The 54920-nt window shown below is 74.0% G+C and carries 59 protein-coding genes and 2 pseudogenes (2 of these 61 cut by a window edge); 15 read left to right on the top strand and 46 right to left on the bottom strand.

What is annotated here, in order from left to right:
• A protein-coding gene (locus ACPC54_RS15955; RefSeq protein ID WP_498965373.1) for a pirin family protein crosses the window boundary here: on the bottom strand, positions 1-681 show its 5' portion. The gene continues 279 nt to the left of window position 1, outside the view; the window shows 681 of its 960 coding nt (coding positions 1-681); it begins with the start codon at positions 679-681; its stop codon lies off the left edge, out of view.
• Positions 682-799: 118 nt separating this feature from the next.
• The gene (rpe, locus tag ACPC54_RS15950; protein WP_498965372.1) at positions 800-1483 is read right to left on the bottom strand and encodes a ribulose-phosphate 3-epimerase; all 684 of its coding nucleotides are present in this window, start codon (positions 1481-1483) and stop codon (positions 800-802) included.
• Positions 1484-1714: 231 nt separating this feature from the next.
• Between rpe and ACPC54_RS15945 the strand changes: the two genes are divergently transcribed.
• Positions 1715-2575 carry an SCO6745 family protein gene (locus tag ACPC54_RS15945; RefSeq protein WP_498965371.1) on the top strand — a complete coding sequence of 287 codons (861 nt, stop codon included), beginning with the start codon at positions 1715-1717 and terminating at the stop codon, positions 2573-2575.
• A gap of 185 nt (positions 2576-2760) precedes the next feature.
• Positions 2761-3612 carry an SCO6745 family protein gene (locus tag ACPC54_RS15940; protein ID WP_498965370.1) on the top strand — a complete coding sequence of 284 codons (852 nt, stop codon included), beginning with the start codon at positions 2761-2763 and terminating at the stop codon, positions 3610-3612.
• Here the strand turns inward: ACPC54_RS15940 and ACPC54_RS15935 are convergent.
• The 6 genes from ACPC54_RS15935 to ACPC54_RS15910 all read right to left on the bottom strand — a co-directional run bounded on the left by ACPC54_RS15935 (position 3609) and on the right by ACPC54_RS15910 (position 8607).
• On the bottom strand, positions 3609-4253 hold the full coding sequence (locus ACPC54_RS15935) for a cysteine peptidase family C39 domain-containing protein (protein WP_498965369.1): 645 nt from the start codon (positions 4251-4253) through the stop codon (positions 3609-3611). The two genes, ACPC54_RS15940 and ACPC54_RS15935, sit on opposite strands and share 4 nt — an antisense overlap.
• 69 nt (positions 4254-4322) lie before the next feature.
• Positions 4323-4946 (bottom strand): DUF4188 domain-containing protein, encoded by a 624-nt coding sequence (locus ACPC54_RS15930; RefSeq protein WP_498965390.1) that lies wholly within the window; start codon positions 4944-4946, stop codon positions 4323-4325.
• Positions 4947-5042: 96 nt separating this feature from the next.
• Positions 5043-5669 carry a TetR/AcrR family transcriptional regulator gene (locus ACPC54_RS15925; protein ID WP_498965368.1) on the bottom strand — a complete coding sequence of 209 codons (627 nt, stop codon included), beginning with the start codon at positions 5667-5669 and terminating at the stop codon, positions 5043-5045.
• Positions 5670-5729: 60 nt separating this feature from the next.
• Positions 5730-6716, bottom strand: a complete 987-nt coding sequence (locus ACPC54_RS15920; protein WP_498965367.1) for an aldo/keto reductase — start codon at positions 6714-6716, stop codon at positions 5730-5732.
• A gap of 59 nt (positions 6717-6775) precedes the next feature.
• Positions 6776-7597 carry an ABC transporter permease gene (locus tag ACPC54_RS15915; RefSeq protein WP_498965366.1) on the bottom strand — a complete coding sequence of 274 codons (822 nt, stop codon included), beginning with the start codon at positions 7595-7597 and terminating at the stop codon, positions 6776-6778.
• Positions 7597-8607 carry an ATP-binding cassette domain-containing protein gene (locus tag ACPC54_RS15910; RefSeq protein WP_498965364.1) on the bottom strand — a complete coding sequence of 337 codons (1011 nt, stop codon included), beginning with the start codon at positions 8605-8607 and terminating at the stop codon, positions 7597-7599. The genes ACPC54_RS15915 and ACPC54_RS15910 overlap by 1 nt, the downstream gene beginning before the upstream one ends.
• Before the next feature lie 104 nt (positions 8608-8711).
• Between ACPC54_RS15910 and ACPC54_RS15905 the strand changes: the two genes are divergently transcribed.
• On the top strand, positions 8712-9479 hold the full coding sequence (locus tag ACPC54_RS15905) for a TetR/AcrR family transcriptional regulator (RefSeq protein WP_498965362.1): 768 nt from the start codon (positions 8712-8714) through the stop codon (positions 9477-9479).
• A gap of 46 nt (positions 9480-9525) precedes the next feature.
• Here ACPC54_RS15905 and ACPC54_RS15900 read toward each other — a convergent pair whose 3' ends face one another.
• The gene (locus ACPC54_RS15900) at positions 9526-10902 is read right to left on the bottom strand and encodes a pyridoxal-phosphate dependent enzyme (RefSeq protein ID WP_498965360.1); all 1377 of its coding nucleotides are present in this window, start codon (positions 10900-10902) and stop codon (positions 9526-9528) included.
• A gap of 567 nt (positions 10903-11469) precedes the next feature.
• Between ACPC54_RS15900 and ACPC54_RS15895 the strand changes: the two genes are divergently transcribed.
• Complete coding sequence (locus ACPC54_RS15895; RefSeq protein ID WP_498965358.1) at positions 11470-12036, top strand: hypothetical protein; 567 nt, start codon at positions 11470-11472, stop codon at positions 12034-12036.
• Positions 12037-12117: 81 nt separating this feature from the next.
• Here the strand turns inward: ACPC54_RS15895 and ACPC54_RS15890 are convergent, their stop codons facing one another.
• Positions 12118-12675, bottom strand: a complete 558-nt coding sequence (locus tag ACPC54_RS15890) for a DUF3885 domain-containing protein (protein ID WP_498965356.1) — start codon at positions 12673-12675, stop codon at positions 12118-12120.
• A 191-nt stretch (positions 12676-12866) separates the two neighbouring features.
• Between ACPC54_RS15890 and ACPC54_RS15885 the strand changes: the two genes are divergently transcribed.
• Positions 12867-13997 (top strand): serine hydrolase domain-containing protein, encoded by a 1131-nt coding sequence (locus tag ACPC54_RS15885; protein WP_498965354.1) that lies wholly within the window; start codon positions 12867-12869, stop codon positions 13995-13997.
• The gene (locus tag ACPC54_RS15880) at positions 13988-14563 is read left to right on the top strand and encodes a hypothetical protein (protein WP_498965352.1); all 576 of its coding nucleotides are present in this window, start codon (positions 13988-13990) and stop codon (positions 14561-14563) included. The genes ACPC54_RS15885 and ACPC54_RS15880 overlap by 10 nt, the downstream gene beginning before the upstream one ends.
• A gap of 82 nt (positions 14564-14645) precedes the next feature.
• Here ACPC54_RS15880 and ACPC54_RS15875 read toward each other — a convergent pair whose 3' ends face one another.
• Positions 14646-16037: an alpha/beta fold hydrolase gene (locus ACPC54_RS15875; protein WP_498965350.1), complete on the bottom strand. Its 1392-nt coding sequence runs from the start codon at positions 16035-16037 to the stop codon at positions 14646-14648.
• Positions 16038-16242: 205 nt separating this feature from the next.
• On the opposite strand from ACPC54_RS15875, the gene ACPC54_RS15870 reads away from it, so the two are divergent.
• Positions 16243-17232, top strand: a complete 990-nt coding sequence (locus ACPC54_RS15870) for an ArsR/SmtB family transcription factor (RefSeq protein WP_498965348.1) — start codon at positions 16243-16245, stop codon at positions 17230-17232.
• 51 nt (positions 17233-17283) lie between these two features.
• Here ACPC54_RS15870 and ACPC54_RS15865 read toward each other — a convergent pair whose 3' ends face one another.
• Both ACPC54_RS15865 and ACPC54_RS15860 read right to left on the bottom strand, forming a co-directional pair.
• Positions 17284-18093 carry an alpha/beta fold hydrolase gene (locus ACPC54_RS15865; protein ID WP_498965346.1) on the bottom strand — a complete coding sequence of 270 codons (810 nt, stop codon included), beginning with the start codon at positions 18091-18093 and terminating at the stop codon, positions 17284-17286.
• 94 nt (positions 18094-18187) lie between these two features.
• On the bottom strand, positions 18188-19684 hold the full coding sequence (locus ACPC54_RS15860; RefSeq protein ID WP_498965344.1) for an outer membrane protein assembly factor BamB family protein: 1497 nt from the start codon (positions 19682-19684) through the stop codon (positions 18188-18190).
• Between the two features lie 155 nt (positions 19685-19839).
• Here ACPC54_RS15860 and ACPC54_RS15855 point away from each other — a divergent pair, with 155 nt between their 5' ends.
• From ACPC54_RS15855 to ACPC54_RS15840, 4 genes are all read left to right on the top strand, one after another.
• Complete coding sequence (locus ACPC54_RS15855; protein ID WP_498965342.1) at positions 19840-20190, top strand: DUF6204 family protein; 351 nt, start codon at positions 19840-19842, stop codon at positions 20188-20190.
• Positions 20191-20258: 68 nt separating this feature from the next.
• Positions 20259-20744: a MarR family winged helix-turn-helix transcriptional regulator gene (locus ACPC54_RS15850; protein ID WP_498965340.1), complete on the top strand. Its 486-nt coding sequence runs from the start codon at positions 20259-20261 to the stop codon at positions 20742-20744.
• Positions 20745-20787: 43 nt separating this feature from the next.
• Positions 20788-21078 carry a sulfurtransferase TusA family protein gene (locus tag ACPC54_RS15845; RefSeq protein ID WP_498965338.1) on the top strand — a complete coding sequence of 97 codons (291 nt, stop codon included), beginning with the start codon at positions 20788-20790 and terminating at the stop codon, positions 21076-21078.
• Positions 21079-21181: 103 nt separating this feature from the next.
• The gene (locus ACPC54_RS15840; RefSeq protein WP_498965336.1) at positions 21182-21616 is read left to right on the top strand and encodes a hypothetical protein; all 435 of its coding nucleotides are present in this window, start codon (positions 21182-21184) and stop codon (positions 21614-21616) included.
• 27 nt (positions 21617-21643) lie between these two features.
• Here ACPC54_RS15840 and ACPC54_RS15835 read toward each other — a convergent pair whose 3' ends face one another.
• The 4 genes from ACPC54_RS15835 to def form a co-directional block, all read right to left on the bottom strand.
• Positions 21644-23077 carry an RsmB/NOP family class I SAM-dependent RNA methyltransferase gene (locus tag ACPC54_RS15835; protein WP_498965334.1) on the bottom strand — a complete coding sequence of 478 codons (1434 nt, stop codon included), beginning with the start codon at positions 23075-23077 and terminating at the stop codon, positions 21644-21646.
• A gap of 129 nt (positions 23078-23206) precedes the next feature.
• Positions 23207-23563: a hypothetical protein gene (locus ACPC54_RS15830; RefSeq protein ID WP_498965333.1), complete on the bottom strand. Its 357-nt coding sequence runs from the start codon at positions 23561-23563 to the stop codon at positions 23207-23209.
• Positions 23564-23676: 113 nt separating this feature from the next.
• Positions 23677-24615: a methionyl-tRNA formyltransferase gene (gene fmt, locus ACPC54_RS15825; protein ID WP_498965331.1), complete on the bottom strand. Its 939-nt coding sequence runs from the start codon at positions 24613-24615 to the stop codon at positions 23677-23679.
• Positions 24616-24654: 39 nt separating this feature from the next.
• Complete coding sequence (gene def / locus ACPC54_RS15820; RefSeq protein WP_498965329.1) at positions 24655-25200, bottom strand: peptide deformylase; 546 nt, start codon at positions 25198-25200, stop codon at positions 24655-24657.
• Positions 25201-25445: 245 nt separating this feature from the next.
• On the opposite strand from def, the pseudogene ACPC54_RS15815 reads away from it, so the two are divergent.
• Positions 25446-25916, top strand: a pseudogene (locus tag ACPC54_RS15815) (hypothetical protein); the annotation flags it as partial.
• 330 nt (positions 25917-26246) lie between these two features.
• Here ACPC54_RS15815 and ACPC54_RS15810 read toward each other — a convergent pair.
• The 14 genes from ACPC54_RS15810 to pyrR all read right to left on the bottom strand — a co-directional run bounded on the left by ACPC54_RS15810 (position 26247) and on the right by pyrR (position 42808).
• Complete coding sequence (locus tag ACPC54_RS15810; RefSeq protein ID WP_498965327.1) at positions 26247-28331, bottom strand: primosomal protein N'; 2085 nt, start codon at positions 28329-28331, stop codon at positions 26247-26249.
• Between the two features lie 111 nt (positions 28332-28442).
• Complete coding sequence (gene metK / locus ACPC54_RS15805; RefSeq protein WP_498965325.1) at positions 28443-29651, bottom strand: methionine adenosyltransferase; 1209 nt, start codon at positions 29649-29651, stop codon at positions 28443-28445.
• A gap of 150 nt (positions 29652-29801) precedes the next feature.
• Positions 29802-31046, bottom strand: coding sequence for a bifunctional phosphopantothenoylcysteine decarboxylase/phosphopantothenate--cysteine ligase CoaBC (gene coaBC / locus ACPC54_RS15800; RefSeq protein WP_498965323.1), 1245 nt, complete (start codon positions 31044-31046; stop codon positions 29802-29804).
• A gap of 145 nt (positions 31047-31191) precedes the next feature.
• A complete protein-coding gene (gene rpoZ, locus ACPC54_RS15795; protein ID WP_045692880.1) occupies positions 31192-31458 on the bottom strand; it encodes a DNA-directed RNA polymerase subunit omega in 267 nt (88 codons plus the stop codon).
• A gap of 37 nt (positions 31459-31495) precedes the next feature.
• Positions 31496-32053, bottom strand: a complete 558-nt coding sequence (gmk, locus tag ACPC54_RS15790; RefSeq protein WP_498965321.1) for a guanylate kinase — start codon at positions 32051-32053, stop codon at positions 31496-31498.
• A gap of 49 nt (positions 32054-32102) precedes the next feature.
• Entirely contained in the window at positions 32103-32429 is a 327-nt protein-coding gene (gene mihF / locus ACPC54_RS15785) for an integration host factor, actinobacterial type (protein WP_350512862.1), read from the bottom strand.
• Positions 32430-32791: 362 nt separating this feature from the next.
• Positions 32792-33625, bottom strand: coding sequence for an orotidine-5'-phosphate decarboxylase (gene pyrF / locus ACPC54_RS15780; RefSeq protein WP_498965318.1), 834 nt, complete (start codon positions 33623-33625; stop codon positions 32792-32794).
• 35 nt (positions 33626-33660) lie between these two features.
• The gene (locus ACPC54_RS15775; protein ID WP_498965316.1) at positions 33661-34764 is read right to left on the bottom strand and encodes a quinone-dependent dihydroorotate dehydrogenase; all 1104 of its coding nucleotides are present in this window, start codon (positions 34762-34764) and stop codon (positions 33661-33663) included.
• Positions 34765-34857: 93 nt separating this feature from the next.
• Entirely contained in the window at positions 34858-38166 is a 3309-nt protein-coding gene (carB, locus tag ACPC54_RS15770; RefSeq protein ID WP_498965314.1) for a carbamoyl-phosphate synthase large subunit, read from the bottom strand.
• Positions 38159-39316 (bottom strand): glutamine-hydrolyzing carbamoyl-phosphate synthase small subunit, encoded by a 1158-nt coding sequence (gene carA, locus ACPC54_RS15765; RefSeq protein WP_498965312.1) that lies wholly within the window; start codon positions 39314-39316, stop codon positions 38159-38161. Before carA ends, carB begins: the two co-directional genes overlap by 8 nt.
• Entirely contained in the window at positions 39313-39891 is a 579-nt protein-coding gene (locus ACPC54_RS15760; protein ID WP_498965310.1) for a PH-like domain-containing protein, read from the bottom strand. Before ACPC54_RS15760 ends, carA begins: the two co-directional genes overlap by 4 nt.
• Positions 39888-41192: a dihydroorotase gene (locus ACPC54_RS15755; protein ID WP_498965308.1), complete on the bottom strand. Its 1305-nt coding sequence runs from the start codon at positions 41190-41192 to the stop codon at positions 39888-39890. The genes ACPC54_RS15760 and ACPC54_RS15755 overlap by 4 nt, the downstream gene beginning before the upstream one ends.
• Entirely contained in the window at positions 41189-42178 is a 990-nt protein-coding gene (locus ACPC54_RS15750; RefSeq protein WP_498965306.1) for an aspartate carbamoyltransferase catalytic subunit, read from the bottom strand. Before ACPC54_RS15750 ends, ACPC54_RS15755 begins: the two co-directional genes overlap by 4 nt.
• A gap of 6 nt (positions 42179-42184) precedes the next feature.
• Entirely contained in the window at positions 42185-42808 is a 624-nt protein-coding gene (gene pyrR / locus ACPC54_RS15745) for a bifunctional pyr operon transcriptional regulator/uracil phosphoribosyltransferase PyrR (protein WP_498965304.1), read from the bottom strand.
• Positions 42809-43138: 330 nt separating this feature from the next.
• Here pyrR and bldD point away from each other — a divergent pair, with 330 nt between their 5' ends.
• Positions 43139-43642, top strand: a complete 504-nt coding sequence (gene bldD, locus ACPC54_RS15740; RefSeq protein ID WP_045692870.1) for a transcriptional regulator BldD — start codon at positions 43139-43141, stop codon at positions 43640-43642.
• A gap of 146 nt (positions 43643-43788) precedes the next feature.
• Here bldD and ACPC54_RS15735 read toward each other — a convergent pair whose 3' ends face one another.
• The 9 genes and pseudogenes from ACPC54_RS15735 to rpmB form a co-directional block, all read right to left on the bottom strand.
• Complete coding sequence (locus ACPC54_RS15735; protein WP_498965302.1) at positions 43789-44724, bottom strand: DUF8829 domain-containing protein; 936 nt, start codon at positions 44722-44724, stop codon at positions 43789-43791.
• Positions 44725-44863: 139 nt separating this feature from the next.
• Positions 44864-45703, bottom strand: coding sequence for a thioesterase family protein (locus ACPC54_RS15730; RefSeq protein ID WP_498965300.1), 840 nt, complete (start codon positions 45701-45703; stop codon positions 44864-44866).
• 154 nt (positions 45704-45857) lie between these two features.
• On the bottom strand, positions 45858-46295 hold the full coding sequence (gene nusB, locus ACPC54_RS15725) for a transcription antitermination factor NusB (RefSeq protein WP_498965298.1): 438 nt from the start codon (positions 46293-46295) through the stop codon (positions 45858-45860).
• Between the two features lie 4 nt (positions 46296-46299).
• A complete protein-coding gene (gene efp / locus ACPC54_RS15720; protein WP_498965296.1) occupies positions 46300-46863 on the bottom strand; it encodes an elongation factor P in 564 nt (187 codons plus the stop codon).
• Positions 46864-46940: 77 nt separating this feature from the next.
• Positions 46941-48047, bottom strand: a complete 1107-nt coding sequence (locus tag ACPC54_RS15715) for a M24 family metallopeptidase (RefSeq protein WP_498965294.1) — start codon at positions 48045-48047, stop codon at positions 46941-46943.
• Positions 48048-48269: 222 nt separating this feature from the next.
• Positions 48270-48383, bottom strand: a pseudogene (locus tag ACPC54_RS15710) (hypothetical protein); the annotation flags it as partial.
• Complete coding sequence (locus tag ACPC54_RS15705; RefSeq protein WP_498965292.1) at positions 48380-49573, bottom strand: CobW family GTP-binding protein; 1194 nt, start codon at positions 49571-49573, stop codon at positions 48380-48382. The pseudogene ACPC54_RS15710 and the gene ACPC54_RS15705, both read right to left, overlap by 4 nt.
• Positions 49570-49875, bottom strand: coding sequence for a 30S ribosomal protein S14 (rpsN, locus tag ACPC54_RS15700; protein WP_498965290.1), 306 nt, complete (start codon positions 49873-49875; stop codon positions 49570-49572). Before rpsN ends, ACPC54_RS15705 begins: the two co-directional genes overlap by 4 nt.
• Entirely contained in the window at positions 49875-50111 is a 237-nt protein-coding gene (gene rpmB / locus ACPC54_RS15695) for a 50S ribosomal protein L28 (RefSeq protein ID WP_498965288.1), read from the bottom strand. The genes rpsN and rpmB overlap by 1 nt, the downstream gene beginning before the upstream one ends.
• 138 nt (positions 50112-50249) lie before the next feature.
• On the opposite strand from rpmB, the gene rpmG reads away from it, so the two are divergent.
• Complete coding sequence (gene rpmG / locus ACPC54_RS15690; protein ID WP_359829676.1) at positions 50250-50414, top strand: 50S ribosomal protein L33; 165 nt, start codon at positions 50250-50252, stop codon at positions 50412-50414.
• A gap of 85 nt (positions 50415-50499) precedes the next feature.
• Positions 50500-50883 carry a metalloregulator ArsR/SmtB family transcription factor gene (locus tag ACPC54_RS15685; RefSeq protein WP_498965286.1) on the top strand — a complete coding sequence of 128 codons (384 nt, stop codon included), beginning with the start codon at positions 50500-50502 and terminating at the stop codon, positions 50881-50883.
• Between the two features lie 22 nt (positions 50884-50905).
• On the opposite strand, the gene ACPC54_RS15680 is transcribed toward ACPC54_RS15685, so the two are convergent.
• The 6 genes from ACPC54_RS15680 to aroC all read right to left on the bottom strand — a co-directional run.
• On the bottom strand, positions 50906-51715 hold the full coding sequence (locus ACPC54_RS15680; protein ID WP_498965284.1) for an Fpg/Nei family DNA glycosylase: 810 nt from the start codon (positions 51713-51715) through the stop codon (positions 50906-50908).
• A 78-nt stretch (positions 51716-51793) separates the two neighbouring features.
• The gene (locus ACPC54_RS15675; RefSeq protein ID WP_498965389.1) at positions 51794-52717 is read right to left on the bottom strand and encodes an AAA family ATPase; all 924 of its coding nucleotides are present in this window, start codon (positions 52715-52717) and stop codon (positions 51794-51796) included.
• A 139-nt stretch (positions 52718-52856) separates the two neighbouring features.
• Positions 52857-53285: a type II 3-dehydroquinate dehydratase gene (gene aroQ, locus ACPC54_RS15670; RefSeq protein ID WP_498965388.1), complete on the bottom strand. Its 429-nt coding sequence runs from the start codon at positions 53283-53285 to the stop codon at positions 52857-52859.
• Between the two features lie 8 nt (positions 53286-53293).
• Positions 53294-54385, bottom strand: a complete 1092-nt coding sequence (gene aroB / locus ACPC54_RS15665; RefSeq protein WP_498965282.1) for a 3-dehydroquinate synthase — start codon at positions 54383-54385, stop codon at positions 53294-53296.
• A complete protein-coding gene (locus ACPC54_RS15660) occupies positions 54378-54899 on the bottom strand; it encodes a shikimate kinase (RefSeq protein ID WP_498965280.1) in 522 nt (173 codons plus the stop codon). Before ACPC54_RS15660 ends, aroB begins: the two co-directional genes overlap by 8 nt.
• Positions 54896-54920 carry the 3' end of a chorismate synthase gene (aroC, locus tag ACPC54_RS15655; RefSeq protein ID WP_498965278.1) on the bottom strand. Its footprint extends 1160 nt past the window's final position, so the window shows 25 of its 1185 coding nt (coding positions 1161-1185); its start codon lies off the right edge, out of view — the gene reads right to left on this strand; the stop codon is at positions 54896-54898. Before aroC ends, ACPC54_RS15660 begins: the two co-directional genes overlap by 4 nt.

Genomic DNA, 54920 nt, shown 5'->3' with positions numbered 1-54920 from the left:
CACCGGGACGCCGTCCACGTCGATCCGGCCGGCCATCGCGAGCACGGCGTACTCGAAGTCGGGCAGGACGGGCAGCCGCAGGTCCGCGCCCTCGGTGAGCGCCAGGTCGGCGCCGACCAGCGGGGTGTAGGCGGTGCCGGGCGAGGTGGCGGTGTCCAGGGTGCCGAGGATGACGGTGCCGCGCAGGCCGGGCGCGGTGACCACCGGCAGGTCGGGGTGGTGCTCGAAGGCCGGGGCGGTGTGCCGGTGGGCGTCCGGCAGGGCGACCCACAGCTGGGCGCCGTGCAGGTAGCGGGCGTGCGGGCGGGGCGACTCCTCGGAGTGCGAGATCGCCCGGCCGGAGGTCATCAGGCCGAGCTCGTACGGCCGGACGGTCTGCAGGCTGCCGAGGCTGTCCCGGTGCAGCACCTCGCCCTGGTGAAGCCAGCTGACCGTCTGCAGGCCCAGGTGCGGGTGCGGCGGGACCTGCATGCCGGGCTCGTCGGCGATGTCGTCCGGGCCGTAGTGGTCGACGAAACACCAGGCGCCGACCATCCGGCGGCCGAGGTTGGGGAGCAGCCGGCGCACCACCGTGCTCTCGCCGAGCTGGACCTGACGGCCCGTCAGCAGATCGCGGACGGGGCCGATGGCGGCCTCCCGGCCGCAGGCGGTCGGGGCGGGCGTGCGGTCGAGGTTGCTCATTGCGGTTCCACCACCGTGCGGGAGGGGGCGTGTCTGCGCGTGCAGCCTCGATCATCCGTCAGGGCGGGCCGTTCCTCCACCCGCGCCCGCCCGTCCGGACGTCGTCGGGCACCGGGTGTCAGTGCTCGCAGGCCCACCAGGCCTCGGCGGTGGCCTTGTCGGCGAGCTCGCGCAGCTTGCGGACGGCCTCGGCCGGGTCCTCGGCGCCGTACACGGCCGAGCCGGCCACGAAGACGTCGGCGCCGGCCTCGGCGCAGCGCTCGATGGTGCTCGCGGAGACGCCGCCGTCGACCTGCAGCCACAGCTCCAGGTCGTGCTTGGCGATCAGCTCCCGGGTGCGGCGGATCTTCGGCAGCATGATGTCCAGGAAGGCCTGGCCGCCGAAGCCGGGCTCGACGGTCATGATCAGCAGCATGTCCAGCTCGGGGAGCAGGTCCTCGTAGGGCTCGATCGGGGTGCCGGGCTTGAGCGCCATGGAGGCGCGGGCGCCCTTGGCGCGGATCTCCCGGGCCAGGCGGACGGGCGCGGCGGCGGCCTCGACGTGGAAGGTGACCGAGCCGGCGCCGGCCTCGACGTACTGCGGGGCCCAGCGGTCCGGGTCCTCGATCATCAGGTGGCAGTCGAGCGGGGTGCTCGTGGCGCGGGCGAGCGATTCGACGATCGGGACGCCGAGGGTCAGGTTGGGCACGAAGTGGTTGTCCATGACGTCCACGTGCAGCCAGTCGGAACCCCGGACGGCCTCGGCCTCCTCGGCGAGCCGGGCGAAGTCCGCGGACAGGATGCTGGGGTTGATCTGGGCCATGGCCGACTACCTTCGTGCGAGGGCTTGCGAGGGCTGGGCCCTGGGCGGGCCCGGGCGCCCGGCGGCGGGCACCTCGCCCCATCATCTCGCGCTGTGCGGGCGGCCGACGCCCCCGTGGGACGCAGGTGACCGCGATCACACCCGCCCCGGGGGTTACCGCTGCGGCGGCCGGGGTCATCAGCACGTGAGCGCCCCAGCGGGCGCGCACACTCCTGCGAGGAAGGCCTCCCGATGTCCGCTCCCGTCCACCCCGCCCGCGCACTGTGGCGGCTCTTCGAGCCGGTGCACGCCGTCGCCTTCCTCCAGCCCGAGAGCCGGGCGGCGTTCGAGGGGGTCGGGCTGGACGGCGCCTGGCGCGGCTACTTCGCCGGCCGCGCGGCCCCGCTGGGCCCGGTGGACGCACCGCCGGTGATCGCCGCGTTCTTCAGCTTCGCCCCGGCCAGGGTCGAGCAGGCCCTGCCGGAGGTGTGGACGCACGCGGGCCCGGAGCGGGCGCTGGCCGCCCGGACCGAGGGCGCGGCGGCCGCGCTGGCCCGGCTGCTGCAGCCCGTCGACCGCGAGCAGGTCGAGTCGGCGACCGACGCGCTGGAGGCGGCGGTGGCCCGGCTGGACTGCACCGGCCGGGTGCTGGCCGCCGCCAACGCCGCCCTCCCCCGCCCCACCGGGCTGTACGGACGGCTCTGGCAGGCCGCGACCGCGCTGCGCGAGCACCGCGGCGACGGCCACGTGGCCGCCCTGGTCGCGGCCGGGCTGGACGGCTGCGAGGCGCCGGTGCTGCACTGCGCGCTGGATGCCAGCCGCGAGGTGCTGCAGCCGCTGCGCGGGTGGACGGACGATGAGTGGGCGGCCGCCGCCGGCCGGCTGGTCGAACGCGGCTGGCTGACGGCCGCCGGTACGGTCACCGAGCTCGGCCTGATCCGCCACCAAGCGCTGGAGGCCGCCACCGACCTGGCCGCCGGCCGGGTCTGGGAGGGCCGGCCGGACGGCGAACTCGACCGGCTGGCCGCCGCGTTGACCCCGATCGCGGCGCTCTGCCGCGAGCAGATGCCGATCAACCCGCTCGCGATGCCGCCGGTGGCGGCGCCCCGGTAACGGGACGCGCGGGCGGGCGGCAGCCGCGGCGGGCAGGGGGTGACCGTCATCACACCCGCCTCCGGGATTACCCCGCCCGCCACCGGGGTCATCAGCACGTGAGCGGCCCCGCCGAGCGCCCGGCCGCCCCCCGACCAGTCCCGCTCCCCGCGCCCGCCCGGAGCCCGTCCGAGGAAGGTCTCCCGATGGCCGATCTCGTCCACCCCGCCCGCGCACTGTGGTGGCTCTTCGAGCCGGTGCACGCCGTCACCTACTTCCAGCCCGAATGCCTCGGCGCCTTCGAGGAGGCCGGCCTGCGCGGCTTCTGGCGCGGCTACTTCGCCGGCCGCTCGGCCCCGCTGGGCCCGGTGGACGCACCGCCGGTGATCGCCGCGTTCTTCGGCTTCGCCCCGCCCATGGTGGAGCGCGCGCTGCCCTCGGTGTGGTCGCTGGCGAGCCCGCAGGAGGCGCTGGCCGCCCGCTCCAAGGGCGCCGGGCAGGCGCTGGCCCGGCTGCTGGAGCACGTCGACCGGGAGCAGGTCGAGCGGGCCACCGACGCGCTGGAGCTGGCCGCGGCCCGGCTGGACTGCGCCGGCCGGGTGCTGGCCTCCGCCAACGCCGCCCTCCCCCGGCCGACCGGGCTGTACGAACGGCTCTGGCAGGCCACCACCGTGATGCGCGAGCACCGCGGCGACGGCCACGTGGCCGCCCTGGTGGCGGCCGGGCTGGACGGCTGCGAGGCGCTGGTCGTCCGCTGCGCGATGGACATGCGGCGCGAGGACGTCCAGCCGGTGCGCGGCTGGACCGACGCCGAGTGGGAGGCCGCCGCCGGCCGCCTGGTCGAGCGCGGCTGGCTGACGGCGGAGGGGACGGTCACCGAGCTCGGCCGGATCCGCCACCAGGCCCTGGAGGCCGCCACCGACCTGGCCGCCGCCCGGGTCTGGGAGAACTACCCGCGGGCCGAACTCGACCGGCTGGCCGCCGCGTTGAAGCCGATCTCGGCGCTCTGTCGGGGCAGCCTGCCCTGGTACCCGGTCGGGCTGCCGGAGAACGCCTAGTCCGCACCGCCGGGCGGGCCGAGGACGATCGCCCGCCCGGCGTAGAACGGCCCGAACGAGCGCCACGGCACCGGCGCGAACTCCTGCGACTCCTCCGCGAAACCGGACGGGTTGTGGATCAGCAGCGCCGCGTCCGTGACGCCCACCGCGAGCACCAGGTGGCCGCCCCGGCGCACCGGCTCCGGCCCCCGCGGCTCCCGGATCGACGGGTGCACCGACAGCATCACCAACCGCCCGCCGGCCACCTCGGCCGCCACCTCCTCCGGGCCCGCCTCACGGGCCTGCGCGGCCAGCCCCCAGCGCTCCCGGACGTACCCGGCGAACGGCGTGTGCACCAGTCCGCGCAGGCTCTCGCCGTCCCGGACGTACGCGCCCGCCGCCACGCACTCGTCCGCCAGCCTCAGCGCCGGCGGGGCCACGCCCCACCAGTGGTCCAGCGCCATCCGCAGGCAGGCCACCCCGCACAGCCGCCACGACCACCAGGCGTACTCCTCCGGGGTGGCGGCGCCGGACTGGCCCCAGCGCGGGTCCTCGGCCGCGTCCAGCCGCCCGTCGATGATCGCCCGCACCAGCTCCGCCGACTCCCACTGCGCGTGGTACGGCACCTCGTGCACCACCGGTGCGCCAGCCCTGTCCGCCATGCCCAGACGCTCTCACGCCGGGCGGACCCGGACGACCCGCGACACTCCCTGGCGCCACCCGCCCGGCGCTCAGGCCTTCTCGGCAGCCTTCTCGGCGGACTTTCCGGCGGACTTTCCGGCGGACTTCACCGCAGGCTTCACGGCAGGCTTCACCGCGGACTTCACCGCGGACTTCCCGGCGTCGTCGCCCGACTCCTGGCCCGAGCGGAAGGCCAGTCGCTGCGCCGCGTGCCGGCCGCGCTCCTCCACCGGGATCATGCCGGTGGCGCCGGCCAGGCCGAAGGCGGGCATGTCGAAGTAGATCGACTCGTAGCCGCCCTCCGGCACGATGTACGTCTCGTGCCAGAGCCCGACGTGCCGGTGCGTCTTGCCTTCCTTCACCATCCGGTTGGCGATGCCCCACACGGTGTGGTGGAAGCCGTCCGGCGCGCTCGCGTAGCGGTACAGCGCCTCCTTCGACTCCCAGTACTGGACGACGTAGTAGGTGCGCGGCGAGGCGGTGAGCAGGATGCGGCCGCGCAGGCCGCGCTCGGGGCTGCGGCGCAGCTCGTAGAGCATCCGGAACATCGCGAACATCACCGGGCCCCAGTGGTGCACGGCCCAGAACCGGTTGATCCGCATCCCGATCAGCAGCACCACGGTGTCGCCGGTCGCGGCGGCGGTGGTGTAGCCGGGTTGCGGTTTGGCGAACAAGGGCATGACTGGCCTCCCCGGGTCCACGCTCCATGTAATCGGTGATTACATCAGCGCGCACCAGGCCGGTCAAGGCATGCCGCACGCACAATTCGGCTACGGCGCACGCCGGTTGGCGATCCCCTGACCGAAGGTGTCGAGCACCTGGTCGGCCAGCTCCTCGGCCTTCTCGGCCGGCAGGTAGCCGTCCACGATCATCTGCGCCAGCCCGTACACCAGCGCCTGCCCGGCCAGTGCGAGCCGCTCCGGATCGCCGGGGCGCAGCAGGCCGGCCTCCTGGTCCGCCAGGATCAGGAGGGTGAACACCTGGTCGATGCCGTCGAGTTGCTCGCTCAGCTCGGGCTCCCGGGAGGCCGCGAACATGCGCGAGCGCACCAGCTCGAACCGGCGCGGATGGTGCAGCGCGTACCGGACGCACCCGAGGCCGAGCGCCCGCAGCATCGACCGGCCCTCCGACTCGGCGACCGCCACCTGCCCCTGCTGCCAGTCCACGAAGTCCGCCAGCACCCGGTCCGCCAGCGCCGTCAACAGCGCCTGCCGGTCGGCGAAGTGCCGGAACGGCGCCCCCGCCGACACCCCGGCCCGCCGCGCCACCTCCCGGACGCTCACCTTCTCCTGCCCCTGCTCGTCCAACACCTCGAACGCCGCCGCCACCAACGCCTCCCGCAACGCCCCGTGGTGGTACGCCCCGCGCTCCCCGCGCTCTCCCGCCATGCTCGCCATGCCCGCCTTGCTACCACAGCGCGCCCGCCCCGGGCGCGGGGCCGGGGCGGGCGGCGGGTGTCACCAGGCGTAGTCCTCCGGGGCGGGCCGGTGGCCAGGGAAGATCTCGTCGAGGCGGTCGAGGGTCTTCTGGTCGAGCGTCAGGTCCAGGGCCCGGACGGCCGCGTCCAGGTGGGCCGGGGTGCGCGGGCCGACGATCGGGGCGGTGACGGCCGGGCGGCCGAGCAGCCAGGCGAGGGCCAGCTCGGCCGGGTCGGCGCCGAGTTCGTCGGCGAAGTCCTCGTAGGCCTGGATCCGGTCGCGGTGCTTGGCCAGGAGTTCGCTCGCGTGGCCCATGGCGCCGCGCACCCGGGTGCCCTCGCGCTCCTTGCGCAGGATGCCGCCGAGCAGCCCGCTGCGCAGCGGGGACCACGGGATCAGGCCGAGGCCGTAGTGCCGGGCGGCCGGGACGACCTCCAGCTCGACCGTGCGGTCGAGCAGGTTGTACAGCGACTGCTCGCTGACCAGGCCGAGGAAGTTCCGGGAGCGGGCGGCCTCCTGGGCCTGGGCGATGTGCCAGCCGGCGAAGTTGGACGACCCGACGTAGATGATCTTGCCCTGGGCGACCAGGACCTCCATCGCCTGCCAGATCTCCTCCCAGGGCGTGTCCCGGTCGATGTGGTGCATCTGGTAGACGTCGATGTGGTCGGTCTGCAGCCGCCGCAGGCTGCCCTCGACGGCCTTGCGGATGGCGAGGGCGGAGAGCCTGCCGTCGTTGGGCCAGTCGCTCATGTCGGCGTAGGCCTTGGTGGCGAGGACGGTTCGCTCGCGGCGGCCACCGCCGCGGGCGAACCAGCGGCCGATGATCTCCTCGGTGCGCCCCCGCTGCCGGCCCTCGCTGTCGCGGCCGTACATGTTGGCGGTGTCGAAGAAGTTGATGCCGCGTTCGTGGGCGGTGTCCATGATGGCGTGGGCGTCGGCCTCTTCGGTGTGCGGGCCGAAGTTCATGGTGCCGAGGCAGAGACGGGAGACGGTCAGGCCGGTGCGGCCGAGGTGGGTGTACTCCATGGCGCCCACCCTCCGCCGCACCGGCACCGGTGTCCAGCACATTCGGCGGATCGGGTGGATCACCGCCCGTGCGTGGCGAACTTCCGTACGGCCAGCGGCCCGCAGAGCGCGAGCAGGGCGGCGCTCCACAGCAGCGTGACGAGCGCGGCGTGCTGCATCGGCCAGGCGGTACCGGGCGCGGACGGGTTGCCGAACAGCTCCCGGCAGGCCTGGACGACGGCGCTGATCGGGTTCCAGTCGGCGACGGCGCGCAGCCAGCCGGGCATCCCACCGGTGGGCACGTACGCGTTGGTGATCATCGCCAACGGGAAGACCATCACCGCGAGTTGACCGGCCTGCTCCTCCTTGCCCACGGCCAGGCCGAGCAGCGTGCCGACCCAGGTCATCACGAACCGGAACAGCATCAGCAGCCCGAACGCCTCCGCCGTGTCGGCGAGCCCGTTCCGGGCGCGCCAGCCGGCGGCGAGCCCGACCAGCACCATCGGCACCATCACGACGAGGCTGACCAGCAGGTCGGCCAGGGTCTGGCCGAGCAGCAGTCCGGCGCGCGAGACCGGCATCGAGCGCAGCCGGTCGGTGACGCCGCGCCCGACGTCGCGGGCGGCGCCGACCATGGTGGGCATGATGCCGTTGGTGGCGACCATGGCGAACAGGCCGGGCATCAGGAACTCCTTGTAGTCCCCGCCGCCGGGCACCTGCATGGCGCTGCCGAAGACGTACCCGAAGACCACGACCATGACCACCGGCACGGCCAGCGAGGCGGCCAACAGTCCGGGCGAGTGACGGTAGTTGAGCAGGACGCGGAGCATCGACGTCCAGGTGTCGGCGACCATCCGCCCCCCGGCGGACGGACGCGAGGCGGTGTACACGGCCGTGGCCATCAGGCGGCCTCCCCTTCCAGAACGGTCAGCTCGGGTGTCACTCGCGCCTCCCCGGTGAGCGCGAGGAACACGTCGTCCAGCGAGGGCGGCCGGACGGCGACGTCCTCCGCGACGACCCCGGCGGCGTCCAACTCCCGTACCAGCACGGGAAGCGGGACGGCTCGGCCGGGCTCGGTCAGCACGGTGACCGTCCGCTCGGCGACGTCGATCCGCGCCTCGCCGCCGCCCAACGCCGTCACCACCACGGCGGCGGCCGGGAGTTGGCCGGGATCGACGAGCGTGACGGAGACCTCGCTGCCGATCGCCGCCTTGAGCCGGGCGGGCGGGCCGGTGGCGATCGCAGCGCCGTGGTCGACGACCACGATCTCGTCGGCGAGCCGGTCGGCCTCCTCCAGGTACTGGGTGGTGAGCAGCACGGTGGTACCGCCGTCCGCCAACTCCTTGACGGTGTCCCAGATCCCCTGGCGGCTGCGCGGGTCGAGCCCGGTGGTGGGCTCGTCGAGGAAGAGCACCGGCGGGCTGGTGACCAGGCTGGCGATCAGGTCGAGGCGGCGGCGCATGCCGCCGGAATAGGTGCGCACCAGCCGGTCGCCGGCCTCGGCGAGGCCGAAGCGCTCCAGCAGCTCGTCGGCGCGCCGGCGGGCCCCGCGGGCGCCGAGGCGGTGCAGCCGGCCGAAGATGCGCAGGTTGTCGCGCCCGGTGATGCCCTCGTCGAGCGCGGCGTACTGGCCGGCCAGGCCGATGGCGCGCCGCACCTCCTCGGCCTCGCGGACGACGTCGTGTCCGGCGACCCGGGCGACGCCCTGGTCGGGGGCGATCAGGGTGGCGAGCACGCGCACGGCGGTGGTCTTGCCCGCGCCGTTGGGGCCGAGCAGGCCGCAGACGGCGCCAGCGGGGACTACGAGGTCGAGGCCGCGCAGGGCCTCGGTGGCGCCGAAGCGTTTCCCCACTCCCGCCATCTCGATGGCGGGGCCCGCCGAGACGGCGGCGGGTCGGGTGGTGACGGACATGGCTCTGCCCCTTCTCTAGGTACAGCGTACGTAGAAGTGCGTGCCCACGCATCGTACTACGTACGCCGTACGTATCTAAGATGGGAGCGCGAGGTGATCTTCCAGTGCCGTCCAGCAAGCCCCCCAGCAGTCCCGAGAGCCCGGACCAGCCCGGCCGCCCCACGCCGCCGGGGCGGCCGACGCCACCCGAGGCCCCCGAACTGATCTGGCTGCGCCCCGAGCGCACCGGCCGCGGCCCCCGCCCGGCCCACAGCCGCGACTCGATCGCCGCCGCCGCCGTCGGGATCGCCGACGCCGAGGGCCTGGACGCCGTCTCGATGCGCCGGGTCGCGGCCGCGCTCGGCGCGGGCACCATGTCGCTCTACAACTACGTGCCGAAGAAGGAGCACCTGCTCGACCTGATGCTCGACGCGGCCGCCGCCGAGTACCGGTTCCCGCCGGAGCCCAGCGGCGACCTCCGGGCCGACCTCGCCGATCTCGCCCACCAGCAGATCGGCCTCTTCCGCCGCCACCCCTGGCTGCCCGGGCTGGTGCTCTCCCGCCCCGGCATCGGGCCCAACGCGCTGCGCTACACCGACCACTTCCTGGCCGTCACCGCCCCCTCCGGCCTGCCCGGCGGCGCGCGGATGGAGGCGATGGCGATGTTCAACGGCTTCCTGTGCCAGTTCGCCCAGTACGAGCAGACCGCCGCCGCGGGCGCCAAGTGGCAGGCGGAGATGGTGGGTTACCTCACCCAGGCGGCCATGAGCGGGCAGTACCCGCACCTCGCCCAGGCGTTCGCCACCGCCGGCCCGCCGGCCGATCCGGACCGGGCCTTCGACCGCACCCTGGACCGGGTGATCCTGGCCATCCTGGCACCGATCGCGGAGTAGCGCCCGACCTGGCAGGGCCCGGGCCGAGAAGGCCCGGGCCGTCCGGCTACGCCAGCAGCGCCGCCCGCGGCAGCACCCCGGCCACCCGCCCGTCCACCAGCACCGCGACCGCCGGGTGCGCCTCCCCCAGCGCCGCCCGCGCCTCGCCGACCGGCTGCCCCACCCCGACCACCGGCAGGGCCGGCCCGAGCAGCCCGCCCACCGGGTCCCCCGGCTTGGCCGAGCCGTCCGCGAGCGCCGCCGCCAGCACCTCCCGCTCCGCCGTGCCGACCACCTCGGACGCGGCGACCCCGTACGGCCGCGCCCCCCGCGCCAGCAGCACCGGCGCGACCCCGCCCGGCGCGGTGCGCAGCGCCTCCAGCGTCCGGGCCACGGTGGTGTCCGCGGTCACCGCCACCAGCAGGCCGGCGGCGTCCAGCAGCGGCCGCAGGCCGTCCGCGTCCTCCAGGAAGCCCCACTGCCGCATCCACGCGTCGCTGTGCACCTTGGACAGGTAGGACCGCCCCGAGTCCGGCAGCAGCACCACCACCAGGTCGTCCGGCCCCAACCGCCGGGCCACCCGCAGCGCCGCCGCGACCGCCGTGCCGGAGGACGGGCCGGCCAGGATGCCCTCCTCGCGGGCGAGCCGGCGCGCGGTCAGCAGCGACTCGCGGTCCGGGATGCACTCGAAGGTGTCCACCGCCTCCGCCCGGTAGGCCTTCGGCCAGCGGTCCTCGACGGTCTCGGGGTGCAGGAAGTGCCCGATGCTCTCGACGTACCAGGGGCTGCCGTCGCCGCCGCCGTACATCGAGGACTCCGGGTCGGCCCCGACCACGCTCACCGCACCGCCGCTGACCCGCTTCAGGTACTCGCCGGTGCCGGTGATGCTGCCGCCCGTGCCGACACCCGCGACGAAGTGGGTGACCCGGCCGGCCGTCTGCTCCCAGATCTCGGGGCCGGTGGTGCGCAGGTGCGCGTCGGGATTGGCCGGGTTGTCGTACTGGTCGGCGAGCCAGGCGCCGGGGATCTCCGCCGCCAGCCGCCGGACGACGTTGAACAGGTGGCTCGGATCCTCCTGCGGCACGGAGGTCGTGGCGGTCACCACCTCGGCCCCGTACGCCCGCAGGATGTCCGACTTCTCCGCCGCCGACTTGTCCGACACCCCGGCGATCACCCGGTACCCGCGCTGCCGGCCGACGATGGTCAGCCCGATGCCGGTGTTGCCGGAGGTCGCCTCGACGATCGTCCCGCCCGGCTTCAGCAGGCCCTCCCGCTCGGCCGCCAGCACCATGGACAGCGCCGCGCGGTCCTTGACGCTGCCGCCGACGTTGAAGAACTCGGCCTTGGCGTAGATCGGCGCGGCGATCCCGGCACCGAGACGGGCGAGGCGGAACAGCGGCGTCCCACCGATCGCGTCGAGCACTGATTCGTGAACTGCGGCCAACTCGGGCCTCCTCGGTTCGGTTGAGCTCGGTACCGTTCCTAGCGGTGGCGGCCGCTGCCGGCCGGCCCGCCTGAATCCGGACAGGTGGTCCGGTGACCTCGCAAACGGTCTTCGAGATGTCGTTGCCGCACGGCGCGCCGGACTCCCCGTCAGCCGTCAGGAACAGCCGCTCCGCATTCCATCGCTGCCGCCACTGCGTCCCGGTGAGCAGCACGCACACACCGCCGTGAGGGCCTTCTTCCGCTCGGCGCGCCTGCTCTCCTTCACCGGAACGTTGAAAGGGGCCGCGATCGCGCGCGGTTCGTGCTTCTTGCGGCGCTTCGCCATGATTCAGCCCCCCTCCGACCTCTCGTCAACCCGCAATGATCAACACCACACACTGCTTACCCGAACGATCCTGCCCACCGCCGGGTCCCGGCACACGGCTCCCCCGTGTGAGGGAGGTCGCGGGCCGCGCGCCCCTCCCCGCCCGGAGGGACGCCGGCGCCCGTCCCCGTCCGCGCGCAGGACGCCCGTTCCTGCGCCCTCGCGACACCGTGGGAGCACCACCGAACGAAGGAACCGCCCATGACCCGACGCCAGTTGCGCACCGTCACCCTGGCCGGCAGCCTCGCCCTGCCGTACATCGCGCTGAAGACGTACTGGGCGGCGGGCGGCCGGGCCGGGCTCGCGGACGGCTTCTCGCTCGCGGACGAGTTCCGGCGCAACGGCGGGCCCGCGCCCCTGATCTGGCTGGAGCACCACGGCGTCGACTTCACCGCCGTCCTCGCGCTCACGGGCGTCGCGCTGGCCTTCGTCGTCGCCCGGCACCTGCCCCAACGCCGGCTGCCCCGGCTGCTGTTGCTCGCCCCTGCCTGGGCGGGCACGCTGCTGATCCCGTACGGCCTGCTGACCGCGCTGCTGGGCACGCTCGGCACCGGTTCCGAGGACGCCCGCATCACCGGCTGGATCCTCCCGGCCGGAGTGGCGGCCTTCGTCGGCATCGGCACGGCGCTGGGAGCCGCCGCCTCGCCGTACCGGCGCGGGATGGGGCGCGCGCCTCTACGTACGCGCCCCATGGTTTCGGCGCACTCCAGATTGCGCGACGCTGTCGCTCCCACCCGCCCCACCGATCAGGGCGGGCACGGAGAGTAACCGCTCATCGGATCAGCGGACCGAGCAGACCGCGCTCCACTGGCCGAGCCAGGAGGCCGAGCCCGTCCTCGGCTGAAGCCCTCAGCGCCCGCTCGGGTGGCGGGACAGCCAGTCGGCGTGCCGCGCCCGCAGCCGGTCCCGTTCCCCGCTCGACGTGAGGAAGACGTCCGCCCCGCCGTCGTACGGGTGGTAGAGCCGCCGCAGGCCGGTGTCCGTGACGATCACCCCGGCCTCCTGGTAGTCGGCGCACCGGCGCAGCAGCCCGTCCAGGCAGCCGCGCCGCCACGGCCGCCGCTCCAGGAAGACGTGGCAGTAGGTGCGGAACTCCGGGTCGGGGTCGTCCGTCTGCAGCCAGCTCCGCCAGTGCGCGCCGGGGCGCCCGGCGGGGGCGCCGGGCGCGTCCGTCCAGCACGAGGTGAGGACGTACACCTCCGCTCCCGCGAACAGCTCGTCCAGCACGGTGTTGTGGCGCTCCAGCAGGATCCCGTACTCGCGCTCGTCCTCGGCGTAGCGCTTGGACTCCGGGAGGCTGTGGAAGCGCACCCAGACGTCCCGCTCGCCCGCGTCGATCTCGTGTCCGACCGGCAGACTGCCCGGCCATCGCCGGTCCCATCGCGCCGTCAACTCCGCCAGGTCCACCCCTTGCTCCTCTCACATCGTGGGCGCACCCCGCCACAGTCGCCCCACCCGCCCCAGTTCGGGGAAAACCCGTCGTCAGAGGTGTCCCGACCCCGTAGCGTGGTCCGGTCGTTGATCTTGACAGACACCACACGGCATGTCGCGCGCACTGTCAGGCGCCATGACATGCGAGCAGAACGGGGCGGTACACGATGCAGGACTACCAGGGCTGGGTGGACGAACGGTACGGCGCCGTCGCCGACGTCTTCAGCCGCAACTTCGCGGAGTTCCCCGAACTCGGCGCGGCCGTCACGGTGTTCGTCGACGGCCGCAAAGTGGTCGAACTGTGGGGCGGCACCGCCGACGAGCGCACCGGGCGGCCGTGGGTGCGGGACACGCTCGTCCCGGTGTTCTCCTGCGCCAAGGGCGCGGTGGGCATCGCCGCCCACCTGCTCGCCGAGCGCGGCCGGCTCGACCTGGACGCCCCGGTCGCCCGCTACTGGCCCGCGTTCGCCCGGCACGGCAAGCAGGCGGTCACCACCCGGATGATCCTCGGCCACCGCGCCGGCATCCCCGCCCTGGACGCGGCGCTCACCTTCGAGCAGATCGCCGCCTGGGAGCCGGTGGTCCGCGCGATCGAGGACCAGCCGCCGCTGTGGGAGCCGGACAGCACCTACGAGTACCACGGCCACGTGCTCGGCTTCGCGGTCGGCGAGGTGATCCGCCGGATCACCGGCCGGACGCCGGGCGCCTTCCTGCGCGCGGAGCTCCCCGACCTGCCGGTCTACCTCGGCCTGCCGCACCACGAACTCCCGCACGTGGCCCGCCTGGTGGAGGCCGAGGGCCGCCGCCCGATGCCCGGCCCGGAGCACCTGCTGACCAGGATCGTGACGATGAACGGCGCCCTGGCCTTCCCCGGCCTGGACGTCCCGCACGGCTGGAACGACCCGGCCCTGCACGCGATCGAGCTGCCGGGCGCGGGCGCCGTCGCCTCCGCCGGCGGCCTGGCCGGCCTGTACGCGGCCGCCGCGACCGGCTTGGACGGCGGCGCGCCGCTGCTCTCGCCCGCCACCATCGCCGACGCGACCCGCGAACTCTCCTCCGGCGCCGGCTACCTGGGCTTCGACCTGGGCGCCCGCTGGGGCTCCGGCTTCCTGCTGGACTCCCCCGCGTTCCGCCCGCTGCTCGGCCCCCGCAGTTTCGGCAACGACGGCGCCGGCGGCCAGTTCGCCTTCGGCGACGACGAGTTCGGCGTCGGCTTCGCCTACGTCGCGAACCGGATGATCGGCCACGGCGACGCCCGGGCCAACCGGCTGATCGAGGCGGTGCGCGCGTGCCTGTAGCCGACACCTTCCTGCGCCGGCTCACCGAGCTCGCCGGCACCGGCCGCCTCGGCGAGCTGCACTACGACGCCTCGCTGCCCGAACTCGCCACCCGCTTCGGCGATCCGTACGACTGCGGGCGCGTCCACAAGGAGTCACGCTGGCCGCACGCCTTCGGCTGGGGCGACGTCTGGACGGTGTTCTGCCGCTGCCGCCGGCTCCGTTCGCTCTCCCTGCCGACCTGGCACGGCGAGCTCGAACTCCCGGAGCCGGGCGAGGAGTTCGCCACCTACGACACCCGGGTGAGCGAGTCCGGGCTGACCGCCGCGCTGACCGCCGCCGGCTGCGCCTGGGAGACGGTGACGTACGAGAACATCCCCGGCCAGCGCACCCTGGAGGTGGCCCCGGCCCCGGAGGTGCGGGTCGGCCTCGTCCTGGTCGACCGCATCGACCTCGACCAACCGCCGCTCACCGACTGGGTGTTGCACAAGGTGGGCCTCTGGGGCTACGACCACCCGGACTGCCCCGAGCCGGACCGCACGCTCCCCGACGACGGCTGGGGCGCGGCCACCCCGGCCCCCCGGTGAACCGGCCGCCACCCGTTCCGACCCCTGTACGGAACGGGTGGCGGCCCGATCGGCCCCCGCTCTCGACGAGCGGGAAGTCGGACTACTTGAGCAGGAAGTCGATGACCGCCTGCCGCCCGGCCGGATCGGCCGCCCGGTTCTGCACCGAGTGCGCCGCCCCGGGAACGATCACGATCGTCGGGTCGTGAGCGGACTCCGCCTCCTGGTACAGCCACTCGTTCGGAGTGGACAGGTCCCGGTCCCCGCCGAGCAGCAGCACCGGCACGTTGGGCAGCTTGCGGTGCTCCGGCGGGGCGGGCGGCACCGGCATCCGCGGCCAGTCCTGGCAGACCAGCAGGCTGCCGAGCCCGGTCGCGGTCGCCGCGTCGTACGGCCAGGTCTGCTCGGGGTCGTCGGCCAGGTCGTCGCGGGTCTGCGCCAGCGCGGCCGCCCGGCCCTCGACCGGGGTGTCCGCGGTGCCCCACGGGTAGACGCCGTCCGCGCACAGCGTGGCCGCGTGCAGGCCCTGACTGAGCGCCTCGGCGGGGGCGGCGTCGTCCTTGTGGACCTGGTCGAGGAAGGCCTGGAGCTTCTCGGGCTTCCCGGCCGCGGCCTCGTGCAGGTACCCGGCCACCCCGCCGTAGTCCGGGTCGGCGAACTCGTAGCTGGTGAGGGCGTCCAGGATCCGCGCCCCGTTGCCGTACGTGCGCACGGTCGTGGCGAGGTCGACGGCCGGGTCGGTGGTGCAGCCGGTGGCCTGGCAGGCGGCGCGCAGGACCCGGGCGGTGGCGGGCAGGGCGACCAGGTCGAGCGGGTCGTACCCCTGCTGCGGCACCACGGAGTCGAGCACCAGCGCGTTGACGTGCGCCGGGTGGGCGAGCGCGTACCGCTCGGCGACGAAGGTGCCGTAGGAGACGCCGTCGATGGTCAGCCGCTTGTCGCCGAGGGCCCGGCGCAGCGCGTCGATGTCCTCGACGGTGTCCGCGGTGCTGTAGTAGCGGGCGTTCGGGCCGAGGACGGCGGCGCAGTCCGCGATGGACTTCCTGCCCGGCACGGCGAGGTCGGAGGAGCCCATGTCCTGCTGCAGGCCCGGGCAGTCGAGGGCGTTCCGGCCGGTGCCGCGCTGGTCGTACATGACGATGCGGTAGTCCTTCAGCAGCGGCGCCAGCTTGGTGGAGATCCTCCGGATGAACGGCACGCCGGGCTGGCCGGGGCCGCCGGTGAGGAAGAGCAGGTCGCCCTTGGGGGCGTCGGCGTTGCCGGTCATGGCGACGTCGAGGGTGAGGGTGCCGGGGGTGGCGCCGCTGTGGTCGAGCGGCACGGTGATGGTTCCGCAGAGGTACTCGGGCGCGCCCTGGCAGGGCGCCTGGCCGGCGACTCCGCCGCCGGGCCTGCCCTGGCCCGGCGCCGCGGCGGCGGGGGTGGCCAGGGTGGTACCGGCGACCACTGCGACGGCGCCCAACAGGGCGGCGACGCGGCCACGCGTGCTCGTCATGTTCGTCCTCCCGGTCGTGCCGCGTCCGATCCGACGCGGTCAGGGAGAAGCTTGTGCCCCGGGCCGCTTCGTTGGCGAGCTTTCGTGCCAGGATTCGAGCAGTGTCGAATCGTCGGATGCCGGAAGACGGACGAACCGGGCTTTCCGGTTGCCGAGTCGCGTCGGCGCAGCGTTCCGGACCCCGGTCCGGAGGAGGGGGCGGGCCGTGATCCGGCTCAGCATCGACTCGGCCGGGCTCGCCCGCACCCGCTTCGTGGTATCCCCGCTGCACGAGGCGGTGAACACCCTGATGGCCTCGGGCACCAACTCCCGTGGCGGCCCGTACGCCTGGGTCGGCCGCACCCGCCGGGCGCTGCGCCGCGAGGGACTGGAGCTACTGGCGGGGCTGGCGCTGGAGCAGGCCGGCGGCTACGTCCCGGACTTCCTCTCGCCGCACCCGTCCGGCCCGGCGCCGACCGTCACGGAGCAGCTGGAGGCGGTCCGCAACACCCCGGAGGAGCGGGTCCTGGCCGAGCTGGAGACGACCCAACGCGGGCTGGCGAAAGCCAGACTGATGGGCCGTCAACTGCCCGAGGCGGTCCTGGTGGCGCTGCGCCGCGGCCCGCGCCACTTCGCCGGCCGGGTGGCCGACGAGCTGGGCCGCTACTGGGAGTCGGCGCTCGCCCCGTACTGGCCGGACGCACGGGCGGTGCTGGACGCCGAGATCGACCGGCGCGGCCGCTACATCGCCCGGCACGGCACCGGCGCGCTGTTCGACTCGCTGGCCCCGGGGCTGTCCTGGACGGACGGGCAGATCCGGCTGGAGAGCCGCTTCGAGGTGGATCTGCCCGCCCGGATGGTGCTGCTGATGCCGACCCTGGTGAGCCGGGAGATCCACGTCATCCTGGACCCGGTGGACGGCATGCACCGGGCGCCGACGCTGATGTACCCGCTGGCGCCGCCGTCGCCGGTGCCGCGCACGCCCACCCCGGCGCTCGCCGAGCTGCTCGGACCGACCCGGGCGGACCTGCTGGCCGCGCTGGTCGACCCGGCGACCACGGCCGCCCTGGCCGCCCGGCACTTCCTCAGCCCGGGCACGGTCTCGTACCACCTGGGGGTGCTGCACCGCTCGGGCCTGGTGAGCCGGGTGCGCAGCGGGCGCGAGGTGATGTACGGCCGCACGCCGCGCGGCGAGGCGCTGGTCACCGCCCCGTAGCCGCCACCGCGGTCACAGCAGGCCACCACCGGTCACCACTTGTCACAGCCGCTACGCGACCGCGCGCGGCAGCACCACCCGCACCCACTCCTCCGGCTGCGACAGGTGCGGAGCGTGCCCGGCACCCTTGTAGAGGTGGCGCTCGGCCTTCGGCAGAGTGAGGTCGATCAGGTCCAGCACCTCGCCGAACATCGGCGCGCTGTCGTCACTCTGGGTGAGTAGCACCGGGTCGCCGTAGCGGCCGAGGCCGGCCAGGTCGAGGTCGAGCGCGTCCGGGTCGCGCAGCTCGTCCAGGTAGGTGGGCGCGTTGCGGATGTAGGTGTGCCGGACGGGCGCGGGCAACTGCTCCCAGGCGCCCGGCCCGAAGGCGAGGCTGTCGACGTACAGTTCGGCGGCCGCGGCGGACTCGGCCTGTTCCAGCAGCTCCCGGACGGCGGCGATCCGGTCGGCGAAGGCGGTGCCGATCGGCCGCAGGTCGGGGTCGGCGAGCAGGATGCCGGTGCCGGGCGGCTCGTGGACGGCGAGGCCGCGCAGCAGGTCGGGGCGGGCGGCGGCGAGCCGGAGCGTGACGAGGGCGCCGTAGGAGTCGCCGTAGACGAAGGCCGGGGCGAGGCCGAGGGCGTGGATCAGTCCGGCGAGGTCGGCCGCGTCCTCATGTACCGAGCCCTGGGTGAGCGGGTCCTCGCTGCGGCTGTGGCCGCGCCGGTCGTAGGCGACGACGGTGGTGTGCGCGGCGAGGCCGGGCACCACCCGGGACCACGTGTCGCCGTCGCTCCACGAGCCGTGCACCAGGACGACGCCGGGGCCGGAGCCGTCGGCCTCGTAGTGCAGCGAGACCCCGTTCACGCTGATCTCGGCCATCACGAGCCTCCCGGTCGGTCGTCTCGGCGGTGCTCCCCCACCAGCCTGACACAACCGGCCCCGACCGGGTCGGCTCGGCGGCCGGGGCGCCGGGTCAGTTCAGCCCACGGACCGGCGGCTCGTCCCGGGTGCCGTCCTCGGCGACGACGGTGAAGCGCTCGCTCCCGAAGGTCGACAGGTCGACGGGGTAGAGCGAGGCGGTGTCGTTCACGTCCAGCTCCCTGGTCCGCCGCCCGGTGGCCGCGTCGACCCTGGTCAGGGAGTTGCGGGTGAGCGCCCACACCGATCCGCCGTCCGCCAGCACCCCGGTGACCTGGTCGTCGAGCCCGGCCGTCCACCGCTGGCGCCCGTCCGCGAGCGAGTAGGCGACCAGCCGCCCGGTGGCGACCCGACTGGGGTTCTTCCCGCCGCTGATCCGGATGTCGCCGGGCCGCTGCGCGGGGGCGATGAACAGGTCGCCGACCACCACGGCACCGAACAGCGGCCGGGCGTTGAACTCGTCGAAGGCGTGCACGCCGCCGAGCATCACGTCGAGGTCGTACTCGTCCCCGGAGACCGGGATCGCGGCCCGCTGCCGCCCCGCGCCGTCGTAGCTGAGCACCGCGTGGGTGCCGCGCTCGGCCTGCGCGTCGACCCAGACGGCGAGCGGGTCGACGGACACCACGGCGAGGTTCTTCAGCCCGCCGGTCGCGGGCAGGGTGGTGCGCGAGCGCTCCCGCCCGTCCGCGGGCACCAGCGAGCGCAGCACGGGCGCGGCGGCGCCGCACTGGGCGACGGTCACCACTTCGTTCGCCCCGCCCGCGACCTCCAGCGGCGCGCAGCCGGGGTCGACGGCACTGCGCCACAGCGGGCCGCCGTCGGCCAGCCGGACGGCCCGCCAGGCGTCCCGCTCCTGGAGGACGGCCTCGTCCCCGGCGACGGCGACCAGGTCGGGCGCGGCCGAGTCGCCGGCCCGGGCGGGGGCGTCGACGGCCGCCGTCCAGTCCTCCGCGCCGGTGGCGAGGTCGAGCGCGGTGACGGCGGCGCAGGGCCGGTCGTGCGGCGAGTGCCCGAGCAGTCCGAGCCGGCCGGCCCCGACGCCGCGGCTCATCGCGCACACCGAGTCCTCGCCGGGCGGCGTCCAGCGCCAGGCGACGGCGCCGCTGGCGCCGCGGTAGGCCACCACCTGGTCGGGCCGGACCCGGACGACCAGGTCGCCGCTGGTCCAGCTGCCCACCGCGCGGGCGGTGGACGGCCGGTCGGCCGCGGCCTTCCAGGCGTCGTTGAGCCCGTCCCCGGCGAACGAGAAGAACAGGCCGAGGCCGAGCAGCGCGCCGACCGCGATCGACGGGAAGCCGAACCGGGGGTGGATCAGCGCCCACACCAGGCCGGCGCCGCAGGGCATCAGGCCGAGGATGCTGCCCATCCCCATGAACGCCAGGCCTGGGCCGCCGAAGCCGTTGGCCGGGCCGAACACCACCGCCAGCCCCATGGCCGCGAACATGGCGCCCAGCACCCCGCCGAGGACCACCATCCAGGTCTCCTCATCCAGGGCGACCCAGCCGCCCCGCCACCTCCCCCGGACGCCGTCGTCCACGGGCCCATCGGCCATCCCGGTCTCTTCTCTCCCCTGCCCGGACCGCCCCGCGGAGCGAGGGCGGCGATCTTCGGATCGTCGCAGAGCCCGGGAAGATCCGGAACAAAGAGCGTGGAAAACCCGTCATCGGTCGTTGGCGGCCGGGCCGCCCGCCCGCCTATCGTCGGGGGATGACCATCCGAACCTTCCGCATCATGGTGCGCGGCGTCTTCGACGGCCTCACCGACGAGCAGCGCGCCGCCCTCCGGGCCGAGGCCGCCGAACACGACGTGCTGCACGCCGCCTTCACCCGCGAGGGCCACCTCAGCTACGACCTCACCGCCCGCACCGCCTTCACCTTCCGCTTCCTCGACGAGGGCGAGGAGGAAGCGGACATCCTGCTCGCCACCGAGCGGGCCGAGCAGGCGGCGCGGTCCTGGCTGGCCGAGCGCGGCTACGGCCACAAGAACCTCCGTTCCCAGGCCGAGGACCTCTCCCAGGCACCGCTCGGCAAGCGCCAGAAACGCCAGGCCGCCCGCTGACCCCTCCCCCTCGCCACCTCCTTGACGGCTCTCCCGTCCCTTATGCTTGAGTAGTCAAGGAGGTGGCAATGACAATCCCCGACCCGGCCCCCACGCCCGACCCGCTGGACACCGCCCTGCGGCTGGTCCGCGCCCAGGCGGCCCTGGTGAAGCGTTTCGACGCGAGCCTCAGCGGCCTGCACGGGGTCAGCCTGTCCGACTTCACCCTGCTGCTCCACCTCGGCCAGGCCCCCGGCGGCCGGATGCGCCGGGTCGACCTCGCCGAAGCCCTCGGCCTCACCGCCTCCGGCGTCACCCGCGGCCTCGCCCCGCTGGAGCGGATCGGCCTGGTGTCCCGCGAGGCCGCCGCCCGTGACGCCCGGGTCGCCTACGCCGCCCTCACCCCCACCGGCCGCGAACGGCTCGCCGAGATGCGGTACACCGCCCGCCAGGTCGCCGCCGAGCACTTCGCCGCCGACCGCTGGAGCGCCGAGGACCTCGACCGCCTCACCGCGCTCCTCACCCGCGCCGGCGGCACCGCCCCCGACCAGCGGCGCATCGAGCCCCTCTCCTAGGCTGAGCCGGACCCCCCTCCGGCGAAGGCAAAGGGCAGCACCCGTGACCGACACCCCCGACCTCACCGTGGACGGCACCGGCCTGCTCTGCGTCCAGCTCCTGCTCCGCCTGCGCGCCCGGATCGCCCACCTGCCGGCCGGCGCCGTCGTCCACATCCGCACCACCGACCCGGCCGCCCCGCTCGACCTGCCGGCCTGGTGCCACCTCACCGGCCACGACTACCTCGGCCCGGTCCCCCACCCCGCCGAGGACCACGAGGTGTACGGGCTGCGCCTCACCTCCACGCCGGTCCCGACCCGCCCGAACCGCCCCTGGCACCCGGCCGCCGACTGACCCGGCCCCCAGTCCGGAAAAACCCGCGCACCCACCCCCGCCCCCAGGGCACACTGGCCGCATGCCTGTCCGCGAACTCCAGCCTGCCACCAGGAGGTTGACCATGGATCCGGTCCTGGAGTGCCAGTGGCGCGACGAGCTGGGCTGGTGGTCACTGTCCGTCCACCGCGCCGGCGACGGCTGGGAGTTGCAGGCCGGCCACCCCTGGACCACGGAGACGATCCCCTTCGCCGGCCCCGAGGAGGTCCGCAGGCTCGCCCAGGCCCTGCTCGACCTGCCCACCGAACCGGTGCCGTACCAGTGCGAATGGGAGCTCAGCGGGCCCGAGGTCGACGCCGCCGGGGAGCGGCAGCCGACCCTCGCGACCCTCGCCGTGGGCCTGTCCCGGCGGGACGGCCACCGCCCGTACCTGGCCTACCAGTCCTACTACGAGAACGTCCGGGGAGGCGCGCTCGGCATGGAGGCGATCTGCACGGACCTCCCGGTCGACGCGCTGCGGGCCCAGGCCCACGCCCTCCTCAGCGGCCTGCCGATCTGACCATCGGACCGGCAGGCACGCGGAAGGTCAGGCCGTGCGCCGCAGCAGCGCCAGGTACATCGCGTCCGTCCCGTGCAGGTGCGGCCACAGCTGCACGTCCGGTCCGTCCCCGAGCGCCGGAACGCCGGGCAGCAGCGGCCGCGCGTCGATCCACTCGACCCGGCCGCCCTCGCCGCGCAGCACGTCGTCCACCACGGCCCGGGTCTCGGCGAGGTGCGGCGAGCAGGTCGCGTAGCCGACCACCCCGCCGACCCGGGTCGCCTCGATCGCCGAGCGCAGCAGGTCCCGCTGCAGCGGCCCGAAGGCCGCGACGTCGGCCGGCCGGCGCCGCCAACGGGCCTCCGGCCGCCGGCGCAGCGCGCCCAGGCCGGAACAGGGCACGTCGACCAGCACCCGGTCGAACCCGCCGGACCTCCAGGCCGGCCGGGTCCCGTCCGCCGCGATCACCGTGTACGGGCCGGGGTTGCCCTCCAGCGCCCGCGCCACCAGCCGGGCCCGGTGCGGCTGCTTCTCGCTCGCGACCAGCGCCGCGCCGCGCTCGGCGGCCAGCGCCCCGAGCAGCGCGGCCTTGCCGCCGGGGCCGGCGCAGCCGTCCAGCCAGAGCCGGTCCGGGCCGTCCACCGGCGCCGCGGCCAGGGCGAGGGCGACCAGCTGGCTGCCCTCGTCCTGCACGCCCGCCCGGTTCTCCCGGACGGCGTCCAGCGTGCCCGGGTCGCCGCCCTCGGCGAGGCGCAGCGCGAACGGCGACCAGCGGCCGGGCTCGGCCTCCGGCAGCACCTCGGCCAGCTCGCCGACGGCGATCCGCCCGGGGCGGGCGACCAGGGTCACCTCGGGCCGCTCGTTGTCGGCCCGCAGCAGTTCCTCCATCGCGGTGCGCCCGGAGGCGTCCGGCTGCCAGCGGCCGAGCGAGTCCCAGAGCGCGGCGACCACCCAGCGGGGGTGCGAGTGGACGACCGCCAGGTGGTCCTCGGCGTCCTGGTCGTACGGCGGGGCGACCTGCTCGATCCAGGTGTCCAGGTCGTGCGCGCTGATCCGGCGCAGCACGGCGTTGACGAACTTGGCCTTGCCGTCGCCGAGCACCACCCGGGCCAGTTCGACGGTCGCCGAGACGGCCGCGTGGGTGGGGATGCGGGTGGTGAGCAACTGGTGGGCGCCGAGCGAGAGCACGTCCAGCACCGGCGGGTCGACCTTGCCGAGCGGCCGGTCGATGCAGGCGGCGATGACGGCGTCGTAGGTGCCCTGCAGGCGCAGGGTGCCGTAGACCAGCTCGGTGGCGAGCGCCGCGTCGCGCCGGTCCATGCCCTTCTGCTCGGCCTCGCGCAGCAGCGAGGGCAGGATCAGGTTGGCGTAGGCGTCGCGCTCGTCGACGGCGCGCAGCGCGCGGAACGCGACGATGCGGGCCGGGTCCTTCTTCGGACGGCGGTGCGGGCGGGGGGCGCGCTTGGCGCTGGGAGTGGTCACAGGTGCCTCAAAGTGCTGCGGTGGCTATCACGCCCACGATATCCCGCCGGGGACATCCGGCCCGCACGCCGCCCTTCGCCCCCACTACCCGGACGCGGAGCCCGCTCCGGGGAGCGGGCTCCGCGACTGTCAGCCCGCCTCGCAGAGGGCGATGGCCTGCGCCCCGGTGACCCCGACCGCGGCGGCCGTCCAGGTCTCGTTCTGATCGAGCGAGGGGGCGTTGACCGTCACCGTCACCGGCTGGGGGGCGTTCGTGCCGGAGTCGATCGGGACGCTCCCCAGGCTGAACCCTCCGCCGATCAGGTGAGTGCCCGAAGGACAGGTCGCGTGGGAGAGCGAGCCGGAGACGGCCGGGTCGCCCGCGACCACCGTGGTGGTGACGGCACCGGCCGGGGGTGCGGTCGCCAACCCGTAGGCGGCGGTGACCAGTAGTGCCCCGGCCACGGCGGTCCAGGTGCGCGGGCTCGTCCAGGTGAGTCGGGCCATTGGGATCAGCCTTCCTGGGAGGAATCCCCCACTCGGACCAAGGTAGGCCCGCCCGCAAGGGCCCGCGCGGCGAGCCGCACCCGGCCCCAGCCCCAGCCCCAGCCCCCGGAGCGTCAGGCCCCGAACCGCTCCCCCGCCTCCAGCCGCGCCCCGCGCGCCCAGTCCGCGGCCCGCATCTCCTTCTTGCCCTGCGGACGCACCTCGCCGAGCTCGATGTCGTGGCTGCCGGTGCCGACCCGCACGCTGTTCTTGCCGGCCATGGCGACCTCACCCGGCGCCAGCTCGGCCGTGCCGGGCAGCAGCGTGACCGGCCCGGTGACCTTCAGCCGCTCGCCACGGAACTCCGTCCAGGCGCCCGGCGCGGGCGCGCAGCCGCGCACCACCCGGTCGATCCGCAGCGCGGGCACGTTCCAGTCGATCCGGGCGTCCTCGACGGTGATCTTCGGTGCGAGCGTGACGCCCTCGGCGGGCTGCGGCACGGCGTGCAGCGAGCCGTCCGCGATGCCGTCCATGGTGGCGGCGAGCAGCCGGGCCCCGGAGTGGGACAGCCGGGTGAGCAGTTCGCCGCTGGTGTCGGTCGGCCGGATCTCCTCGGTGATCACGCCGAAGACCGGCCCGGAGTCCAGGCCCTGCTCGATCAGGAAGGTGGACGCGCCGGTGACCTCGTCGCCGGCCAGCACCGCGTGCTGGACGGGCGCCGCGCCGCGCCAGGCGGGCAGCAGCGAGAAGTGCAGGTTGACCCAGCCGAACTTGGGGATCTCCAGGGTGCCGGGGCGCAGCAGCGCGCCGTAGGCGACCACCGGGCAGCAGTCGGGGGCGAGTTCGGTGAGCCGGGCGACGAAGTCCGGGTCGCTGGGCTTCGCCGGCTTGAGGACCTCGATCCCGGCCTCCTCGGCGCGCTGCGCGACGGGGCTCGCGACGAGCTTGCGCCCGCGACCGGCCGGGGCGTCGGGGCGGGTGACCACCGCGACCACCTCGTGCTGGTCGGAGGCGAGCAGCGCGTCGAGCGCGGGAACGGCGACCTCGGGGGTGCCGGCGAAGACGAGACGCATCAAGTGCCTTTCTGCGAACGAACGGTGGAGGTAGGGGGCTCAGCGTGCGGAGCCGAAGGTGCTGTGCGGCGAGACCTTGACGACCGGCGCGGGCCCGCTGCCCCAGTCCGCCTCCCGGATCGCCTTGAGCGCGGCCTTGCGCTGCTCCCGGTCGAGCCGGTCGATGAAGACGATGCCGTCCAGGTGGTCGGTCTCGTGCTGGATGCACCGGGCGAGCAGCTGGGTGCCCTCCACGGTGACCGGATCGCCGTACTCGTTGAAGCCCTTGGCGACCACGCCGTGGGCGCGCCGGGTGTCGAAGCGCAGGCCCGGCAGCGAGAGGCAGCCCTCCGGGCCGTCCTGCTCCTCCTCGCTGAGCGACAGGTCCGGGTTGATCAGGTGCCCGGTGACGCCGTCCACGTGGTACGTGAACACCCGCAGCGAGATGCCGAGTTGGGGAGCCGCCAGCCCGGCGCCGGGGGCGTCGAGCATGGTGTCCGTGAGGTCGCGGACGAGGGTGCGCAGCTCCTTGTCGAAGGTGGTCACCGGCTGCGCGGTGGCCCGCAGGACGGGGTCTCCGAAGAGACGGATCGGCTGGATCGCCACGGGGTGCGGGCTCCTGTCCTTCGGACGCGCGGGGCTTGGGGCTGGGGCTGGTGCGCCGCCAAGTCTATGCAACTCCTCCGGGCCCTCCCCCGGCCTCGCGCACCCGGCTGGCATATCCCGTCTCGGTTCCACCGCGTTACCCCGGCCCCCGCTTCGGCGTTGGTCAAGAGAGATTGACCGGGGCCGGGCGCACGGGACACCGAGCCCCGGCCGAGCTGAACCGTACGGAAGGTGGCGCGTAAGCCATGGCCGAGCAGATCAACCACGACGCCCGCGCGCGGGCCAGCCTGCACCTGCTGGTGCGGGACATCGAGCGGGTGAGGCGCCAGGTCGACGCGCTGCGGACGCTCACCGCCCAGCTGGGCAACGTCTACCGTCCGCGCCGCCCCAGTACCTCGGCGGGCTTCGTGGTGTACGGGCGGGCGCCCGCGCCGACCGTGCGGCTGGCGCAGGAGCTGCGGGAGAGCGTGGAGACCCTGGTGGCGGCGGCGGTCGAGTTCGACCGGGCCCTGGGCTTCTCCTGGGACTCGGTGGGCTCCGCCCTCGGGGTCACCAAGCAGGCCGTGCACCGCCGCTACGGCATGCGCCGCCCGACCAGCGAACTCCTCGCCGCCGGCGGCACCGTCCCGGGCCCGAGCCGCCCGGACCGCTCCGAGGAGCTGCCCGCCGCCCCCGAGCGCGGTGGCGGCCTGGCCGCCACCGTCCCGGCGGCCCGCCAGGGCGGCCTGGACCGCGCCGCGCTGGAGCGCGGCGCTCTCGAACGCAACCCCCTGGAGCGCGGCACTCTCGAACGCGGCGCCCTCGAACGCACCCCCCTCGAACGCGGCACTCTCGAGCGCGGCGCCCTCGAACGCACCCCCCTGGAGCGCGGCACCCTCGAACGCACCCCCCTGGAGCGCGGCACCCTCGAACGCCCCGCCCCGGTCAACCGCACCCCCGAGCGCGCCCCCGTCGACCGCGCTCCCGTCGACCGCACCGGCATCCCGCTGCGCGGCTGACCCGCACCCGCCCCGGGCGGGGTGGAGGCCCCACCCCGCCCCGGCGGCTCACCCGATGTCGGTCGGGTCCACCCGCACCCGCACCGCCTCCGGCGTCCGCAGCGCGATCCGCGCGATCTGCGCCGCCTTGAGCGCCGCCGCCAGCGCGGCCCCCTGCCCGGGCGCCACCCGCAGCAGCGCCCGTTCCTGCTCCTCCCCGCGCAGCGCGGGCACCGGCACCGGCCCGAGCACGTCCGCCCCTTCCGGCAGCCGGATCAGCCCCAGCAGGTCGGCGACGGCCGCGGGGCTACCGCTCACCGAGGCCATCCGCGACACCGGCGGGAAGTGCAGCTGCGCCCGCTCGTCCCGCTCCAGCCCGGCGTGCCCCAGCGGGTCCCAGCGCACCAACGCCTGCACCGGCCGCGCGGACGGTTCGGCGACCACGACCACCGTGCCGCCCTCCTCCGCCGACCGGACCAGCGCGGCGGCCGCCAGCCACAGCCGCAGCGCCTCCTCGCCGGCCCGCAGGTCGGGCCGGCCGAGCAGCGCCCACCCGTCCAGCAGCAGCGCCGCCCCGTACCCGGGGCCGCCCTCGACCACCGGCTCCGCGCCGGGCGTGGAGATCACCAGCGAGGGCTCGTCCGGGACGGTCGCCAGCACCGCGTCCCGCCCGGAGGTCCGCACCGGGATGCGCGGGAACGCCTTGCCCAGCTCCTCGGCCGTGCGCCGGGCGCCCACCACCTGCGCCCGCAGCCGGAACGACCCGCACTCGGGGCAGTGCCAGTCGTGCTCCGCCTCCCCGCACCAGCCGCACACCAGGGCGGCGTCCGCCGAGGGCGCCTCCAGCGGCCCCTCGCACCGCCGGCAGCGCGCCGGGGTGCGGCAGCGCCCGCAGGCGAGCCGGGGCACGTAACCGCGCCGGGGCACCTGGATGAGCACCGGGTGCCCGGCGGCCAGTGACTCCCGGGCGGCCTCCCAGGCCACCGAGGGCAGCCGGGCGGCCTGCGCGGCCGCGTCCCGGTGCTGGTCCTGGTCGGTGACGGTCCGCACCCGGGGCGCGACCCGCCGCACGGTCTCCCGGTCGGCCGTCAGCGGCCGGGCCCAGCCGGTGCTGACCAGCTGGGCGCCCTCCACGGTGACGGCGTGGCCGCCGAGCAGTACCGCCGCGCCCTCCTCGGCGGCCCGCAGCAGCGCGACCTCCCGCACGTGCGGGTGCGGCGCGCGCGGGTCGCTGTGGCTGCCGTCGCCGTCCGACCAGACCACGATCAGCCCGAGGTCGCGCACCGGCGCGAACATGCTGGCCCGGGTGCCGATCGCGGCGCGCACCGAGCCCCGGCTGACCGAGAGCCAGCGCCGGTAGCGCTCGCGCGGGCCGAGCTCGGCCTCCAGCGTGGCGTGCAGCCCCGGCCCGAGCAGTTCGGTCAGCGCCCGGTCGACCCGGGCCACCGACCGCCGGTCCGGCAGCACCACCAGCGCGCCGCGCCCGCCGGCCAGCGTCGCCGCCACCGCCCGGGCGATCTCGTACGGCCAGCCGGGCCCGGGCAGCGCCGCCCAGACCGCGCGCGGCGAACCGCCGCCGGCCAGCGAGGCGAGCAGCTCGGGCCCGGCCGGGTAGCGCTGCCAGCCGCCGGGCGCCGGCGGCCGCGGCCGGGCCGGCGGCTCCGGCGAGGGTTCGGCCTCCGCCTTGGCGTGCCGGGGCGGGACGGCCAGTTGCAGCACGTCGGCCAGGGTCCCGGCGTACCGGTCGGCGACGGTTCGGCACAGCCGCAGCAGCTGCGGGGTGAGCACCGGCTCGGGCGAGAGCACCTGGGCGAGCGGGGCGAGCGGCCCGGGGAAGTCGCTCTTCTCCAGCCGGGCGACGATGAATCCGTCGTGCAGTTCCCCGCCCTCGCGCTGGCCGCGCACCACCCGGGCCCCGAACCGCACCCGCACCCGGACGCCCGGCTGGGCCTCCTCGGCCATCGCGGCCGGCACTTCGTAGTCGAAGAACTTGTCGATGGTGAGCACGCCCTTGTCCACCACGACCCGCGCCACCGGCAGGTGCTCGGCCCGCTTCGCGCCCCGCCACGTCCGGGGCTTGGCCCGCTTCACCGTCTCCCGGATGAACGCCAGCTGCTCCGGCTCGGCGGCCCCGTTCTCCCCTGTCTCGCTCATCGCTCCCAAGTACTACCAGGTCACACCGACACCGCGCGCGGATCCACCGGGTGCGCGAGAACGCAGCGGCGCCCGCCCCCACCGGGGACGGGCGCCGCTGCGAACGACTGATCAGGCCTGCAGGGCGGCCTTCAGGGCGTCGACCCGGTCGGTGCGCTCCCAGGTGAAGTCCGGCAGCTCACGGCCGAAGTGGCCGTACGCGGCGGTCTGCGAGTAGATCGGGCGCAGCAGGTCCAGGTCGCGGATGATCGCGGCCGGGCGCAGGTCGAAGACCTCGGAGACGGCCTTCTGGATGTCCAGGACCGGGACGGTCTCGGTGCCGAAGGTCTCGACGAAGAGGCCGACCGGCTCCGCCTTGCCGATCGCGTACGCGACCTGCACCTCGGCGCGGCGGGCGAGGCCGGCGGCGACGATGTTCTTCGCCACCCAGCGCATCGCGTACGCGGCCGAGCGGTCCACCTTGGACGGGTCCTTGCCGGAGAAGGCACCGCCACCGTGGCGGGCCATGCCGCCGTAGGTGTCGATGATGATCTTGCGGCCGGTGAGGCCGGCGTCGCCCATCGGGCCGCCGATCTCGAAGCGGCCGGTCGGGTTGACCAGCAGGCGGTAGCCGTCGGTGACGAGCTTGATGCCCTGCTCGGCCAGCGCCTTCAGCTCCGGCTCCACGACGAACTCGCGGATGTCGGGGGTGAGCAGCGACTCCAGGTCGATGTCACTGGCGTGCTGGGTCGAGACGACCACGGTGTCGAGGCGGACGGCCTTGTCGCCGTCGTACTCGATGGTGACCTGGGTCTTGCCGTCCGGGCGCAGGTACGGGATGGTCCCGTTCTTGCGGACCTCGGTCAGGCGGCGGGAGAGCCGGTGCGCGAGGGTGATCGGCAGCGGCATGAGCTCGGGGGTCTCGTCCGACGCGTAGCCGAACATCAGGCCCTGGTCGCCGGCGCCCTGCTTGTCCAGGTCGTCCTCGTCGCCCTCGACACGGGCCTCGTACGCGGTGTCGACACCCTGCGCGATGTCGGGCGACTGCGCGCCGATGGACACCGACACGCCGCAGGAGGCGCCGTCGAAGCCCTTCTTGGAGCTGTCGTAGCCGATCTCCAGGATCTTGTCCCGGACGAGCTGGGCGATCGGCGCGTACGCCTTGGTGGTCACCTCGCCGGCCACGTGCACCTGGCCGGTGGTGATGAGCGTCTCCACGGCGACCCGCGAAGTCGGGTCCTCCCGGAGGAGAGCGTCAAGGATGGTGTCGCTGATCTGGTCAGCGATCTTGTCGGGGTGTCCCTCGGTCACGGACTCCGAGGTGAACAGGCGGCGAGACACAGCGCTCCCTGGGGTTGCAGCGGCTGCTGACTGAAGGCCCCCGGCGAACCGGGGACATCCGGAAAGACTTGATTCCAGGAGTCTAACGGTCTGGTTCCGTCAAACGGCACCCGCTCCGGAAAATAAAGATCGATTTTCCGGCCGTCCGGATCAGCTATCGACCGTTTCGAGCCGCTTTACCACCAGATCCCAGACCACATCGGCCAGGGCCTCCTTGGGCCCCACCGGAACCGGCGTCTCGGAGCCGTCCGCGCCCAGGACCACGGCTTCGTTGACGTCCTGACCGAAGGCCTTTCCGTTTCCGACCTCGTTGACCACGAGCAGGTCGCAGCCCTTTCGGGCGAGCTTGGCCCGGCCGTTGGCGAGCACGTCGTCGGTCTCGGCCGCGAATCCGACCACCAGTTGGCCCGAACGGGTGCGGTGGGCCGACAGCTCGGCCAGCACGTCAGGGTTGCGGACCAGGGCGACCGGGGCGGGCTCGACCCCCTCGACCTTCTTGATCTTGCCGGTGGCGTACTCGGCTGGCCGGAAGTCGGCCACCGCCGCGGCCATCACCACCGCGTCGGCGTCGCCGGCCGCCTTCAGCGCCGCCTCCCGCAGCTCCAGCGCGGTCGAAACGTGCACCACGTCCACCCCGGCCGGGTCGGGCAGCTCGGCGTTGGCCGAGACGAGCGTCACCCTGGCCCCGCGCGCCGCGGCCGTCACCGCCAGCGCGTAGCCCTGCTTGCCGGAGGAGCGGTTGCCGAGGAAGCGCACCGGGTCCAGCGGCTCCCGGGTGCCGCCGGCCGACACCACCACGTGCCGGCCCGCCAGGTCGGTCGGCACCGCGCCGCCGCGGCGCAGCACCGCCTTGCAGGCCTCGAAGATCGCGGACGGCTCGGGCAGCCGCCCCTTCCCGGTGTCCTTGCCGGTCAGCCGCCCCACGGCCGGCTCCAGCACGATCACGCCCCGGCGGCGCAGCGTGGCGACGTTCTCCCGGGTGGCCGGGTGCTCCCACATCTCGGTGTGCATGGCGGGCGCCAGCACGACCGGGCAGCCGGCCGTGAGCAGGGTGCTGGTGAGCAGGTCGTCGGCCAGGCCGTGGGCGGCCTTGGCCATCAGGTCGGCGGTCGCGGGGGCGACCACGACGAGGTCGGCCTCCCGGCCGATCCGCACGTGCGGCACCTCGTGCACGCTCTCCCAGGTCTCGGTGGCGGCCGGGCGGCCGGACAGCGCGGCCCAGGTCGCCTCGCCGACGAAGTGCAGCGCGGCCGCGGTCGGCACCACGGTGACCGCGTGGCCGGACTCGGTGAACCGGCGCAGCAGCTCGCAGGCCTTGTACGCGGCGATCCCGCCGCTGACCCCGAGGACGACGCGGGGCGCGTCCGCCCCGGTCCGGTCCGACGTCGCGCTCATACTCCCGCTCTCCTCCGTCGCTGGAACGTGCACACCCTACGACCCCTCAGCCGGGCCCCGCACGCAGCACCCCCTCCCGCGCCGGGAAAGCCGAAGGGCCCGGCGGAAACGATTCCGCCGGGCCCTTCAGGGAACGTGGGACTGCTCAGGCAGTCTCGACCGCCTCGGCGGTCAGCATGCCCGCGTTGATCTCGCGCAGCGCGATCGACAGCGGCTTCTCGTGCACGTGGGTGTCGACCAGCGGGCCGACGTACTCCAGCAGGCCCTCGCCGAGCTGGGAGTAGTACGCGTTGATCTGGCGCGCGCGCTTGGCGGCGTAGATCACGAGGCTGTACTTCGAGTCGGTGGCCTCAAGCAGCTCGTCGATCGGCGGGTTGATGATGCCCTCGGGCGCGGTCATGGAAGAGGACACGCGAAAACCTTCCGAAAGGGTGGAAAAGACTGACAGGTCAGGCTACACCGAGCAAGGCTAGCAGTTCGGCCGCTACCTGCTCGACGGAGTGGTTGACAAGGGTCGAGTCGAACTCGGGCTCGGCCGCGAGCTCCACCCGGGCCGCCTCCAGCCGCTTCTCGATCACGTCCTGCGGCTCGGTGCCCCGGCCGGTCAGCCGGCGGACCAGCTCGTCCCAGCTCGGCGGAGCCAGGAAGACCAGCTGCGCCTCGGGCATCGACTCCCGGACCTGCCGGGCACCCTGCAGATCGATCTCCAGCAGCACGGGCTCGCCGCGCTCCAGCTTCTCCAGCACCGCCGCACGCGGGGTCCCGTAACGGTTCCCGGCGAACTCGGCCCACTCCAGCAGCTCGCCGTTGGCGACCAGCTTGTCGAACTCGTCGTTGTCGACGAAGTGGTACTGGACCCCGTTCTTCTCGCCCGGCCTCGGGTGGCGGGTCGTCGCCGACACCGAGAGCCAGACTTCGGGGTGCATCTTCCTCATATGAGCGACGACCGTGCTCTTGCCGACCCCCGAAGGGCCGGAGAGCACGGTCAGCCGCGGACGCTCACTCATGCACCGATTATCCCGGATCGCGGGCGATACCGGGACACTGGGGGCACGGTCAGGCGGCGCCGCCGCCGAACTCCCGCTCCAGGGAAGCGATCTGGTTCGTACCGAGGCCACGGACACGGCGGCTCTCGCTGATGCCGAGGCGCTCCATGATCTGCTTGGCGCGGACCTTGCCGACGCCCGGAAGGGACTCCAGCAGGGCCGACACCTTCATCTTGCCGATGACGTCGTTGTCGTTCTTGCCCGCCTTGATGACGTCGTGCAGGGAGGCGCCGGAGTGCTTGAGCCGGTTCTTGACCTCGGCGCGCTCCCGGCGAGCCTCGGCGGCCTTGGCGAGCGCGGCGGTGCGCTGTTCAGGGGTAAGGGGCGGAAGAGCCACGCCGTTCACCTCAGGGTGTGGAAGGTAGGGATTGAGCTATGACTGTTTTGGTACCCGGGACACCGTCCGCAAGTGGAACCACAGGGCCCTGACCTGCGGGAGCTGCGGCGAACGCGGCTCTCCGATGACCTCTCGCCGGACACTACCCGGATTGCGGCGCCGCGTCAGGAAAAGAACACGAAAAGTCCTGGTCAGCCAAGGCCGACCAGGACTTTCCCGGGCAAAATGACCGCGATTGCGAGACTTTGCCACCGCCGATGTGACGGCGCTCACGTCAACTGCGGTGCCCCGCCGCCGTCCTGCACACATTGCACAGGGTCACGACCCGACCACCCGGCGGGCCCGAAGCCCACCGTCACCGGCTACTTGACGGCGTCCGCGTACTCGCCGACGAACCGCTCGGCCGCCTCCCGCAGCGCCGCCACCGAGGGGCCGTGCCTGAGCACGTCCCGGCTGACGCTCGGCACGACGTTGCGCACCGAGGCGCCGAACACCCGCGGCAGGTCCGCCATCGTCGCGCCCTGGGCGCCGATGCCGGGCGCCAGCAGCGGCCCGTTGATCGCGAGGTCCACGCCCGCGTCGGACAGGGTCGCGCCGACCACCGCGCCGAAGGAGCCCAGCGGCTCCGCACCGGCGTTCTCCGCCGCCAGCTGCCGCAGCACCGACGCCGCCACCGGCTCGCCGTCCGCGCCCACCGCGCGCTGCACCTCGGCGCCCTCCGGGTTGGAGGTGAGCGCCAGCGCGAACACGCCGCAGCCGTTCGCCCGCGCCAGGTCCAGCGCCGGGCGCAGCGAGCCGAAGCCCAGGTAGGGGCTGACCGTGACGGCGTCCGAGAACAGCGGGCTGCCGGAGGCCAGGAAGGCCTCGGCGTACGCGGCCATGGTGGAGCCGATGTCGCCGCGCTTGGCGTCCATCAGCACCAGCGCGCCGGCCGCCCGGGCCTCCTCGACGGACCTCTCCAGCACGGCGACGCCCTTGCTGCCGAAGCGCTCGAAGAAGGCGGCCTGCGGCTTGAGCACGGCCACCCGGTCGGCCAGCGCCTCCACCACGGTGCGGCTGAAGGTCTCCAGCCCGGCGAGGTCGTCGCCGAGCCCCCAGGCGGAAAGCAGGGAGGCGTGCGGGTCGATGCCGACGCAGAGCTGGCCGCGGGTGTCGAGGGCCTGGCGCAGGCGGGCGCCGAACGGGGCGAAGGTCATGTCGTCTCCGGGGGTGGTCGGGAAGCGGGTGGGGGTCAGGAGCTGCGCACGGCGCTGCCCACGGCCTCGGACAGGTCGCGGAAGCCCGCGCCCCGGACGCGGGCGGACAGGCCCTTGTGGAGGGCGCGGCACCAGAACGGGCCCTCGTAGATGAAGCCGCTGAAGCCCTGGATCAGGTCGGCGCCGTGGATGATCCGCTGCCAGGCGTCCTCGGCGGTCTCGATGCCGCCCACCGAGACCAGCGTCAGCCGCCCCTCGGTGCGGGCGCGCAGCCGCTGCAGGACCTCCAGGGCGCGGGCCTTGAGCGGGGCGCCGGACAGGCCGCCCATGCCGATCTCCTCGACGAGCGCCGGGTCGGCGAGCAGGCCCTCGCGGCCGATCGTGGTGTTGGTGGCGATGATGCCGTCCAGGCCCAGCTCCAGGGCCAGGTCGGCGACGGCGTCGACGTCCTCGTCGGCCAGGTCGGGCGCGATCTTGACCAGCAGCGGCACCCGGTGCGCGGTGGTGCGGTCGGCGGCCTCGCGGACGGCGGCCAGCAGCGGGCGCAGCTGGTCGACGGCCTGCAGGTTGCGCAGCCCGGGGGTGTTCGGCGAGCTGACGTTGACCACCAGGTAGTCGGCGTACTTGGCCAGCCGCTCGGTCGACTTGACGTAGTCGGCGACGGCCTCGGCCTCCGGCACCACCTTGGTCTTGCCGATGTTGACGCCGATCACCGGGGTCGAGCTGGTGTGCGGGCGGGCGGCCAGCCGGGCGGCGACCCGGGCCGAGCCCTGGTTGTTGAAGCCCATCCGGTTGATCAGCGCGCGGTCCTCGACCAGGCGGAACATCCGGGGCGTCGGGTTGCCCGGCTGGGGCTCGCCGGTGATGGTGCCGATCTCGACGTAGTCGAAGCCCATCATCGCCAGGCCGTCGATGCCGATGCCGTTCTTGTCGAAGCCGGCGCCGAGGCCGAACGGGCCGGGCAGGTCGAGGCCGAGGGCCCTGGTGCGCAGCGCCCGGTCCTGCGGCGCGAGCACCATCCGCACCACGGTGCGCAGGACGGGCACCGAGTGGCAGAGCCGGATCCAGAAGAAGGCCATGTGGTGCGCCTTCTCCGGGTCCATCTTCTTGAACACGAGGTTGAACAGAAGCTTGTACAAAGCGGTCAACTCCCCGATCGCAGACCAAAATTGAGGCGAGGCATGGATGTGGGGGGCACCCGAAAGGCTCCGGTGCCCCCCACAGCGGTGGTGCTACTTGCGGCCGGCGTTGATCAGCTCGGCGTGCTCCTGGAGCGACATCACTCCGACCTCGTCCCGCAGCTGCGCGTCCATGCCCTGGACGGCCGCGCCCATCGCCTGGACGGTGGTCAGGCACGGCACGCCGCGCGAGACGGCCGCGGTGCGGATCTCGTAGCCGTCGAGGCGCCCACCGGTGCCGTACGGCGTGTTGATGATGAGGTCGACCTCGCCGTCGTGGATCAGCTGGACGATGGTCTTCTCGCCGTTCGGGCCCTCGCCCTCGCTGTGCTTGCGCACCAGCGTGGACGGGATGCCGCCGCGCTGCAGCACCTCGGCGGTGCCGGCGGTGGCGAGCACCTCGAAGCCGAGGCCGACCAGCGCGCGGGCCGGGAAGACCAGGTTGCGCTTGTCCCGGTTGGCGACGGAGACGAAGACCTTGCCCTTGGTCGGCAGCGCGCCGTACGCGCCGGACTGCGCCTTGGCGTAGGCGGTGCCGAACACCTTGTCGATGCCCATGACCTCACCGGTCGAGCGCATCTCCGGGCCGAGCACGGTGTCCACGCCGCGGCCGTGGATGTCGCGGAAGCGGCTCCACGGCATCACGGCCTCCTTGACCGCGATCGGCGCGTCGGCCGGCAGCGTGCCGCCGTCGCCCTCGGCCGGGAGCAGGCCCTCGGCGCGCAGCTCGGCGATGGTGGCGCCGAGCGAGATCCGGGCGGCGGCCTTGGCCAGCGGCACGGCGGTCGCCTTGGAGGTGAACGGGACGGTCCGGGAGGCGCGCGGGTTGGCCTCCAGGACGTAGAGGATGTCCCCGGCCAGCGCGAACTGGATGTTGATCAGGCCGCGGACGCCGACGCCGCGCGCGATCGCCTCGGTGGAGGTGCGCAGGCGCTTGATGTCGTGGCCGCCGAGGGTGATCGGGGGCAGCGCGCAGGCGGAGTCGCCGGAGTGGATGCCGGCCTCCTCGATGTGCTCCATGACGCCGCCGAGGTACAGCTCGGTGCCGTCGTAGAGGGCGTCGACGTCGATCTCCACCGCGTCGTCGAGGAAGCGGTCGATGAGCACCGGGTGCTCGGAGATCAGGCCGGCGTGCCGCTCCAGGTAGGAGGCGAGCGAGGCCTCGTCGTAGACGATCTCCATGCCGCGGCCGCCGAGCACGTAGGACGGGCGGGCCAGCACGGGGTAGCCGATCTCGTCGGCGATCGCCTTGGCCTCCTCGAAGGAGAAGGCGGTGCCGTGCTTGGGGGCGGGCAGGCCCGCGTCGCGCAGCACGCGGCCGAAGGCGCCGCGTTCCTCGGCCAGGTCGATCGCCTCGGGCTGGGTGCCGACGATCGGCACGCCGTTGTCCTTGAGCGCCTGGGCGAGGCCCAGCGGGGTCTGGCCGCCGAGCTGGACGATGACGCCCGCCAGCGGGCCGGCCTGCTGCTCGGCGTGGACGATCTCCAGCACGTCCTCCAGGGTGAGCGGCTCGAAGTAGAGCCGGTCGGAGGTGTCGTAGTCGGTGGAGACGGTCTCCGGGTTGCAGTTGACCATCACGGTCTCGTACCCGGCGTCGGCCAGCGCGAAGGAGGCGTGCACGCAGGAGTAGTCGAACTCGATGCCCTGGCCGATGCGGTTCGGGCCGGACCCGAGGATGATCACCGCGGGCTTGGTGCGCGGCGCGACCTCGTTCTCCTCGTCGTAGGACGAGTAGAAGTACGGGGTCTTGGCGGCGAACTCGGCGGCGCAGGTGTCGACGGTCTTGAACACCGGGCGGATGCCGAGCGCGTGCCGCACCTCGCGGACCACGTCCGGCTTGAGGCCGCGGATCTCGCCGATCTGCTGGTCGGAGAAGCCGTGCCGCTTGGCGTGGCGCAGCAGCTCGGGGGTCAGCTCGGCGGCGTCGGCGAGCTCGACGGCGATCTCGTCGAGCAGGAAGAGCTGGTCGACGAACCACGGGTCGATCTTGGTGGCCTCGAACACCTCCTCCGGGGTGGCGCCGGCCCGGATCGCGTCCATGACGGTGTTGATCCGGCCGTCGGTCGGCACGACCGCCTTGACCAGCAGCTCGGCCTTGTCGCCGGTCGGGCCGGTCCAGGAGAACTGCGAGCCCTTCTTCTCCAGCGAGCGCAGCGCCTTCTGCAGCGCCTCGGGGAAGTTGCGGCCCATGGCCATGGCCTCGCCGACCGACTTCATGGTGGTGGTCAGGGTGGCGTCGGCGCTCGGGAACTTCTCGAACGCGAACCGCGGGACCTTGACGACCACGTAGTCGAGGGTCGGCTCGAAGGAGGCCGGGGTCTGCTCGGTGATGTCGTTCGGGATCTCGTCCAGCGTGTAGCCCACGGCCAGCTTGGCGGCGATCTTGGCGATCGGGAAGCCGGTGGCCTTGGAGGCCAGCGCCGAGGAGCGGGAGACGCGCGGGTTCATCTCGATGACGATGACCCGGCCGTCCTCCGGGTTGACGGCGAACTGGATGTTGCAGCCGCCGGTGTCGACGCCGACCTCGCGGATGACGGCGATGCCGATGTCGCGCAGGATCTGGTACTCGCGGTCGGTGAGGGTCATCGCCGGGGCGACGGTGATCGAGTCACCGGTGTGCACGCCCATCGGGTCGAAGTTCTCGATGGAGCAGACGACCACGACGTTGTCGTTCTTGTCGCGCATCAGCTCCAGCTCGTACTCCTTCCAGCCGAGGATGGACTCCTCCAGGAGCACCTCGGTGGTCGGCGAGAGGGCCAGGCCCTGGCCGGCGATGCGGCGCAGGTCCTCCTCGTTGTGGGCGAAGCCGGAGCCGGCGCCGCCCATGGTGAAGGAGGGGCGCACGACGACCGGGTAGCCGCCGAGCGTGTCGACGCCGGCCAGCACCTCGTCCATGGTGTGGCAGATGACCGAGCGGGCGGACTCGCCGTGGCCGATCTTGGCGTTGACGGCCTCGACGACGCCCTTGAACAGGTCGCGGTCCTCGCCCTTGTTGATCGCCACGACGTCGGCGCCGATCAGCTCGACGCCGTACTTGTCCAGGGTGCCGGCGGCGTGCAGGGAGATCGCGGTGTTCAGCGCGGTCTGCCCGCCGAGGGTCGGCAGCAGCGCGTCGGGGCGCTCCTTGGCGATGATCTTCTCGACGAACTCCGGGGTGATCGGCTCGACGTAGGTGGCGTCGGCGATCTCCGGGTCGGTCATGATCGTGGCCGGGTTGGAGTTGACCAGGATGACGCGCAGGCCCTCGGCCTTGAGGACGCGGCAGGCCTGCGTACCCGAGTAGTCGAACTCGGCGGCCTGGCCGATCACGATCGGCCCGGAGCCGATCACCAGGACGGACTTGATGTCAGTGCGCTTAGGCACGCTGGCCCTCCATGAGCTTCACGAAGCGGTCGAACAGGTAGGCGGCGTCGTGCGGGCCGGCGGCCGCTTCGGGGTGGTACTGCACGCTGAACGCGGGGACGTCGAGCGCCTGCAGGCCCTCGACCACGTCGTCGTTGAGGCAGACGTGGGAGACCTCCACGCGCCCGTAGGGGGTGTCGCTGACCTTGTCCAGCGGGGCGTTCACGGCGAAGCCGTGGTTGTGGGCGGTCACCTCGACCTTGCCGGTGGTGCGGTCCTGCACCGGCTGGTTGATGCCGCGGTGGCCGTACTTGAGCTTGTAGGTGCCGAAGCCCAGCGCCCGGCCGAGGATCTGGTTGCCGAAGCAGATCCCGAAGAACGGGGTCTTCCGCTCCAGCACGCCCTGCGCCACGGCGACCTGGTGGTCGGCGGTGGCCGGGTCGCCCGGGCCGTTGGAGAAGAACACGCCGTCCGGGTTGACGGCGTAGACGTCCTCCAGGGTGGAGTTGGCCGGCAGCACGTGCACCTCGATGCCGCGCTCGGCCATCCGCTGCGGGGTCATCGCCTTGATGCCGAGGTCCAGCGCGGCGACGGTGAACTTCTTCTCACCGATGGCCGGGACGACGTACGGCTCGGTGGTGGCCACCTCGGCGCACAGGTCGGCGCCCTTCATCTCGGGCGACTGCTGCACCCGGGCGAGCAGCTCGGCCGGCTCGGCCAGCGCCTCGCCGGAGAAGATGCCGCAGCGCATCGCGCCGCGCTCGCGCAGGTGGCGGGTCAGCGCGCGGGTGTCGATCCCGCTGATGCCGACGACGCCCTGGCGGTCCAGCTCCTCGTCGAGCGGGCGGCGGGAGCGCCAGTTGGAGGCGACCCGGGCGGGGTCGCGCACGACGTAGCCGGCGACCCAGATCTGCTTGGACTCGTCGTCCTCGTCGTTCCAGCCGGTGTTGCCGATCTGCGGGGCGGTCATCACGACCACCTGGCGCTGGTACGACGGGTCGGTCAGGGTCTCCTGGTAGCCGGACATGCCGGTGTTGAAGACCGCCTCGCCGAAGGTCTCGCCGGTCGCGCCGTAGGCCTGGCCGCGGAAGGTCCGGCCGTCCTCCAGGACGAGCACGGCGGGCACTCGTTCCCGCCGTTGGCGCTGCGTGGTGGGGGCAGGTGCGGTCATTGCGCGGCCTCTTCCGTCTTCGTCTTCGTACGTGTTGCGAGTTGAGCGATCGCCTCGACCCAGGCGGTGTGCTCGTGGGGGTGGTCGGCCCGGAAGCCGGAGTCCAGTGCGGTCCCCTCGTGCGCCCAGCTGACGACGAGCAGTCCGGACGGGACGACCTTGCCGGCGATCCCGGAGTCCGTCCGGGCACCGGTCAGGTGCTCGGCCGGGATCCAGAGGTCGACGTCACCCGGGCGGCGGACCAGCAGGCCGTCCTCCCCGAGGGTGAGGTCGGCGCGGCTGCGGGTGCCCAGCCCGTGGGCGACCACCCGGTCGAGCCAGTTCCCGGCGGTGGTGGTGCCGTGGTACCGGCCGCTGGTCTCCAGGATGGTGCGCCCGGCGCCGGCCGGCACGGCGGGCAGCGGGGGCATTCCGGACTGCAGGGTGCGGCGCCAGTTCCAGCCCTGCCGCATCAGCCAGTAGACCAGGCCGATGATGATCAGCAGTCCCACGGTCCAGCCGATGTAGCCGGGCCAGTTGGTGACCTTGGCCTGCTCCGTGGCGAGCGTGTCGAGCGGGTGGAGCGGGCCGGTCACGCCAGCCCGCCCTGCTCGGCCAGTTCCCCGGCGAGCACGGTGGCGCGGCCGCGCAGGAAGGTCGCGTGCACCCGTCCGGGCAGGTCGAGGCCCTTGTAGGGGGTGTTGCGGCTGCGGGTGGCGAAGCTGTCCGGGTTCACGACACCACGGTACGCGGGATCGAACAGCACCAGGTTGGCCGGCTCACCGACCGAGATGGGGCGGCCGTGTCCGGTGAGACGGCCGATCCGGGCCGGGCGGTGCGACATCCGGTCGGCGACGCCCTCCCAGTTCAGCAGGCCGGTCTCGACCATGGTCTGCTGGACGACCGACAGCGCGGTCTCCAGGCCGACCATGCCCATCGCCGCGACGGCCCACTCGCAGTCCTTGTCCTCGGCCGGGTGCGGCGCGTGGTCGGTGGCGACGGCGTCGATGGTGCCGTCGGCGAGCGCCTTGCGCAGGGCCTGGACGTCCTCGGCGGTGCGCAGCGGCGGGTTCACCTTGTACACCGGGTCGTAGCTGCGGACCAGCTCGTCGGTGAGCAGCAGGTGGTGCGGGGTGACCTCGGCGGTGACGTCCCAGCCCTTGGACTTGGCCCAGCGGACGATCTCGACCGAACCGGCGGTGGAGAGGTGGCAGACGTGCAGCCGGGAGCCGACGTGCGCGGCGAGCAGCACGTCGCGGGCGATGATCGACTCCTCGGCGACGGCCGGCCAGCCGCCGAGCCCGAGCTCGCCGGAGACCTGGCCCTCGTTCATCTGGGCGCCCTCGGTGAGCCGCGGCTCCTGGGCGTGCTGGGCGACGACGCCGTCGAAGGCCTTGACGTACTCCAGGGCGCGGCGCATCAGCACCGCGTCGTCCACGCACTTGCCGTCGTCGGAGAAGACCCGGACGCCGGCGGCGGACTCGTGCATCGCGCCGAGCTCGGCGAGCTGCTTGCCCTCCAGGCCCACGGTGACGGCGCCGACCGGCTGCACGTCGCAGTAGCCGGCCTCCTGGCCGAGCCGCCAGACCTGCTCGACGACGCCGGCGGTGTCGGCCACCGGGGTGGTGTTGGCCATCGCGTGCACGGCGGTGAAGCCGCCCATCGCGGCGGCCTGGGTGCCGGTGAGGACGGTCTCGGCGTCCTCGCGGCCGGGCTCGCGCAGGTGGGTGTGCAGGTCGACCAGGCCGGGGAGGGCGACCAGGCCGGTGGCGTCGATCTCGATGTCGGCCTCGACCGCCAGGCCGGTGCCGATCGCCCGGAACACGCCGTCGGCGATGTGGAGGTCCTGCGGAGCGCCGCCGAGGATCTGGGCGTTGCGGATCAGGTAGCTGGTCACTGAGCGGTCTCCACGGATTCGGTGCGGGGGGTGTCGGCGGGTCCATCGGTGAAAACGGCGCCGCCGAGCAGCAGGTACAGGACGGCCATCCGGACGGAGACGCCGTTGGCGACCTGCTCGACCGCGGTGCAGCGCGGCGAGTCGGCGACCTCGGCGGTGATCTCCATGCCGCGGACCATCGGGCCGGGGTGCATCACGATGGCGTGCTCGGGCAGCTGGGCCATCCGGATGCCGTTCATGCCGTAGCGGCGGCTGTACTCGCGCTCGGTCGGGAAGAACGCGGCGTTCATCCGCTCGCGCTGCACCCGCAGCATCATCAGCGCGTCGGTCTTCGGCAGCACGGCGTCGAGGTCGTAGCTGACCTCGCAGGGCCAGTTCCGGATGCCGATCGGCAGCAGGGTCGGCGGGGCGACGAAGGTGACCTCGGCGCCGAGGGTGGTCAGCAGGTGCACGTTGGAGCGGGCGACCCGGCTGTGCAGGACGTCGCCGACGATGGTCACCCGGCGGCCGGCCAGGTCCTTGCCCGAGCCCGCGTTCAGGTGGCGGCGCATGGTGAAGGCGTCGAGCAGCGCCTGGGTGGGGTGCTCGTGGGTGCCGTCACCGGCGTTGATGACGCTGCCGTGCAGCCAGTCGGACTGCGCCAGCCGGGCCGGCGCGCCCGAGGCGTGGTGCCGGATGACGACGGCGTCGGCGCCCATCGCCTGCAGGGTCAGCGCGGTGTCCTTGAGGCTCTCGCCCTTGGAGACCGAGGAGCCCTTGGCGGAGAAGTTGATGACGTCGGCGGACAGCCGCTTCTCGGCGACCTCGAAGGAGGTCTTGGTGCGGGTGGAGTCCTCGAAGAAGAGGTTGACGACGGTGCGGCCGCGCAGCGTGGGCAGCTTCTTGACGGCCCGGCCGGAGAGCTGGGCCAGCTCCTCGGCGGTGTCCAGGATCAGCAGCGCGTCGTCACGGGTGAGATCTGCGGTGGAGACGAGGTGGCGCTTCACGCGGGTTTACTCCGGGAGGTGCGGTTCGGACGGCTCGGCGGCCATGGCTTGCGAGCTGCGGGAGGCGAAGTCGCGGTCCCCGACCAGGACGGCGTCCACGCCGTCGGAGTCGGACAGCCGCACCTGCACGGCCTCGCGCAGCGAGGTGGGGAGGTTCTTGCCCACGTAGTCGGCGCGGATCGGCAGCTCGCGGTGGCCCCGGTCGACGAGGACGGCCAGCTGGACGGCGCGCGGGCGGCCGATGTCGTTGAGCGCGTCGAGCGCGGCCCGGATGGTGCGGCCGGAGAACAGCACGTCGTCCACGAGGATGACGAGCTTGCCGTCGATGCCGCCGGGCGGGATCTCGGTGTGCTCCAGGGCGCGGGCGGGCTTCAGCCGCAGGTCGTCCCGGTACATGGTGATGTCCAGGGTGCCGAGCGGGATCTCGCGGCCGGTGATCTGGGCCAGCCGGGCGTGCAGCCGCCGGGCGAGGTGGACACCCCTGGTGTGGATGCCGAGCAGCACGACGTCCTCCGCGCCCTTGGCGCGCTCGACGATCTCGTGCGCTATCCGGGTGACGACCCGGGCGATGTCCGTACCGTCCAGCACCTGGTGCGGCGGGCGCGGCGTCGGTTCTCGATGTGTGGTCATGCCGAAGCGGACCTCCTTCCCCGCCTCACGGGACGGGCCTTAAAGGATGCCTGGTGGTTGCCACGCCTACCGGGCGTGGACTTCGGGTCATCCTATCAGCGAGCCCGGAGGCAAACAGACCTCCATCATTCCGCTTCACCGGGTTCACGCCTCGGATGCGCCGACGATGCGGTCCATTCGCACGGGTGCCCCATTCGGCTTGACGCAACTACCTTACTCTACGTAACCTCACAGTGAGTTACGAGATGGACGTCGAACCCACCGGTAACGGCGTCGACAATCGCCCGTGACCCACTACTGAACGCGAAGCAATCTCGTCCGGGGAGATCAATGTCCAGCGACTACGCGAAGCAGCTCGGAGGCAAGCTCCGAGCGATCCGCACTCAGCAGGGGCTCTCCCTGCACGGTGTCGAGGAGAAGTCCCAGGGGCGCTGGAAGGCAGTCGTCGTCGGCTCGTACGAGCGCGGCGACCGTGCGGTCACCGTGCAGCGGCTGGCCGAACTGGCGGAGTTCTACGGCGTCCCGGTGCAGGAGCTGCTGCCCGGCGGCACCCCCGGCGGCGCGGCCGAGCCGCCGCCGCGCCTGGTCCTCGACCTCGAAAGACTGACTCAGGTTCCGTCCGAGAAGGCCGGCCCGCTGCAGCGCTACGCGGCGACCATCCAGAGCCAGCGCGGCGACTACAACGGCAAGGTGCTGTCGATCCGCCAGGACGACCTGCGCACCCTGGCGGTCATCTACGACCAGTCGCCGTCGATCCTCACCGAGCAGCTCATCTCCTGGGGCGTGCTGAACCCCGACGCGCGCCGGGCGGTGCGCGAGGAGGAGGCCGGCTGAGGCCGACCGCACCGGCTCCCGCCAGCGGAGACACCCAGCACTCCACACGGAGACATTCAGCAGGGGCGCAGAAACGTCCCTGCGTTGCACGGCGCGGCCCCGAGAGACCCGGGGCCGCGCCGCGGCGTTCCCCGCCACCCCCCGGGTCAGCAGACCGTGCCCAGGCTGTAGCCGGGCCGGGCGGCCACGCCGTCCAGCCGCACCGGCCGGGCCGCCGGGCCCCAGTCCGGCCCCGCGCTCGACCACGCCCAGGCCGCCGGGAGGTACTCCCCGCAGGTCGCCGCCGAGCCCTGCGAGCCGTGCAGCACCGCCACCCCCGGCAGCTCCAGCGCCAGGCCGGCGCACAGCACCGCGCAGACCAGCTCCAGGTCCTCGTCGTTGATCCGCACCACGCCGTCCTCCCACTGGAGCACCCGCGCCGCCGCCGTCAGCCGCCCGCCGGGCGCGTCCACCCGCAGCCGCAGCTCGTACACCCCGGCGCCCGCGCCGACCAGCATCCGGCGGAACACCTCGCCGCCGCGCTGGTAGGCGGACCGCACCCAGCGGACGTGGTCCTCGTCGGCCTCGCCCGCCGTGCCGTGCACCGCGCCGTACAGGGCGCCGTCGAGCAGCAGGTCGGCGTGGCAGAGCGTCAGCCCGTTCTCGCGGGCCCGGACCAGCCGTGGCAGGTAGTCCCCCGCCAGCTCCTCGCCCTGGTAGGGCAGCAGCTGGGTGCGCAGCGGCGGGTTGACCAGGTAGCGGTCGCGGGCGGTGGCCTCGGCCGGGTCCAGGCCGTGCAGCAGGCAGAAGTCGGCGAAGTCCTGCGGGTGGAACATCCGGGCCCGGACGGTGTCGAAGCGCTCCAGCGCGTCGGCCAGCAGCTCGGCGGCGTCGGCCAGGTAGCGGTCGAAGTCGGGCGCGTCGGTGACGCCCCAGGCGCGGGCCCGGGCGAAGTCCGCGGCGTTGGTGAGCACCCCGATGACGAAGGCCTGCTCGGCGCCGCCCTCGGCCCGCTGCCGCCGGTGCGGCGCCCGCGCGACGGGCCGCGGGCCGCCCGCGGTGCAGTCGGAGTTACGGCGGGCGCGGCCCTGGTGGCTACTCATCGGTGGCTCCTGGCATCGGCGGGTGACGGTCGACGGCGGGCGTCCCGCCGACCGTCTTCCTCCCCACCCGCGCGCGCCGCACACGTACGGCGTGTCACAGGAATGTAACCGAACGTAAGTCGGAATGTCCGATGGAGGATCAGCCCTGGCTACGCGGCACCCGGGCCAGCTGCCGGGACTGCGCGACGAGGCGGCCGGTCTCGTCCCAGACCTCGGCGTCCTCCTCGAAGTACCCGCCGGCCAGGTTGCGGGTGGCGTGGACGACCCGCAGCCAGCCCGGGGCGGGCTTGGCACGCAGGTGGACGGTCAGCTCGACGGTCGGGGCCCAGCCGGGCAGGCCGAGGTCGAAGGTGACCGGCGGCAGCGCGTCGGCGACCAGCAGGAGCATCAGCGGGTCGGGCTGGCGGCCGTCCGCGAGCCGGAACCAGCCCTGGATCCGGCCCTGGCCGGAGGGCTGCCCGAGCGCCCAGCCGACCGCGGCCGGGTCGAGCCGCAGGTCGAAGCGCTCCAGCAGGGCGGCCTGCTCGACCAGCTGCCGGGGGGCGTGCTCGATGCCGATGCACTGGTCCGGCGGCGGCAGCTGCGGCGGCGTGGCCGTGGTGCGCACCTCGCCGTCCGCGGTGGCGAGGTCGCCGTGGCTGGCCACCACGCGCAGCCGCTCGACGCCGTCCTGGCTGAGCGAGGCGGTGCCGGTGGACAGGCCGCGGCCGGTGCGCAGCACCTCGGTGCGGACGGTGGCCGGGCCGGGGGCGGAGGCGGACAGGTAGTAGCCGCTGATCGAGATCGGGTCCGGGTGCGGCGCGTGCTGCCCGTGCTCCAGCGAGAGCGCGTGCGCGGCCACGGCGAGCAGCAGCCCGCCGTTGACGCCGCCGCCGATCTGCCAACCGGTACCCAGTTCGCCGTCGTAGCGGCCGGGCTCCTCGGCGTGTCTGGTGAGGGCGATGCCCTGGTCGAACTCGCTGCGGGTCACGGTGGTCATGCGGGTGGCCTGCCCTTCGACGGGTTACCGGCGTCAAGTTACCGGCGAGTAGGGCACCACCTTACGCCGCACGGGTGAAGCGCGGAACGGCCGCCGGACCCGGAACGAGGTTCCGGTCCGGCGGCCGTGCGTTCGTGCGTCGTCTTCCGGAGGACTACCGGCGGATGCTCGGCTTCAGCTCCAGGAAGCGGGCCAGCAGGCCGTTGACGAAGGCCGGGGAGTCGTCCGTGGAGAACTCCTTGGCGATCTCGACGGCCTCGTCCAGGACGACCGCGTCCGGGACGCCGTCCTCCCAGATCAGCTCGTACGCACCGAGCCGCAGGACGTTGCGGTCCACGATCGGCATCCGGTCGAGGGTCCAGCCCACCGCGTACTGCGAGATCAGCTCGTCGATGCGACGAGCGTGCTGGACGTACCCCTCGACGAGCTCCATCGTGTACTCGGCGACCTGCGGGGTGCCCTCGTCGGGCTTCGGCTCGCGGGCGCGGGCCACCCAGTCGGCGAGGACCCGCTGCGGGTCGACCCCGCGGTGGTCGGCCTCGAAGAGGATCTGGAAGGCCCGGGTGCGGGCCTTGCTACGTGCGGCCGACACGGACTTACTTCACCCGGCCGAGGTAGCTGCCGTCGCGGGTGTCGACCTTGATCTTCTCGCCGGTGACGACGAAGAGCGGGACGGCGATCTCGGCGCCGGTCTCCAGGGTGGCCGGCTTGGTGCCACCGGTGGAGCGGTCGCCCTGGACGCCCGGCTCGGTGTGGGCGATGGTCAGCTCGACGGAGGCCGGGAGCTCGATGTAGAGCACGGCGCCCTCGTTGGTGGCGACCAGGGCCTCAAAGCCCTCCAGCAGGTACTTGGCGGCGTCGCCGACGACGGCCGGCTCGACCGTCAGCTGGTCGTAGGTCTCCGTGTCCATGAACACGAAGTTCTCGCCGTCCTTGTACGAGAACTGCATGCCGCGCTTGTCGACGTTGGCGGTCTCGACCTTGGTGCCCGCGTTGAAGGTCTTGTCGACGACCTTGCCGGTCAGGACCTCCTTGAGCTTGGTACGCACGAAGGCCGGGCCCTTGCCGGGCTTGACGTGCTGGAACTCGACGACGGACCAGAGCTTGCCGCCCTCCAGCTTGAGGACCATGCCGTTCTTGAGATCGTTCGTGGAAGCCACGGGCGCACTTACTCCTGGATATAGCTGTCAAGGAACCAAGGCTTGCGTCCTGCCGCCGGCGGCCGCACGGGCCGCCGTCACAGGGCGAGGAGCTCCTTGGTGGTGATGGTGAGCAGCTCGGGCCCGCCCTCATCGAGGGGGCGCACGACGAGCGTGTCCTCGATCCGGACACCGCCCTTGCCCGGGAGGTGGACTCCCGGACCGACGGTGACCGGTACGCGGCTGTCCAGTTTACCCATGTCCACCGGGCCGAGGCGCGGCGCCTCCCGGATCTCCAGCCCGATGCCGTGGCCGATCGGGTGCGGGGACGGCTCGGTGTGGCCGGCCGCCTCCAGCACCTGCCGCGCGGCCCGGTCGGGCACGGACAGCTCCACGCCCGGTTCCAGCGCCTCCCGGCCGGCCCGCTGCGCGCGGAAGACCAGCCGGTGCAGCTCGACCTGCCAGGGCGCGGGGGCCGCGCCGATCACGAAGGTCCGGGCCGTCGAGACGCCGTAGCCCCGGTACTGGGCGCCCAGCACGACGGTGAGGAAGTCGCCCTCCTCCACCCGGCGGTCGGTCGGCTGGTGGGCGGGCTGGCCGGAGTGGCTGCCGGTGCCGACCGACACCGGGAAGGCCGCCCGGTCCGCGCCGTGGTCGATCATCCGGCGCTCCAGCTCCATCGCCAGGTGCCGCTCGGTGCGGCCGACCAGGATCGACTCCAGCAGCTCGCCGAGCGCCTGGTCGGCGATCTCGGCGGCGATCCGCAGGTCGGCGATCTCGTGCTCGTCCTTGACCACCCGCAGCCGCTCGACCAGCTGCCCGAGGTCCGTCAGCCGGGCCCCCTCGGCCAGCGCCGCCACCGCCCGGTGCCGGCTCACGGTCAGGTCGTGCTCCTCCACCGCCAGGCCCGTCACCCCCAGCCGGACGGCCGCCGCGGCGGCGGCCAGCGCGGTGTCCACCCCGGCCGACACCGGCAGCTGGGCGACGTCGGCGGCGATCAGGTGCTCCCCCGAGTCGTCCGGCGGCAGATCGTCCGGCAGTGCCAACAACACCCCCTCGCGGGTCACCAGCACCGTCGCCCCGCACGGCGCGCAGCCCGTGAGGTACCGCACGTTCGCCGCCCGGGTGACCAGCGCCGCATCGGCCCCGGCCGCACCGCAGTGCTCCCGCACCCGCTCCCGCCGCGCCGCGTACGCATCCACCATGCGTCGAGCCTACGGACCCCCGCCCCGCCCCGCCCGCCGAACGGCCCGCGGCGGCACACCTGCGCCGCCCCCTCGACCCCGCCGGCCCCCGGCGGCCCTACCTCCCCTCCTCCCCCAGCAGTCCGCGCCGGTAGGCGGGGACGAGGTTCTGCGGGACGAGCAGCTCGCGCCCGTGCAGGGTGACGGGGACGGCCTCAGGGCCTTCGCCTTCCACCGGGCGCGGCGGTGCCGGGTGTTGCCGCGGGAGGTCCTGCGCTTGGGGACTGCCCGGGGGCTCCTGTCGGGCGGTGCCGCGGGCGTACGGGAGGAGGGCCCTCTCCCGGGCGGCTCCTTCAGCGGACGGGGTCGAGCAGGTCCTGGAAGCCGTCCGGCAGGGCCTTCCAGCCCGGTTCGCCGGCGGCGAGTTCGGTGTCGGTGAGCAGGCAGGAGTCGAGCAGCTCGGTGATGCCGTCGACGTCCAGCCCCTCCGCGGTGAAGCTGAGCTGCTGCACCCGGTCGCCGTGCACGGGGTGCCAGTCGAGGGCGGCGGCCGCCCGGCGGGCCGGCGGGTAGAGGTCCCAGACGTCGTCGGGCACCGAGCCGAGCCAGGGTCCGCACTCCTCGACGGCGAGGTTGGCCCCGGCCGCGTCCCACCCGAGCAGCAGCGCGGGCCGGTTGGCGAGCCAGAACCGGCCGCGGCTGCGCTGCGCGGCGGGGACGAGCAGGTCGAGCGCCCGGTGCAGCCGTTCCGGGTGCAGGGGCCGGCGCCGTTCCCAGACCAGCGTGGTGACGCCGCCCTCGTCCCCCTCCTGGGGGAGCAGGGCGATCGCCGGGTTGACGCGGTCGCGGGCGGCGGGGACGTCGAAGCCGCCGAGCGCGGCCCGGGTGAGCGTGCCGGTGCCGAGCCGGACGACCCGGGCGGTGGGGTGGAGCTGCCGCAGCAGCGCGAGCCCCGGCGTGTGCGCCGCGGCGCGCGGTACGGCGAGGGTGGTGGCGTACTCGATCTGGTGGGCGAGCGCCTCCGCCCGGGTCCGCCGGTCCTGCCGGGCGGTGTGCTCGCCGTGCTCCACCAGCTCGTCGGGGACGGAGAGTTCACCGACCACGCGGTCCGGGTCGACGGCGGTGACGACGCCCGCGATCTCCAGCAGGTCGGCCGAGCGGCGCCCGTCCGCCTCTGCCCCGGCGATCACCTCGACGGCGGGGTGCGGGTCGCTGCCGCCCCAGAGTTCGACGATCGCGAGCCCGTACCGGCCGTCCACGGCGAACTCCAGCAGCCTGGGCAGCAGGTCCTCGCGCAGGGCGCAGCAGGGGCAGTCGTTGGGCAGCGGCACGTCGTCCTGGTCGAACGCGCCGCGGTCGTCGCGCAGTTCGCGGTGGACGAGGCCGAGCGCGGCGTCCCGCAGGTCGTGCCGCAGGATCACCGCGTCCACCGCCGCGGCCGCCAACTCCTGGACGGCGGCCCGGCGTTCGTCGGCGTGCAGGCCGCCGACGACGACCACGGGCAGCTTGACGGCCGATGCCGGGCCCGCCGCGTCCACGGCGCTCACCAGCTGGCCTTGCGCACGCCGGGCAGGTGACCGGCGTGGGCGTGCGCGCGCAGGTTGATCCGGGAGAGGCCGAAGGCGCGCAGGTAGCCGCGCGGACGGCCGTCGACGGCGTCGCGGTTGCGCACCCGGGTGGCGCTGGCGTCACGCGGCTGGCGGGCCGGTTCGGCCCGGGCGGCGGTGCGTTCGGCGGTTCCGGTGCCAGGGTGGGCGAGGACGCGCTTGAGTTCGGCGCGGCGCTCGGCGTACCGGGCGACGAGGGTGCGCCGCCGCTCGTTCCCGGCGATCTTGCTCCGCTTGGCCATCAGACCTTCCCCCCGCGCGCCCGGACGCGGGCGACGGCGGCCTCGATGCCGATCGCGTCGACGGTGCGGATGCCCTTGGCACTGAGCACGAGCCGGACGTACCGGCCCTCGCTGGGCAGCCAGTAGCGCTTGCGCTGGATGTTGAGGTCGAAGCGGCGCGGGGTGCGGCGGTGCGAGTGCGAGATCGCGTTGCCGAATCCGGGGCCGCGGCCGGTGAGTTGGCAGTGTGCGGACATGGGTGCTCCCTGGCGTCCGGGTACCCGGGGATCCGGGAATGGGCGGGACCGGGCTCACGTTACACCACATGAAAATGACTTCCATTTCGGTGTACGGGTTTCGAGCCGACCCCGCACCCACGACCCCAGGAGGCCCCGATGGCCCGCAGCGAACTGCGCCCCGTGATCAAGCTCCGCTCCACCGCCGGCACCGGCTACACGTACGTGACCCGGAAGAACCGCCGGAACGACCCCGACCGGATGGTCCTGCGCAAGTACGACCCCGCGGCAGGTCGACACGTCGACTTCCGCGAGGAGCGCTGAACCGCGCCGCCCGACGCGAAGCGGCGCCTCCCCCACCCCGGGGGAGGCGCCGCTTCGGCACGCGCCGCCCTGCCAGAATGTCGGTATGCATCTCGTACCGGCCGACCGCGCGGGCCACCGCACCATCGACGGGCACCGGGTCTGCGAGGCCATCGCCGCGATCGGCGATCCCACGCACGTCCGGTCCTGGGCCGAGCGCTTCTCCCTGCTCGCCGACCCCGGGCGGCTCGCCCTGCTGCTCGCCCTCCACCGGGCCGGTGCGCTCGCCGTCTCCGACCTCGCCGTCGCCACGGGCATGCGCGACACCGCCGTCTCCCAGGCGCTGCGGCTGCTCCGCACGGCCGGCGTGGTCACCGGGGACAAGGACGGGCGCATCGTGCGCTACCGGCTGGTGGACGAGAGCATGCGCCCCCTGCTGGACGAGTGCACCGCCGGTGAGCACAACGAGCCCTCCGCCGCGGTCTGCTGACCCCGGCCCGGCGGGCCCGCCCTCAGGCCCGCTGGCAGGACGGGCACCAGAACAGGTTCCGCGCCGCGTGCTCCTCCGTCCGCACCTCCGTGCCGCAGACCAGGCACGGCATCGCCGCTCGCCGGTAGACGTACACCTCGCCGCCGTGGTCGTCCACCCGCGGCGGACGGCCCATCGCCTCGGGGGTGTGCTCCGGGCGGACGGTGTCGATCCGGCCGGCCCCGACGCCCTCGCGCATCAGCGCGACCAGGTCCGCCCAGATCGCGTCCCACTCCCGCCGGGTGAGGTCCCGCCCGGCCCGGTGCGGGTCGATGCCGTGCCGGAACAGCACCTCGGCCCGGTAGACGTTGCCCACCCCGGCCAGCACCTTCTGGTCCATCAGCAGCGCGGCGACGGTCGTCCGGCTGCCCGATATCCGCCGCCAGGCGGCCTCCGGGTCCGCGTCGGCGCGCAGCGGGTCGGGGCCGAGCCGGGCCGCCACCGCGGCCTTCTGGGCGTCGGTGACCAGCGCACAGGTGTTGGGGCCGCGCAGGTCCGCGTAGCCGTCCTCGTTCTCCAGCCGCAGCCGGACCAGGCCGACCGGCTCGGGCGCCGGGCCGCTGCCGAAGGTGAAGCCGCCGTACAGACCGAGGTGGACGTGCACCCAGCCGCCCTCCTCGAAGCCGAGGAACAGGTGCTTGCCGAAGGCCTCCGCGCCCGTCAGCAGCTGCCCGTCGATCACCTTCGCCTCGTCGGCGAAGCGGCCCTGCGGGCTGGCGGCCCGGACGGCGCGGCCGCCGAAGGCCTTCAGGTTCTCGGCGGCGAGGCGGTGGATGATGTGGCCTTCCGGCACGGGCGCGACTCCCCACGGTCGGTTCGACTGGACCGGTCCATCATCCCAGCCGGCACCGACACTCCCGCGTCCCTCGGCTCAGCGGACCGGCATCCCCATCAGCCGCGCCAGGATCACCCGGTCCAGCTCGGCGGCCGTACCGGCGACGTCCAGGTACGAGTTGTCGATGATCGGCAGCCCGGAGTTGTACCAGCCCGCCATCCGCCCGTGGATGCGCGCCACCTCCTCGTCGCCGAGCCGCCGGTTGCCGCTGCGCCGGGAGTTGCGGCGCAGCACCGAGTCCAGGCTCGGCAGCAGCACGACCGGGAGCATGCCCGGGCCGATGTGCCGCTTCCAGCCGCCCAGGCCGATCGCCGGGCGGTCCGGGAAGACGGCGTCGTCGATGATGCAGGAGATGCCGTTGGCCAGGTAGTTGCGGCACGCGAAGCCGCAGGTGCGCCGGGCCAGCCGGTACTGCGCCTCGGAGGCGTTGTTCCAGCCCGACTGCGGGTTGGCGAAGCCGGACTGCACCCACTCGCGGACGTCGTCCAGGCTGACGTGGGCGGTCGGGGTGGGCCGCCGCTCGGCCCAGTACCGGGCGACGGTGGTCTTGCCGGCCCCGGCGGGCCCGATCAGCAGCACCGCGATCGGCCCGGCGGGCGCGTGCGGCCGCGGCGGGTGGGCGGGCAGCTGGACGGGCGTGCCGGGGGGCAGCACGAAGTGCCCGGTGCCGCCGGGCGGCACGGGCACGGTCGTCAGCTGCACCGTCGCGTGGACGGGCACCGGCGCGGGAGCGGGTGCGGGCGGCGCTACCGGAGTCGGCGCGGGAGCGGGCGCGGGCGGCGCTACCGGAGTCGGTGCGGGCGCCGGAGTCGGCACGGGCGGCTGCACCGGCCGCGGCGCCGGCCCGGCACCGGTTCCCGGCCCGGGCGCCGGTGCTGACGGAGCGACCGCCGGCGCGGGCGGGGGCGGCGGTGGTGGCGACGGCGGAACGGGCCCGGCCGCACCGCCCACCGGCGGCACCGGCGGACCCGCGGGACGCGGCGGGACCTGCCCGCCTGCGGCGTACTGCGTCACGGCACCTCCCGACACCTTTCAGCGGGGACACTACACGGCGGCCCGGCGGCGGGCACAGTCCGCCACCGGGCCCCGCGCCGGGCACTCAGCGCGTCGTCAGCTGCTCGGCCAGGGCGCGCAGCGCCAGCTCGTACGAGCCGATCCCGAACCCGGCGATGGTGCCGGAGGCCACCGCGGCGATCACCGAGGTGTGCCGGAAGGCCTCCCGGGCGTACGGGTTGGAGATGTGCACCTCGATCAGCGGCGCGGTGCGCTGCGCGGCGGCGTCCCGCATCGCGTACGAGTAGTGCGTGAACGCGCCCGGGTTGATCACCACAGGCACCTTCCCGTCCGCCGCCTCGTGCAGCCACTCCACCATCTGCTGCTCGGAGTTGGTCTCGTGGACCTCGACCTCGAAGCCGAACTCCCTGCCCAGCGCCGTGCAGCGCTCGACCAGCCCGGCGTACGAGGTGGCGCCGTAGACGTCGGGCTCGCGGCTGCCCAGCCGGCCCAGGTTGGGGCCGTTGAGCACCATCACCCGGGTCACGAGGAGACCTCGGCGTAGGCCGCGACCAGCAGCGACGGGTCGGGGCCCTCCAGCACGGAGGTCTTGCCGAGGCCGTCCAGGACGATGAAGCGGATCAGGTCGCCGCGCGACTTCTTGTCGATCTTCATCGCGTCCAGCAGCTTCGGCCAGGCGTCCGCCCGGTAGCTCAGCGGCAGCCCGACCGAGGCCAGGATGCTGCGGTGCCGGTCGGCCGTCTCGTCGTCCAACCGGCCGGCCAGGCGGCCGAGTTCGGCGGCGAAGACCATGCCGATGGAGATCGCGGCGCCGTGCCGCCACTTGTACCGCTCGGCCCGCTCGATGGCGTGGCCCAGGGTGTGGCCGTAGTTGAGGATCTCCCGGCGGCCGGACTCCTTGAGGTCCCCGGAGACCACGTCGGCCTTGACCTGGATGGCCCGGCGGATCAGCTCCACGGTGTGCGGGCCGGCCGGCGACTTCGCGCCCTCCGGGTCCGCCTCGATCAGGTCGAGGATCGCCGGGTCGGCGATGAAGCCGCACTTGATGACCTCGGCGAGGCCGGAGACGTAGTCGTGCCGGGGCACGGTCTCCAGGGTGCCGAGGTCGGCCAGCACGCCGACCGGCGGGTGGAAGGCGCCGACCATGTTCTTGCCCTCGGCGATGTTGATGCCGGTCTTGCCGCCCACGGCCGCGTCGACCATGCCGAGCAGCGTGGTGGGCATCGAGATCCAGCGCACCCCGCGCAGCCAGGTGGCGGCGACGAAGCCGGCCAGGTCGGTGGTGGCACCGCCGCCGAGGCCGACGACGACGTCGCTGCGGGTGAAGCCGGTCTGGCCGAGCACCGACCAGCAGTACGCGGCGACCTCGGCGCTCTTGGCGTCCTCGGCGTTCGGCACCTGCAGGCCGATCGCCTCGTAGCCCTCGGCGGCCAGGTCCTCGCGGATCGCGTCGGCGGTGGCGGCCAGCGCCTCCGGGTGGATGATCGCGACCCGCTTCGCCCGGCCGCCGATCAGCGGCGCCAGCTCGCCGAGCAGTTGGTGCCCGATCAGCACGTCGTACGGGTCGTGGCCGGCGCTGCCGCCGACGTGAATCCTGACGATGGGGTCAGTCATGGGGGGTCTTCAGCTCCAGTGCTTCCAGTACGGCGTCCGCGACCTGCTCGGGCGTGCGGCCGGCAGTGTCGACGACGGCGGTGGCCACCTCCAGGTAGAGGGGCCGGCGGGCCTCCATCAGCTCGCGCCAGCGGGCCCGCGGGTTGACGGCCAGCAGCGGGCGCGGCGCGTCCAGGCCGACCCGCTTCACGGCGTCGGCCAGCGGGACCTCCAGGAACACGACCGGCAGCTCGCGCAGCAGCGCGCGGGTGGCCTCGGCCATCACCGCGCCGCCGCCGAGCGCCAGCACACCGTCGTGCCCGGTCGCGGCCGCGCGGACGGCGGCCACCTCCAGCGCGCGGAAGTGCGGCTCGCCCTCGTCGATGAAGATCTCCGGGATCGGCTTGCCGGCCGCCGCCTCGATGTCGGCGTCGGTGTCCCGGAAGCCCAGACCCAGGCGCTCGGCCAGCGCCCGTCCGACGGTGGACTTGCCACTGCCGGGCGGACCGACCAGCACCACCACGGGCTCGCTCATCGAACGATCAGGTGGTCGAGG

The organism is Kitasatospora sp. NPDC094028 (genome assembly GCF_049543595.1).
Taxonomy (GTDB): domain Bacteria; phylum Actinomycetota; class Actinomycetes; order Streptomycetales; family Streptomycetaceae; genus Kitasatospora.
This window is presented reverse-complemented; position numbering and strand designations above follow the sequence as displayed.

Bases quoted from the DNA above. Each gene is read 5' to 3' on its own strand.
- fmt (WP_498965331.1), bottom strand. From the start codon at position 24,615: ATGCGTCTCGTCTTCGCCGGCACCCCCGAGGTCGCCGTTCCCGCGCTC.
- pyrF (WP_498965318.1), bottom strand. From the start codon at position 33,625: ATGACCTTCGCCCCGTTCGGCGCCCGCCTGCGCCAGGCCCTCGACACC.
- ACPC54_RS15910 (WP_498965364.1), bottom strand. From the start codon at position 8,607: ATGTCCGTCACCACCCGACCCGCCGCCGTCTCGGCGGGCCCCGCCATC.
- ACPC54_RS15715 (WP_498965294.1), bottom strand. From the start codon at position 48,047: ATGGTGGATGCGTACGCGGCGCGGCGGGAGCGGGTGCGGGAGCACTGC.
- rpmG (WP_359829676.1), top strand. From the start codon at position 50,250: ATGGCCCGCAGCGAACTGCGCCCCGTGATCAAGCTCCGCTCCACCGCC.
- pyrR (WP_498965304.1), bottom strand. From the start codon at position 42,808: ATGACCACACATCGAGAACCGACGCCGCGCCCGCCGCACCAGGTGCTG.
- ACPC54_RS15855 (WP_498965342.1), top strand. From the start codon at position 19,840: ATGACCATCCGAACCTTCCGCATCATGGTGCGCGGCGTCTTCGACGGC.
- ACPC54_RS15860 (WP_498965344.1), bottom strand. From the start codon at position 19,684: ATGGCCGATGGGCCCGTGGACGACGGCGTCCGGGGGAGGTGGCGGGGC.
- ACPC54_RS15925 (WP_498965368.1), bottom strand. From the start codon at position 5,669: ATGGCGAGCATGGCGGGAGAGCGCGGGGAGCGCGGGGCGTACCACCAC.
- ACPC54_RS15895 (WP_498965358.1), top strand. From the start codon at position 11,470: ATGACCCGACGCCAGTTGCGCACCGTCACCCTGGCCGGCAGCCTCGCC.
- ACPC54_RS15875 (WP_498965350.1), bottom strand. From the start codon at position 16,037: ATGACGAGCACGCGTGGCCGCGTCGCCGCCCTGTTGGGCGCCGTCGCA.
- ACPC54_RS15945 (WP_498965371.1), top strand. From the start codon at position 1,715: ATGTCCGCTCCCGTCCACCCCGCCCGCGCACTGTGGCGGCTCTTCGAG.
- aroQ (WP_498965388.1), bottom strand. From the start codon at position 53,285: ATGGTGCTCAACGGCCCCAACCTGGGCCGGCTGGGCAGCCGCGAGCCC.
- ACPC54_RS15865 (WP_498965346.1), bottom strand. From the start codon at position 18,093: ATGGCCGAGATCAGCGTGAACGGGGTCTCGCTGCACTACGAGGCCGAC.
- ACPC54_RS15735 (WP_498965302.1), bottom strand. From the start codon at position 44,724: ATGAGTAGCCACCAGGGCCGCGCCCGCCGTAACTCCGACTGCACCGCG.
- ACPC54_RS15850 (WP_498965340.1), top strand. From the start codon at position 20,259: ATGACAATCCCCGACCCGGCCCCCACGCCCGACCCGCTGGACACCGCC.
- ACPC54_RS15830 (WP_498965333.1), bottom strand. From the start codon at position 23,563: ATGGCCCGACTCACCTGGACGAGCCCGCGCACCTGGACCGCCGTGGCC.
- rpmB (WP_498965288.1), bottom strand. From the start codon at position 50,111: ATGTCCGCACACTGCCAACTCACCGGCCGCGGCCCCGGATTCGGCAAC.
- ACPC54_RS15730 (WP_498965300.1), bottom strand. From the start codon at position 45,703: ATGACCACCGTGACCCGCAGCGAGTTCGACCAGGGCATCGCCCTCACC.
- ACPC54_RS15685 (WP_498965286.1), top strand. From the start codon at position 50,500: ATGCATCTCGTACCGGCCGACCGCGCGGGCCACCGCACCATCGACGGG.
- ACPC54_RS15915 (WP_498965366.1), bottom strand. From the start codon at position 7,597: ATGGCCACGGCCGTGTACACCGCCTCGCGTCCGTCCGCCGGGGGGCGG.
- carA (WP_498965312.1), bottom strand. From the start codon at position 39,316: ATGACCGCACCTGCCCCCACCACGCAGCGCCAACGGCGGGAACGAGTG.
- aroB (WP_498965282.1), bottom strand. From the start codon at position 54,385: ATGACTGACCCCATCGTCAGGATTCACGTCGGCGGCAGCGCCGGCCAC.
- rpe (WP_498965372.1), bottom strand. From the start codon at position 1,483: ATGGCCCAGATCAACCCCAGCATCCTGTCCGCGGACTTCGCCCGGCTC.
- ACPC54_RS15920 (WP_498965367.1), bottom strand. From the start codon at position 6,716: ATGGAGTACACCCACCTCGGCCGCACCGGCCTGACCGTCTCCCGTCTC.
- coaBC (WP_498965323.1), bottom strand. From the start codon at position 31,046: ATGAGCGCGACGTCGGACCGGACCGGGGCGGACGCGCCCCGCGTCGTC.
- ACPC54_RS15840 (WP_498965336.1), top strand. From the start codon at position 21,182: ATGGATCCGGTCCTGGAGTGCCAGTGGCGCGACGAGCTGGGCTGGTGG.
- gmk (WP_498965321.1), bottom strand. From the start codon at position 32,053: ATGAGTGAGCGTCCGCGGCTGACCGTGCTCTCCGGCCCTTCGGGGGTC.
- ACPC54_RS15810 (WP_498965327.1), bottom strand. From the start codon at position 28,331: ATGAGCGAGACAGGGGAGAACGGGGCCGCCGAGCCGGAGCAGCTGGCG.
- ACPC54_RS15940 (WP_498965370.1), top strand. From the start codon at position 2,761: ATGGCCGATCTCGTCCACCCCGCCCGCGCACTGTGGTGGCTCTTCGAG.
- bldD (WP_045692870.1), top strand. From the start codon at position 43,139: ATGTCCAGCGACTACGCGAAGCAGCTCGGAGGCAAGCTCCGAGCGATC.
- rpsN (WP_498965290.1), bottom strand. From the start codon at position 49,875: ATGGCCAAGCGGAGCAAGATCGCCGGGAACGAGCGGCGGCGCACCCTC.
- ACPC54_RS15885 (WP_498965354.1), top strand. From the start codon at position 12,867: ATGCAGGACTACCAGGGCTGGGTGGACGAACGGTACGGCGCCGTCGCC.
- ACPC54_RS15660 (WP_498965280.1), bottom strand. From the start codon at position 54,899: ATGAGCGAGCCCGTGGTGGTGCTGGTCGGTCCGCCCGGCAGTGGCAAG.
- ACPC54_RS15935 (WP_498965369.1), bottom strand. From the start codon at position 4,253: ATGGCGGACAGGGCTGGCGCACCGGTGGTGCACGAGGTGCCGTACCAC.